Annotated in this window: 47 protein-coding genes (1 of these 47 running past the window's edge); 23 read left to right on the forward strand and 24 right to left on the reverse strand. The window is 71.0% G+C overall.

The window, feature by feature from the left end:
* Nucleotides 1-360: 360 nt before the first annotated feature.
* Nucleotides 361-1833 (reverse strand): phosphodiester glycosidase family protein, encoded by a 1473-nt coding sequence (locus ACIBHY_RS44335; RefSeq protein ID WP_397309875.1) that lies wholly within the window; start codon nt 1831-1833, stop codon nt 361-363.
* Between the two features lie 246 nt (nt 1834-2079).
* On the opposite strand from ACIBHY_RS44335, the gene ACIBHY_RS44340 reads away from it, so the two are divergent.
* Both ACIBHY_RS44340 and trpS read left to right on the forward strand, forming a co-directional pair.
* Nucleotides 2080-2229: a hypothetical protein gene (locus ACIBHY_RS44340; protein WP_184967311.1), complete on the forward strand. Its 150-nt coding sequence runs from the start codon at nt 2080-2082 to the stop codon at nt 2227-2229.
* A 181-nt stretch (nt 2230-2410) separates the two neighbouring features.
* Nucleotides 2411-3373 (forward strand): tryptophan--tRNA ligase, encoded by a 963-nt coding sequence (trpS, locus tag ACIBHY_RS44345; protein WP_397309876.1) that lies wholly within the window; start codon nt 2411-2413, stop codon nt 3371-3373.
* A gap of 288 nt (nt 3374-3661) precedes the next feature.
* Here the strand turns inward: trpS and ACIBHY_RS44350 are convergent, their stop codons facing one another.
* The 4 genes from ACIBHY_RS44350 to ACIBHY_RS44365 form a co-directional block, all read right to left on the reverse strand.
* Nucleotides 3662-4036 carry a cupin domain-containing protein gene (locus ACIBHY_RS44350; RefSeq protein WP_184967307.1) on the reverse strand — a complete coding sequence of 125 codons (375 nt, stop codon included), beginning with the start codon at nt 4034-4036 and terminating at the stop codon, nt 3662-3664.
* Between the two features lie 23 nt (nt 4037-4059).
* Nucleotides 4060-5676: a PucR family transcriptional regulator gene (locus ACIBHY_RS44355; RefSeq protein WP_397258758.1), complete on the reverse strand. Its 1617-nt coding sequence runs from the start codon at nt 5674-5676 to the stop codon at nt 4060-4062.
* A gap of 101 nt (nt 5677-5777) precedes the next feature.
* Nucleotides 5778-7385, reverse strand: a complete 1608-nt coding sequence (locus tag ACIBHY_RS44360; protein WP_397258760.1) for an AMP-binding protein — start codon at nt 7383-7385, stop codon at nt 5778-5780.
* A gap of 13 nt (nt 7386-7398) precedes the next feature.
* Complete coding sequence (locus ACIBHY_RS44365) at nt 7399-8100, reverse strand: TetR/AcrR family transcriptional regulator C-terminal domain-containing protein (RefSeq protein ID WP_397309877.1); 702 nt, start codon at nt 8098-8100, stop codon at nt 7399-7401.
* Between the two features lie 55 nt (nt 8101-8155).
* Between ACIBHY_RS44365 and ACIBHY_RS44370 the strand changes: the two genes are divergently transcribed.
* Nucleotides 8156-9616 carry an MFS transporter gene (locus ACIBHY_RS44370; protein ID WP_397258764.1) on the forward strand — a complete coding sequence of 487 codons (1461 nt, stop codon included), beginning with the start codon at nt 8156-8158 and terminating at the stop codon, nt 9614-9616.
* Here the strand turns inward: ACIBHY_RS44370 and ACIBHY_RS44375 are convergent.
* Nucleotides 9613-10317 carry an alternative oxidase gene (locus ACIBHY_RS44375; RefSeq protein WP_397258766.1) on the reverse strand — a complete coding sequence of 235 codons (705 nt, stop codon included), beginning with the start codon at nt 10315-10317 and terminating at the stop codon, nt 9613-9615. The two genes, ACIBHY_RS44370 and ACIBHY_RS44375, sit on opposite strands and share 4 nt — an antisense overlap.
* A 239-nt stretch (nt 10318-10556) precedes the next feature.
* On the opposite strand from ACIBHY_RS44375, the gene ACIBHY_RS44380 reads away from it, so the two are divergent.
* A complete protein-coding gene (locus tag ACIBHY_RS44380; RefSeq protein WP_397309878.1) occupies nt 10557-11444 on the forward strand; it encodes a DUF6531 domain-containing protein in 888 nt (295 codons plus the stop codon).
* Here the strand turns inward: ACIBHY_RS44380 and ACIBHY_RS44385 are convergent.
* On the reverse strand, nt 11417-14794 hold the full coding sequence (locus tag ACIBHY_RS44385) for an FHA domain-containing protein (RefSeq protein WP_397309879.1): 3378 nt from the start codon (nt 14792-14794) through the stop codon (nt 11417-11419). The two genes, ACIBHY_RS44380 and ACIBHY_RS44385, sit on opposite strands and share 28 nt — an antisense overlap.
* Before the next feature lie 149 nt (nt 14795-14943).
* Here ACIBHY_RS44385 and ACIBHY_RS44390 point away from each other — a divergent pair, with 149 nt between their 5' ends.
* From ACIBHY_RS44390 to ACIBHY_RS44405, 4 genes are all read left to right on the forward strand, one after another.
* Entirely contained in the window at nt 14944-16218 is a 1275-nt protein-coding gene (locus ACIBHY_RS44390) for an aspartate aminotransferase family protein (RefSeq protein ID WP_397258772.1), read from the forward strand.
* Entirely contained in the window at nt 16205-17710 is a 1506-nt protein-coding gene (locus ACIBHY_RS44395; protein ID WP_397258774.1) for a CoA-acylating methylmalonate-semialdehyde dehydrogenase, read from the forward strand. Before ACIBHY_RS44390 ends, ACIBHY_RS44395 begins: the two co-directional genes overlap by 14 nt.
* A 67-nt stretch (nt 17711-17777) precedes the next feature.
* Nucleotides 17778-18902, forward strand: a complete 1125-nt coding sequence (locus tag ACIBHY_RS44400) for an extracellular solute-binding protein (RefSeq protein WP_397309880.1) — start codon at nt 17778-17780, stop codon at nt 18900-18902.
* A gap of 160 nt (nt 18903-19062) precedes the next feature.
* Nucleotides 19063-20268, forward strand: a complete 1206-nt coding sequence (locus ACIBHY_RS44405) for a saccharopine dehydrogenase family protein (RefSeq protein ID WP_397309881.1) — start codon at nt 19063-19065, stop codon at nt 20266-20268.
* A gap of 4 nt (nt 20269-20272) precedes the next feature.
* On the opposite strand, the gene ACIBHY_RS44410 is transcribed toward ACIBHY_RS44405, so the two are convergent.
* On the reverse strand, nt 20273-20488 hold the full coding sequence (locus ACIBHY_RS44410) for a hypothetical protein (protein WP_246509588.1): 216 nt from the start codon (nt 20486-20488) through the stop codon (nt 20273-20275).
* 177 nt (nt 20489-20665) lie between these two features.
* Entirely contained in the window at nt 20666-21982 is a 1317-nt protein-coding gene (gene gabT, locus ACIBHY_RS44415; protein ID WP_397309882.1) for a 4-aminobutyrate--2-oxoglutarate transaminase, read from the reverse strand.
* A gap of 119 nt (nt 21983-22101) precedes the next feature.
* Between gabT and ACIBHY_RS44420 the strand changes: the two genes are divergently transcribed.
* Complete coding sequence (locus ACIBHY_RS44420; RefSeq protein WP_397258782.1) at nt 22102-23469, forward strand: PucR family transcriptional regulator; 1368 nt, start codon at nt 22102-22104, stop codon at nt 23467-23469.
* On the opposite strand, the gene ACIBHY_RS44425 is transcribed toward ACIBHY_RS44420, so the two are convergent.
* Nucleotides 23459-24091: a TetR/AcrR family transcriptional regulator gene (locus tag ACIBHY_RS44425; RefSeq protein WP_379620500.1), complete on the reverse strand. Its 633-nt coding sequence runs from the start codon at nt 24089-24091 to the stop codon at nt 23459-23461. The two genes, ACIBHY_RS44420 and ACIBHY_RS44425, sit on opposite strands and share 11 nt — an antisense overlap.
* Nucleotides 24092-24475: 384 nt before the next feature.
* On the opposite strand from ACIBHY_RS44425, the gene ACIBHY_RS44430 reads away from it, so the two are divergent.
* From ACIBHY_RS44430 to ACIBHY_RS44445, 4 genes are all read left to right on the forward strand, one after another.
* Nucleotides 24476-25903: an aldehyde dehydrogenase family protein gene (locus ACIBHY_RS44430; protein ID WP_397258784.1), complete on the forward strand. Its 1428-nt coding sequence runs from the start codon at nt 24476-24478 to the stop codon at nt 25901-25903.
* A 20-nt stretch (nt 25904-25923) separates the two neighbouring features.
* Nucleotides 25924-28779, forward strand: coding sequence for an NACHT domain-containing protein (locus ACIBHY_RS44435; protein WP_397309883.1), 2856 nt, complete (start codon nt 25924-25926; stop codon nt 28777-28779).
* Nucleotides 28780-29032: 253 nt separating this feature from the next.
* Complete coding sequence (locus ACIBHY_RS44440; RefSeq protein WP_397258787.1) at nt 29033-30562, forward strand: B12-binding domain-containing radical SAM protein; 1530 nt, start codon at nt 29033-29035, stop codon at nt 30560-30562.
* Complete coding sequence (locus ACIBHY_RS44445) at nt 30562-31182, forward strand: LysE family translocator (protein WP_397309884.1); 621 nt, start codon at nt 30562-30564, stop codon at nt 31180-31182. Before ACIBHY_RS44440 ends, ACIBHY_RS44445 begins: the two co-directional genes overlap by 1 nt.
* Before the next feature lie 8 nt (nt 31183-31190).
* Here ACIBHY_RS44445 and ACIBHY_RS44450 read toward each other — a convergent pair whose 3' ends face one another.
* A complete protein-coding gene (locus ACIBHY_RS44450; protein ID WP_397258789.1) occupies nt 31191-32099 on the reverse strand; it encodes an alpha/beta hydrolase family protein in 909 nt (302 codons plus the stop codon).
* A gap of 127 nt (nt 32100-32226) precedes the next feature.
* Between ACIBHY_RS44450 and ACIBHY_RS44455 the strand changes: the two genes are divergently transcribed.
* Nucleotides 32227-32802 (forward strand): TetR/AcrR family transcriptional regulator, encoded by a 576-nt coding sequence (locus ACIBHY_RS44455; protein ID WP_397258790.1) that lies wholly within the window; start codon nt 32227-32229, stop codon nt 32800-32802.
* A gap of 56 nt (nt 32803-32858) precedes the next feature.
* Complete coding sequence (locus tag ACIBHY_RS44460; RefSeq protein ID WP_397258849.1) at nt 32859-33500, forward strand: DNA alkylation repair protein; 642 nt, start codon at nt 32859-32861, stop codon at nt 33498-33500.
* Nucleotides 33501-33513: 13 nt separating this feature from the next.
* Here ACIBHY_RS44460 and ACIBHY_RS44465 read toward each other — a convergent pair whose 3' ends face one another.
* The 9 genes from ACIBHY_RS44465 to ACIBHY_RS44505 form a co-directional block, all read right to left on the reverse strand.
* Nucleotides 33514-34638, reverse strand: coding sequence for a trypsin-like serine peptidase (locus tag ACIBHY_RS44465; protein WP_397258791.1), 1125 nt, complete (start codon nt 34636-34638; stop codon nt 33514-33516).
* A 55-nt stretch (nt 34639-34693) separates the two neighbouring features.
* Nucleotides 34694-35683, reverse strand: coding sequence for a trypsin-like serine peptidase (locus ACIBHY_RS44470; RefSeq protein ID WP_379637304.1), 990 nt, complete (start codon nt 35681-35683; stop codon nt 34694-34696).
* A gap of 121 nt (nt 35684-35804) precedes the next feature.
* Nucleotides 35805-36647, reverse strand: a complete 843-nt coding sequence (locus ACIBHY_RS44475) for an NAD-dependent epimerase/dehydratase family protein (protein WP_397258793.1) — start codon at nt 36645-36647, stop codon at nt 35805-35807.
* On the reverse strand, nt 36647-38839 hold the full coding sequence (locus ACIBHY_RS44480; protein ID WP_397258794.1) for an FAD-dependent oxidoreductase: 2193 nt from the start codon (nt 38837-38839) through the stop codon (nt 36647-36649). The genes ACIBHY_RS44475 and ACIBHY_RS44480 overlap by 1 nt, the downstream gene beginning before the upstream one ends.
* Nucleotides 38839-41115 carry a hypothetical protein gene (locus tag ACIBHY_RS44485; RefSeq protein WP_397309885.1) on the reverse strand — a complete coding sequence of 759 codons (2277 nt, stop codon included), beginning with the start codon at nt 41113-41115 and terminating at the stop codon, nt 38839-38841. Before ACIBHY_RS44485 ends, ACIBHY_RS44480 begins: the two co-directional genes overlap by 1 nt.
* Nucleotides 41116-41136: 21 nt before the next feature.
* Nucleotides 41137-41985 (reverse strand): carbohydrate ABC transporter permease, encoded by an 849-nt coding sequence (locus tag ACIBHY_RS44490; protein ID WP_397258796.1) that lies wholly within the window; start codon nt 41983-41985, stop codon nt 41137-41139.
* Entirely contained in the window at nt 41982-42848 is an 867-nt protein-coding gene (locus ACIBHY_RS44495) for a carbohydrate ABC transporter permease (protein WP_397258797.1), read from the reverse strand. The genes ACIBHY_RS44490 and ACIBHY_RS44495 overlap by 4 nt, the downstream gene beginning before the upstream one ends.
* A complete protein-coding gene (locus ACIBHY_RS44500) occupies nt 42845-44203 on the reverse strand; it encodes an ABC transporter substrate-binding protein (protein ID WP_397309886.1) in 1359 nt (452 codons plus the stop codon). The genes ACIBHY_RS44495 and ACIBHY_RS44500 overlap by 4 nt, the downstream gene beginning before the upstream one ends.
* Nucleotides 44204-44274: 71 nt before the next feature.
* Entirely contained in the window at nt 44275-45246 is a 972-nt protein-coding gene (locus ACIBHY_RS44505; RefSeq protein ID WP_397258799.1) for a LacI family DNA-binding transcriptional regulator, read from the reverse strand.
* Nucleotides 45247-45392: 146 nt separating this feature from the next.
* Between ACIBHY_RS44505 and ACIBHY_RS44510 the strand changes: the two genes are divergently transcribed.
* From ACIBHY_RS44510 to ispG, 3 genes are read left to right on the forward strand one after another with little or no spacing between them, the layout of a single operon-like run.
* Complete coding sequence (locus tag ACIBHY_RS44510) at nt 45393-46535, forward strand: mandelate racemase/muconate lactonizing enzyme family protein (protein ID WP_397258801.1); 1143 nt, start codon at nt 45393-45395, stop codon at nt 46533-46535.
* A 34-nt stretch (nt 46536-46569) separates the two neighbouring features.
* Nucleotides 46570-47802, forward strand: a complete 1233-nt coding sequence (gene dxr / locus ACIBHY_RS44515; protein WP_397309887.1) for a 1-deoxy-D-xylulose-5-phosphate reductoisomerase — start codon at nt 46570-46572, stop codon at nt 47800-47802.
* 10 nt (nt 47803-47812) lie between these two features.
* Entirely contained in the window at nt 47813-48985 is a 1173-nt protein-coding gene (ispG, locus tag ACIBHY_RS44520) for a flavodoxin-dependent (E)-4-hydroxy-3-methylbut-2-enyl-diphosphate synthase (RefSeq protein WP_397258805.1), read from the forward strand.
* Here ispG and ACIBHY_RS44525 read toward each other — a convergent pair.
* A complete protein-coding gene (locus ACIBHY_RS44525) occupies nt 48969-51200 on the reverse strand; it encodes a xanthine dehydrogenase family protein molybdopterin-binding subunit (protein ID WP_397258807.1) in 2232 nt (743 codons plus the stop codon). The genes ispG and ACIBHY_RS44525 overlap by 17 nt on opposite strands.
* Before the next feature lie 136 nt (nt 51201-51336).
* Between ACIBHY_RS44525 and ACIBHY_RS44530 the strand changes: the two genes are divergently transcribed.
* Genes ACIBHY_RS44530 through ACIBHY_RS44540 form a run of 3 tightly spaced genes read left to right on the forward strand, consistent with a single transcriptional unit; the run spans nt 51337 to nt 54410 of the window.
* Nucleotides 51337-52965 carry an alpha/beta hydrolase gene (locus ACIBHY_RS44530; RefSeq protein ID WP_397309888.1) on the forward strand — a complete coding sequence of 543 codons (1629 nt, stop codon included), beginning with the start codon at nt 51337-51339 and terminating at the stop codon, nt 52963-52965.
* Between the two features lie 36 nt (nt 52966-53001).
* Nucleotides 53002-53844: a GNAT family N-acetyltransferase gene (locus tag ACIBHY_RS44535; protein WP_397309965.1), complete on the forward strand. Its 843-nt coding sequence runs from the start codon at nt 53002-53004 to the stop codon at nt 53842-53844.
* Nucleotides 53845-53894: 50 nt separating this feature from the next.
* The gene (locus tag ACIBHY_RS44540) at nt 53895-54410 is read left to right on the forward strand and encodes a disulfide bond formation protein DsbA (RefSeq protein WP_397258812.1); all 516 of its coding nucleotides are present in this window, start codon (nt 53895-53897) and stop codon (nt 54408-54410) included.
* On the opposite strand, the gene ACIBHY_RS44545 is transcribed toward ACIBHY_RS44540, so the two are convergent.
* Complete coding sequence (locus ACIBHY_RS44545) at nt 54382-55032, reverse strand: TetR/AcrR family transcriptional regulator (protein WP_397309889.1); 651 nt, start codon at nt 55030-55032, stop codon at nt 54382-54384. The genes ACIBHY_RS44540 and ACIBHY_RS44545 overlap by 29 nt on opposite strands.
* Before the next feature lie 84 nt (nt 55033-55116).
* Here ACIBHY_RS44545 and ACIBHY_RS44550 point away from each other — a divergent pair, with 84 nt between their 5' ends.
* Both ACIBHY_RS44550 and ACIBHY_RS44555 read left to right on the forward strand, forming a co-directional pair.
* Complete coding sequence (locus ACIBHY_RS44550) at nt 55117-55488, forward strand: nuclear transport factor 2 family protein (RefSeq protein ID WP_397258817.1); 372 nt, start codon at nt 55117-55119, stop codon at nt 55486-55488.
* Nucleotides 55489-55574: 86 nt separating this feature from the next.
* On the forward strand, nt 55575-56216 hold the full coding sequence (locus ACIBHY_RS44555; RefSeq protein ID WP_397309966.1) for an LLM class flavin-dependent oxidoreductase: 642 nt from the start codon (nt 55575-55577) through the stop codon (nt 56214-56216).
* Here ACIBHY_RS44555 and ACIBHY_RS44560 read toward each other — a convergent pair.
* Together ACIBHY_RS44560 and ACIBHY_RS44565 are read right to left on the reverse strand one after the other, a co-directional pair.
* Nucleotides 56191-57492 carry a tetratricopeptide repeat protein gene (locus tag ACIBHY_RS44560; protein WP_397309890.1) on the reverse strand — a complete coding sequence of 434 codons (1302 nt, stop codon included), beginning with the start codon at nt 57490-57492 and terminating at the stop codon, nt 56191-56193. The genes ACIBHY_RS44555 and ACIBHY_RS44560 overlap by 26 nt on opposite strands.
* On the reverse strand, nt 57485-57671 hold the final stretch of the coding sequence (locus ACIBHY_RS44565) for an AAA family ATPase (protein WP_397309891.1). Its footprint extends 2039 nt past the window's final position; 187 of the gene's 2226 nt are visible here — the last part of the coding sequence; its start codon lies beyond the right edge, outside the window — the gene reads right to left on this strand; its stop codon occupies nt 57485-57487. The genes ACIBHY_RS44560 and ACIBHY_RS44565 overlap by 8 nt, the downstream gene beginning before the upstream one ends.

Genomic DNA, 57671 nt, shown 5'->3' on the forward strand with positions numbered 1-57671 from the left:
AGTTAAGCTTCTCAGCGCCGATGGTACTGCACTCGGGAGGGTGTGGGAGAGTAGGTCACCGCCGCACAAACACGTATGCACGATGAAGGGGTCCAGCCTTAGGGTTGGGCCCCTTTTTCGCGTTCACCCCCACCACACGACCTCGCCCTCCCCACCCAAGCCGCCCCTTCCAATCCCCTGCCGCCTCCCCGACGCTTGTCTGGCGCCGGTGCGGCGAACACCCCCACGGGCGCGAACGGCGCAACGCGGACAGACGTTAAGGGACGCTCCCGCGTGGCTCGTGTTTGCTGGGTTGGGGTGGCTGCGGTGGGGTGGGGGGTGTGGGGCGCTTCGGTGGTGGCCGGGCGCCCCTCTTCTTCGCTACTTGGGGAGGACTAGCAGGGCGTCGCCCACGGCTCGTTCGGCGCCGTCCGAAGGCTTGTTGACCACCTTGTTCTTGACCACCATCGCCGTAGAACCGCCCCCGTCCAGGTTGATCGCCTGGACGGCGCCGAGCCAGCGCATCAGCTGGGCGGCCTCCACCATGTTGGCTCCCACTGTCTCGCCGGGCTTGCGCCCGTCCACGGTGGCGAGGATCAGGCTGCCGTTCCTGGTGACGCCGGCGAGGGTACGCGGGTGCCGGCGGAGGATCATGTTGACCGAGTCGTGCCCGTCGCGCTTGGCCATGACCTTGACCCGGCCGTTGCGGACGAGGCCGACCCCGCCGGCGACCACGTTCAGGTTGAGGGTGAGGGCCAGGCGCTTGCCGGTGCGCAGGTCCACGAGTTTGGTGTCGATCTTGACGGTCCAGGTGTCCATGGCGTGCTGGCCCAGCCATTCGGCTGCCGCGCCCACGCCGTGCAGGACTCGGTGGCCGGCCGGGACCGCGGCGCCCGCGGCGCGTACGGCGACCACCTTGCCGTTGGCGTCCAGGACGACGTCGGCGCCGCCGTCGGCGGGGGTCTTGGCGCCCCACTCCTCGGTGTAGAGGACGAGTTCGTCGACCGCGGTGGGGCGGTTGATGCCGTTGACGTTGAGGGTCTGGCCGTCCTGGGACACGGCGGTGATGGTGGACTTCAGCTCGGTGATGGTGGCTTTGCGGCCTCTCAGGACGATGGCGGCGCGGCCGGGGACGGGTTCGCTCAGGAGCTTGCCCGCGACCACCGAAGCGCCGAGGGGGTCTCCGCGCAGGGCCTTCGAGGCGTGAATGTTGAAGAAGCCGCCGTTGATCGCGGCCAGGGCGCCGGCCGCCTTGGCCATGGCGGAGGTCGTCTCGCGCTTGGCGACGCTGGTGCCGAGGCTGGCGCCGTACGAGCCGCGGAACTTCTTGGCGTCGATCATGAGGACGTTCAGGTTCCACGGGCCGGTCGTGTCGACGCCGTCGTCGCCGAGGTAGTCGACCTTGGACTTGATGCCCGCGTCCTTCAGGGCCTTGACGGTCTCTTCGGCCTTCTTCTTGTCCTGCAGGGACCAGAGGCCGACCCGGACCATGAAGATCTCCTGGGCCGGGGCGTCGGCCACGGCGGGGCGGATGAACTGCTGGACGCTGGGGATCTGGCCGGCGGCCTCGACCTCGGCGGCCTTGGCATCGGCGGTCGCGCGGGTGCCGTAGTCGCGGCCGCTGGGCATGAGCACGCTGACGCTGTAGCCCTGGGTGGCGGTGCCGGCCCGGACTTTGTACATGTCGATGCCGCCGGCGACCGCTTTCTGCGTCTTGGTCGGTACGGTGGCCGTTCCCAACGGGAACTTGGAGGAGGGGAACGTCACCGCCAGCTCCTTGGCGGCGACTGGCACGGTGGCGGCCGTGATCGCGGTGGCCAGGGACAGGCCGACGACGAGGGTGCGTCGAGACATCAAAAGACTCCAGGGTGCCGATAACAATCCGGACTATCCTGGCGCTCCCGCTTGGCCGGGGTGGGGGAACACGCCCGTGGTTACGAGATTGACATCAGCAACTAGCGAAAGGGCCCATGCCTGCGGCGATTGAATGGTCAAAATGGGGGAGTACATGGGATTCTGCTGCGCCACAGGACCGGCCGGGGTTACCTTTCGGTAGGCCGTATTTCGAGCGGCACGAACTTTCCCCGAGAGGCAGCCGTTATGGGGCTGAGCATCCTCCTTGTGATCTTCGCGAGCGTCGTCCTGGGGTTCATCCTGGGCGCGTTCGTGGCGCGTCCCCGTCGGTGGGATCTGTACATCTGCGCAGACGACACCATCCACGCCGACATGTCGCACGATCACCGCACGTAGTCACGAGCCGGCGCAAGCCGTACAGAATCTGGGTCCTGTACGGCTTGCGCCTACAATGGAGTCATGACCCGAATCTGCATGTGGTGGCGGCCGCCCGGCGGCCGCTGACCTTCGCATGCGAAAAGGCCGTCCTCGGACGGCCTTTTGTGGTGTCTGGGGACGTCCGGAAAGGAATCCCAGAATGAACCACGTCGTGTTGACCGGCGACCGGCCTACCGGACCGCTCCATCTCGGCCACTACTTCGGCTCGCTCGCCAATCGGGTGGAGCTGCAGCATCGGCACCGGATGTACGTGCTCGTCGCCGACTATCAGGTGATCACCGACCGTGACCTGCCCGGGGAGATCCAGCGCAACATCACGGAGCTGCTGCTCGACTATCTCGCGATCGGGCTCGACCCGGCCAGGGTGACGATCTTCCAGCACAGTGCGGTGCCGGAGCTGAACCAGTTGCTGCTGCCGTTCCTGAGCCTGGTGTCGATGGCCGAACTGCAGCGGAACCCGACCGTCAAGGACGAGATCCTGCACAGTTCGCAGAGTGCGGTGAGTGGGCTGATGTTCACCTATCCGGTGCATCAGGCGGCCGACATCCTGTTCTGCAAGGGCACGCTGGTGCCGGTCGGGCGGGACCAGTTGCCGCACGTGGAGGTCACGCGGCTCGTGGCGCGGCGCTTCAACGAGCGGTATGGGAAGGTCTTTCCCCTACCGGAGGCGATGATGGGCGCGCAGCCCTGCCTCAAGGGGCTCGACGGCGGCAAGATGAGCAAGAGCCGGGGCAACTCCATCCCGCTCAAGGCCACCGAGGACGAGACGGCCGCGCTGATCCGCCGCGCGGTCACCGACGCCGACCGCCGCATCACCTTCGACGAGGAACGGCGGCCGGGCGTTTCCGGCCTGCTCACGCTGGCCGGGCTGTGCCTGGACCGCCCGCCGGGGGAACTCGCCGAGGAGATCGGGGACGGCGGCGCCGCCCGCCTCAAGTCCGTCACCACGGACGCGGTCAACGACTTCCTGCGCCCGATCAGGAAACGCCGCGCCGACCTGGACGAGGGGGCCGTGCGGGCGGTCCTGCGCGAGGGCAACGCCACGGCTCGCGAGCGCGCCACCCTCACCCTTGAGGAGGTACGGCGGGCCATGGGTTTCTGAAGGACCCCGAACCCTGTCCGAAACCCCGAGGGCGGAGGCCGAGGATTCCGGCGGTGAAGGCCCGCCGGGATCCCCTCTGCCGGTGGTGGAAGGCGGCAAAGGGGTCAGAGGGGAGGGCGGACGGGGCGCGTGCCGGGAGGCGGCGCGGGTGACGGCCGAAGGACTCGGGCCCGATGGCGACCAGGGAGCCGGGCCCGGGTGGTGGCGGGGGTGTCGGGCCGGGGGGGTGGGAGGGGCGGTTGGACCGAGGAGGTGGCGGGCCGGGGTGGCTAAAGGGGAGTGGTGGGGTTAGCGGGATTGATAGACCTTGCGGAGGGTTTCGTGGACGATCCATGTCGTCTTCGCGCCGTCCGCCAGCAACGCCACGTCCCCCGGCCCCACCTCGATCGTGGTCCCGCCCTCGACGGCGATCGTCGCCCGCCCCGACAGCACCACGAACATCTCGTCCGTCTCCACGTCGGTGACCACGCCGGGCGTGATCTCCCAGATGCCGCGTCCGTTGCCGAGGTCCATGGAGGAGGTGGCGGGGTCGCCGGCGACGATCTGGTCGGGGTGGAGTTCGTCGGGCGTCAGCCGTACCTCGTGGACGGGGACGGCGAACGCGCCCGCGGTGGCGAGCATGGGGCCCAGCGCGGCGGGCTCGGGCACGAAGAGGTCAGGCATGAACGTCCTTGGTCCGGTTTGCTTCAGCGATTCTCGCGACGGAATGACTCCAGCGCCAGCAACGCCACGTGCAGCGACAGGCACGACTCGACATCGTCCAGGTCGGTGTCCAGGATGCGCTCCAGGCGGCGCAGCCGATCGTAGAACGCGGGCCTGGACAGGTGGGCCTTCTGGGCGGCGACCGCCTTGTTGCGGCCGGAGTCCAGGTAGATGCGCAGGATCCTGGTGAGGTCGCCGCCGCGCTGGGCGTCGTGGGCCAGGAGCGCGCCGAGTTCGCGTTCGGCGAAGGTCTGCATTCTGGCGTCGTCGCGCAGCAGGTGGAGCAGCCCGCGCAGGCGCAGGTCGGGCAGCCGGTAGTAGGCGCGGCCGTCGGGCTGGCGCACGGCGACGTCGGCCACCTGCTCGGCCTCTAAAAAGCTGCGCCGCACGTCGCGGATCGACTCGACGACGGAACCCGCCGCGAGGACGAAGGCGGAGCCGGGCTTCCACAGCAGGCGCAGCCGGTCGGCCAGCGTGGTCAGCGCGGGTTCCGCGTGGGTACGCGGCGGCAGCGGCAGCAGGACGCCGACCCGGTCCTGGTCGAGGGCGCCGACCAGCGCGGGCAGCCGGGCGTCGCGGCAGGCGGCTGCGGTGGCCTCGGCCAGTTCGCCGAGCTGGGCCTGGCCGTCGAGTGCCTGGTCGACGGGTTCGGTCGGCCGGATGACGACGCTGATCAGCTTGCGCCCGGTGAGCGGGACGCCGACGGCGCGGGCGCGGGCGGCGGCCTCGTCGGGGTCGGAGTAGGCGTGGGTGAGGATGCCGGTGATGATCGTGCCGTGGGCCTGGCGTTCCAGGGATTCCTGGTGGCGTTCGAGCAGGCGGCCGAGGGCGAGGGTGGTGGCGGCGCGTTCGGCCAGCACGAGGTCGCGCGGCCCCGGCGGCACGTCGCAGAGCAGGATCAGCCGGCCCCAGTCCTGGCCGCGGGCGCCGACGGTGGTGACCAGCCAGCCGGAGGCGGGGTCGTAGGCGGTCCGGTCGGCGGGGGCCACGGCGCGTGACCTGGTCTCCCAGCCGGCGAGCAGCGCGCCGATGTCGCGGCCGGCGGACTCGCAGGCCAGCACCTGGTGGGCGAGGTTCTCCAGGAGGACGGGGCGGTTCGACAGCCGCGCGACCTGGGCGAGCACGTCGGCCGGCGAGGCGCCTTCGACCGACAGTTCGGTGAACACCTCGTGCAGTTGCTCGGAGGCGCGCAGCTCCTCCAGCTGGTTGTCGATGATCCAGGCGTGCACCGATTCGGTGATCTGCACGAACGGCGTCTCGCGGGTCAGCACGATCACCGGCAGCCCGTGCTCCTCGGCGGACTTGATCACGGCTCGGGGCAGTTCGCGGACGAACCGGCGCCCGAGCTCGACGACCAGCCCCGACGCGCCGACCTGGGCGAGCTCGGCAATGTAGTCGGCCAGCTTCTCGGGGTCGTCGGGCAGGGCCACGCCCGTGGTGAGGACGAGTTCGCCACCGCGCAGCAGGTGCGCGATATCGGCGATCTCCCCGACGTGCACCCACCGCACCTTGGTGTCGAGCCGATCGGCCCCGGCGACCACACGCGGGTTTCCCCGGCGTACGGTCTCCAAGGCCAGGACATCGGCGATAGTGGGCAGCACGGCCCGAGCCTATCCGATCAGCCTGTAATTATGGACACCTGGCCCCTTACAAGATGTTATAGGCGAAATGGCGCTCTTCCTGGGATTTGTCCGTCAGGCCCCTAGCGGAAGGAGTCCTCGGTGAACTCCCGATCCGCCGCCTGCTCGCGCAGCTCGACCCGGCGGATCTTGCCGGAGATCGTCTTGGGCAACTCGCCGAACTCCAGCCGCCTGATCCGCTTGTAGGGCGCCAGTTCCCGCCGCGAGTGCTCGAAGATCGCCCGCGCGGTCTCCTCCGTCGGCTCGTACCCGGGCGCGAGGGTCACGTAGGCCTTCGGTACGGCCAGCCGTACCGGATCGGGGGCGGGCACCACCGCGGCCTCCGCGACCGCTTCGTGCTCCAGCAGCACACTCTCCAGCTCGAACGGCGAGATGCGATAGTCCGAGGCCTTGAACACGTCGTCGGTGCGTCCGACATAGGTGATGTAGCCGTCGGCGTCCCGGGTGGCGACGTCGCCGGTGTGGTAGTAGCCGTCGGCGGTGCCCGAGTCCTGGCCGACGTAGCGGGCCATCAGGCCGAGCGGGCGGCGCTCGTCGAGAGGCAGGCAGATCTCGCCGTCGGTTCCGGGCTCGCCGGTCACCGGGTCGAGCAGGACCACGTCGTAGCCGGGCAGCGGGCGTCCCATCGAGCCGGGCTTGACCGGTACGCCGGATACGTTGCCGATCTGGGCGGTGGTCTCGGTCTGGCCGTAGCCGTCGCGGATCGTCAGGCCCCACGCCTTGGCGACCTGGTCGATGATCTCCGGGTTGAGCGGCTCGCCCGCGGCGACGGCCGTACGCAGGGAGAGCTGCCACGCGGCGAGGTCCTCCTGGATGAGCATGCGCCACACCGTCGGCGGCGCGCAGAACGTCGTCACCCGCTCGTCGCGCAGCACTTCGAGCAGCGCCTGCGCGGAGAAGCGCTGGTAGTCGTGCACCAGCACGGTCGCCCCCGCGTTCCACGGCGCGAAGACGTTGCTCCAGGCGTGCTTGGCCCAGCCCGGCGAGGAGATGTTGAGATGTACGTCGCCGGGCCGCAGCCCGATCCAGAACATCGTGGACAGGTGCCCGGCCGGGTAGGAGGCGTGCGTGTGCTCGACCAGCTTGGGCTGCGAGGTCGTGCCCGAGGTGAAGTAGAGCAGCATGGTGTCGCTCGCGAGCGTCGGCCCGTCGGGGGTGAAGTGCGGCTCGCCGTAGGAGTAGGTCCGCCAGCCGTCGGCGGCGCCGACGGAGATCTTCGTGTACGCCTCGCCGGTGAACTTCTCCGCGTCAGCGGCATTGGCGATGACATGCGCCACGCCGCCCCGGGCGACCCGCTCCTCGATGTCCTTGGCGGTCAGCAGCGTGGTGGCCGGGATGACGACCGCGCCCAGCTTGATCGCGGCCAGCATCGACTCCCACAGCTCCGCCTGGTTGCCCAGCATGAGCAGGATCCGGTCGCCGCGCCGTACCCCGGCCGAGCGCAGCCCGTTGGCCACCCGGTTGGAGCGTTCTGACAGCTCGGCGAAGGTGTAGGAGACCTTGCCGACGATGTTCAGGGCGACCGCGTCCGGCGACTCGGCCGCCAGTACGCCGTCGAACCAGTCCAGCGCCCAGTTGAACTCCGGAAGGTCGGGCCAGCGGAAGTCGCGGCGGGCGGTGTCGTAGTCGGACTGGAGCAGCAGGTCGCGCGCGGCTCGGAAATCGCTCATGACCGGAATCCTGCTACGTGACCAGGCGCGCCTCAAGACCGTCGAGCACCGTGTACAGGCCGAAGTCGAAACTCATCTCCCGGACCTCCTTGGGGTCGTGGGACTGCATCTCCTCGATGCGGGCCTGCATCTCCGGATAGCCGGCCACCGCGGACGCCACGGCCTCGCGCATGCCGTCCAGGTCGGGCTGCCGGTCGTTGATGTACTCGTTCCAGACCGCCTCGGGGATCGTCATCCCGAAGACGTAGCCGGTGAGGGTGCTCGCCGCGTAGTCGATCTCCAGGCCCCTGAAGCCCGCCCGCGTGAGGGCCTTGCGCAGCTGGTCGCTGACGCGCAGCGCGTTGGGCCCGATGGCCGGCATGCGGCCGATGAGGCGGGCCGACCAGGGGTGCCGCAGGATGGCCTGGCGCATGCCCTTGCCGAAGGTGGCCGCGGAGTAGCGCCAGGTGATCTGCTCCGGGTCGGCCACCTCCATGTCCGCCCAGATCTCGTCGTAGGCGAGCTCCATGAGCTCGTCCTTGTTGGCGACGTACCAGTAGATGCTGGTCGCCCCGGCGTCGAGCTTGGCGCCCAGCTTGCGCATGCTGAGCCCCTCGGTGCCTTCGGTGTCGAGCAGTTCCAGAGCGGCGCGGACGATCTGCTCGCGGCTCAGGCCGGGAGAGGACCGGGGCGAGCGCGGTTCGCGGGTCCAGACGGAGGTGAACGGCTTGGTCACCCCTCCAGGATAAATGCTCTCGCACACTGTGCGAGAAGTATCGTACAGTGTGCGAGTGGAATCGAACACTGTGCGAGACCCCCGCCGCTGGTGGACGCTCGCTGTACTCTGCCTGGCCACGCTCGTGCTGGCCGTCGACGGGACCGTGCTGAACCTGGCCATCCCGACCCTCGTGCGGGATCTGGGCGCGACGCCCTCCGAGATCCAGTGGATCCTGGACGCCTACGTGCTGGTCTTCGCCGGTTTGCTCCTCACCGCCGGAAGCCTGTCCGACCGCTACGGCCGCAGGAAGATGCTGGTGATCGGCCTCGCGTTGTTCGGCGGCGCCTCCGCCCTCGCGGTCCTGGTGAGCGAGCCGTGGCACCTCATCGCCATGCGGACGCTCATGGGCGTCGGCGGATCGGTGCTCATGCCCTCGACCCTGTCCATCCTCATCACCGTCTTCGACGCGGAGGAACGCCGCAAGGCCATGGCCGCGTGGGGCGCCACGTCGATGATCGGCGTCGTCGCCGGGCCCACGCTGGGCGGCCTCATGCTGGAGAAGTGGGGCTGGGCCTCGGTCTTCCTCATCAACGTGCCGATCGCGGTGCTGGCGATCGTCGCCGCGATCGTCCTCATGCCCGAGTCGAAGGCCCCGGCCCGCAGGATCGACCCGGTCGGCGTGATCCTGTCCATCGTCGGCCTCACCTCGGCCGTCTACGTCATCATCGAGCGGGAGTGGAACGTCGTCGCGATCGCCTTGGCCGTGCTCGCGCTCGCCGCCTTCTTCGTCTGGGAGCGGCGCTCCGACCATCCGATGATGCCTCTGGAGCTGTTCAGGCAGCGCAACTTCAGCGGCGCTTCCTTCTCGATCCTGCTCATGTCCTTCGGGGCGGGCGCGCTGATGCTGATGCTGACGCAGTATCTGCAGTTCGTCCTCGGGTACGGGGCCATGCAGGCGGGGCTGGCGCTGGTGCCGTACGTGATCGCGGCGACCGTCTTCAACGCGGCCGGCGCGGGTCTGGGGCAGCGGGTGAGCAACCGGGCGCTCATCGCCTCGGGGCTGCTCGTGCTCGCCGTCGGGTTCGTCATCCTCGCCGTCACCACCGGGTACGGGCCCATGCTGGCCGGCCTCGTGGTCATGGGCATCGGCGGCGGCCTGGCCGGTCCCGCGGCCTACGCGACGCTCATGGGCGCGATCCCGGTGGAGCACGCCGGTGTCGGCTCGGCCATGAACGACACCGTCCAGCAGGTCGGCATGGCCCTCAGCATCGCCGTGCTCGGCAGCGTCCTGGCCGGGGTGTACACCTCGGCGATGCCGGAGAGCGCGCCCGCCCAGGCCAGGGCGTCGATCGGCGAGGCGCTCAGGCTGGGCGGCTGGGAAGGCCCCGCCCGCGAGGCCTTCACCACCGCGATGCACGTCGGATCCTGGATCGGTGCGGTCTTCTGCCTCCTGGCCGCCGTGCTCGCGCTCGCGGTCCTGCGTACGTCCGCTCCCAAGCAGGCGGAGCAGTCCGTCGAGGCGGCCATCGGTTAGGCCGCCACGCGCGGCTCGCGCATGTTCTCCAGGCTGTCGAGTTTGTGCACCCGCTCGTCGTGGCCGATCTGGCGCAGCAGGTCGGCCACCGAGCGGTAGCGGCCGTACTCGTCGGCGTAGGTGCCGGGGTCGGGCACGAACTCCAGGTCCGGGTTCTCGGCCACGAACGTCATGTACTCGTGCTCGGCGTGGTCCTCGAACTCGGCGTTCAGCCGGTAGCTCCAGTCGGGCCTGACCAGGAACAGCATCCACGAGACGTGGTAGTAGAACAGCGCGATCATCCACGGCGCCGCGCGGTGCAGCAGCCAGTTGCGCTTGAGCCCCTGCCGGTCGATCAGGTCTTCCATGATCAGCAGGTGGAACTGCTCGTTGTCCTGGTCGGCGCGGGCCTCGACGATCCGCTCGAAGACCCGCCTGGCCAGCCCGGAGCGGGTGCGGTGACGGTGGACCGCCCAGTAGCCCATGCGCTCCCACGCCTGGTACGGCACGCGGGCGATGATCTCCAGCATGGCGAACTTGGTGAACGAGCCTTCCTTGCCGTACATGATGTCGACCGGCTTGAACATCATCTTGGCCAGCAGGCTGTACTTCATGCGCGGGGTGTCCAGCGTCTCCTGCTGGGCGCGGCGCAGCTGGTCGCGGTCGAGCTTCGGCGGGCCGGGGTGGACGTCAGGGCGGGGAAGCGTGGCGGTGTTCGTCATCGGATCTCCTTGTTCGTGGTGATGATCCGATAGTGGGTGATCGGACCCCTCCCGGTCGTCGCCCCGCAGGCGGCTCTTGCCGTGCCTCAGCCGCGGTAGTGGGTGGCGGCGGCGTACACCGACAGGTGCACGGGATTCCCCCTAGGGGGCCCGGAAAAGATCTTGCTCGGAAGTTGAACCGCCGGGTGGGCCGGGTGCGTACAACGGGGCAGCCGAATTCCGTTCTGGGGAGATGGTCCATGGGTGTGCGGGAGGCGGTCGCATCGGGGGCTGGATCGGATCGCGCGTCCGCGCACGCCGGACCGATCCACTACGCGACCGGCACGGTGATCCTGCCGCAACACGACCTCGACCTGCCCGGACCGCCCGCGCTGGAACTGCGGCGCGTGCACCGGTCCGGTCACGGGGACGGACGGTGGTTCGGCCCGGCGTGGACCTCCACCTTCGACCAGCGGGCGGAGGTTCACGCCGACGGCGTGCACGTGTTCGCCGCCGACGGCGCCGCGCGCCTGTTCCCGCATCCCGGCGACGGGTCCGTGGCCGCCTGCCCGCCGCCGGGCGAGCGCGCCGGGCGCGCCCGCCTGAGCAGGATCCGGTACGGCTACGCCGTCACCGACCCCGGCACCGGCTTGACCACGCACTACACCGGCGCCGGCGACCGCCTTCCGCTGACCGCCGTGGACGGGGCGGGCGGCCGGACCGAGCTGCGCCACGGTCCGGACGGCGCCCCGGCCGAGGTGGTGAACGCCGCGGGCCGCGCCCTGGACGTCGAGACCGCCTCGGGGCGCGTCGTCGCGATCCGGCGGCGTGGCGAGCTGCTGGCCGCCTACACCTACGACCGGGCGGGCAACCTGACCGAAGCCGCCTGCCAAGGGCTGGTGCGGCGCTTCGCGTACGACCGGGCCGGCCGCGTCACCGAATGGGACGACGGCGACCGGCACGCCTACACCTACGACGCGCTCGGCCGGTGCGTACGCGTGTCAGGCCCGCTTGAGCTCACGCTGGAGTACGAGTCACGCGGCACCTCGGTCAGGGACGCCGGAGGCAACCACACCGTCTACCTGTACGACGGGCTGTCGCAGCTGGTCGAGCGCATCGACTACGCGCTCGACCCCCGCGCCAGCTGAACGAGCACGGTTCGCCCGGACACCGACAGGTAGCCGCGCCCCGGCGGACCCGCGACGTGCTCGTCGTTCTCCAGCACGAGCCCGTGGATCAGCGCGGCGGCCCGGTCGCGGGGGTTCAGCACGATGCGGGCGCCGGACCTGAACACCTCGGTCACGACCGCCGCCAGCGGATGCGGCCGTCCCTCCAGGATCGGCGTGGCGTCTCCCGCCAGGACCAGGACGTGCGCACCGAGGCTGGAGGCGGCCTCGTCGAGGAGCGTGGGCCGGTCGGCGGCGGTGACGGTCACCTGGTCGAAGTCGTCCACCACCACGGCGAACCGCTGCCGCCCCGCCACCGCCGCGCGCAGTTCCTCGTCGGCGAAGGCCGTGCCGGTGAGGACGCGCGCTCCGGCCAGCGCCGCGACGGGTGAACCTGGCGGGGCGATCACCAGGACGTCCACGCCCCGCTCGAGCAGGGCGCCGGCCAGCAGGAGCGCGGCGCCGCTGCGGCCGGAGCCCGGCGGGCCGGAGACCAGGACGGCGTGCGGCCCGGCGCCGAGTGGGTCCAGGCCGATCGTGGTCACGTCCTGGCCGCCCACGCCGATCGCGAGACCCGTGACCAGGCCGAGCTCGCCCGGCTCCACGATTGCGGGCATCGGCGGGAACGGCCGCGCGGCCGTCAACGGCGTGCGCGGCCGCGCCGGGACGGCGATCTGGACCACCTGGCCGGTCGCCGCGTCCGCCGCCCTGCCCGGCGGCCCGTGCCCGAGCAGCAGCCGGCGGGAGAACAGCACGTTGTCGCGCCGGCCGGCGGCGACCGTGTGGATGCCGGCAGCCGGGCCCCTGGTGACCAGGCGGCGCAGGATCCTCATCAGCGATCGCGCGTCGGGCCGCTCGAAGCGCTCCCAGCCGTCGACCACCAGGACGATCACCGGATCGCCAGGCCCGGCGGCAAGGCGGCGCTCGGCCTCGCCCGCGAGCCAGGTGATGACGCGACGGATCCGGTCCGGCTCGCCGCGGGAGACGACGGCCCCGCAGTGGGTGATGTAGGCGGCCAGCTCGCCGGGCTTGTCCTCGATCGCGTAGATCCAGGCGGGGTGCCGGGTCAGGGCGCTGATGAGCGTGCGGGCGAACGTGGTACGGCCGGATCCGGCGCGGCCCGCGACCAGCAGCCGGTCCGTGCCGCGCAGGTCGAACGCCGCGACGGGCTGGGCCTGGTGCGCGGGATCGTCGGCCAGGCCGTAGGGCACCGCCTGGGTCTTTCGCGGCAGGCCGTGCGGTAGCCGTACCGGATCGTGGAGGACCTCGGGCAGCGGCGGCGGGATGGGGCGGAACGGCGGCCGGGTTCCGCGGCGCTCGGCCGCGCCGACGATCGCCGCGACGGTGGACTCCAGGTCGGTGGGGATCTCGGCGGGCGGATCGGCGGGGCGTGGGTCGCCGAGCTCGGCCCACGACACCACGCGCACGCGGGCCGGAGCGCCCCACGAGGGCGGGGGGTCGCCGAGCCCGCCGGTCCTGAACAGGAGCGGATCGCCGCCCGCCCGCATGATCATGCCGAGGCCGCGGCGGCGGGAGGTGAGCGCCGTGACGAGCACGAGGTGCAGGCCGAGTTGGGCGTTCTCCACCGGCTGGGGCGGAGCGTGGTCCTCCTCGGCGATCACCACGAGGCGGGGCGGCGGTTCCGCGTGCGCGGCCAGGAGCGCGGTGCGCCGCTGCGCCTCGGCCGTCAGGGCCGTGCTCATGCGCGGTTCCCAGGCCGGGAACCACCCGGTCACGTGCGGGCACGGCGCGAACGGGCGCAGGCTCTCGCCGACGAGGACGAGGGCGAGCGTGTCCGGCGGGTTGGCCAGGAGCAGCGCGGCGACGAGGGCGCGCGCGAGGTCCGGTCCGGCCCCGCCCAGGCGCAGGCGGGACTCGGCGGCCACGTCCACGCCGACGGCCCCCGCCACCGACTCGCCGACCACCACCTTGGTCACCGGCGCGTCCGACCAGCGCACGGCGGGCGTCTCCATGCCGAGCAGGTCCAGCAGCCGCGCGGGCGCGTCGGGCTCGGCGCGATCGCGCAGCGGCGCCAGCGCGCGGGCGATGCGCCCGGCCGCCTCCGCGTCCACGTGCTCGGGCCGGATCGGCGCGGGCAGGCCGTCACCGGGCCGGGTGAGCAGCAGGTCGGTGCCGTCGAGTTCGCAGATGGCCCGGCACTCGCTCATCCCGCGGCGGTCGGCGCAGATCGTGTACACGCCTGCGGCCGGGCCGTCGCGCAGTACCTCGCGCAGGCCGGGCAACTCCCGCAGCGAGCGCGCGCCGTCCAGCAGCACGACCACCTCCTCGCCCTCCGGCGGGTCGGCGATCAGCGCCAGGAGCTCGGCCACGCGCTCGGCCCGCGTCTCCTCGGTGATGCCGATCAGGCACGGCACCCGCTCGCCGCCGCGCAGGTGCGGCAGCCAGCGCGTCCAGGCCAGATGCTCGCCGCCCCCCTCGGCCAGGATCACCAGCCGCAGCTCGGCGGGGGCGCGCAGGGTGGCGAGCTGCACCAGCAGCCAGCGCACCAGCCCGTCGACCGGCGGGCGCGGCCCCACGACACCGAGCACGCCGGCCTCCCGCAGATCCACGGCAGCCGGTACGGCGGGCTCACCCGCGACCCCCACCCGCAGCGTGAGCCCGTCGGGGGAGGCGGCGTCGCGCGACCACAGCCCGGGGCCCTCCCGCAGCGCGGCCAGGGTCAGGTCCAGCTCGTCGGGAACATGGTCGGACGGCGTCCCCGCCTCGCGGCGGGCGAGCGCGCGGTCGAAGGCGATCATGCCGTCGGCCCCGCGTACGGCATGCGGCCGCGCGGCCGGCAACGGCACCCAGCGCAGCAGGTCGTCGCCCGCCTGGAGAATCTCCCCGTGCCGCAGCCGAACCGAGCCCGTCACCTGCTCGCCCCCCACCAGCGTGCCGTTGGTGGAGCCCAGGTCGGTGACGGTGAGCTCGCCGGTCACGCTCACCTCAAGGCGGACGTGGAGCCGGGAGACCCGGTGGTCGCGCACGAGACGGACGGCGGCGTCGTGGTCCCTGCCCACGACGTGCGCGCCGGGCGAGAGCCAGACGAGCCGCCCGGCGTCGGGGCCGCCGACGACCCGCAGACCGCCGGTGGCCCCCGCCGGTCTGGCCCGCTCGTCACGGGCCGGCTCGCCGACGCCGACGACCATCCCGGACACCAGCGGCCCGTCGGCGAAGGTGGCCTCGGGATCGAGCTTGGCGGAACCGGCGTAGCAGGGGCGCGGCGGCAGCGCGCCGAGCAGCGTGGAGAGCTTCGTGCCCGGCTCGGCCGCCACTTCGAGGTCGTGCTCGGCGGTCAGTTCGGGGTCGCGGACGGTCAGTCGTATGATCATCGAACCCTCGCAGGGCGGGGACCTCCAGCGTGCCTCGCGAAGTGCCCTTCTGTCCTGCCTTCCGCAGGGTTACGACATGTAAGGCATCAAGCCCGCGCTCCGACATGTTGCTGGTGTAAGGTGCTCCGGAATGCGGCGATACTCGGAACATGTCGGAGCTTCTCGCGCGCCACCGGGCAGTGATGCCCAACTGGTTGGCCCTCAATTACCACGAGCCCATCGAGATCGTCAGCGGCAAGGGCAGCCGCGTCGTCGACAGCGAAGGCAAAAGCTACCTGGACTTCTTCGTCGGCATCCTGACCAACATGATCGGATACGACGTTCCCGAGGTACGCGAGGCCGTCGAGCGGCAGCTGGCCACCGGTGTCGTCCACACGAGCACCGTCTACCTGCTGCGCGGCCAGGTCGAGCTGGCCGAGAAGATCGCCCGGCTCTCCGGCATCCCCGACGCGAAGGTCTTCTTCACCAACTCCGGCACCGAGGCCAACGAGACCGCCCTCCTGCTGGCCACCTACGCCCGCAAGAGCGACCAGGTCCTGGCCATGCGCCAGAGCTACCACGGCCGCAGCTTCGGCGCGGTCAGCGTCACCAGCAACCGCACCTGGAAGAACAACTCGCTCTCGCCGCTCAACGTGCACTTCCTGCACGGCGCCGACCGGCACCTGTCGCAGTTCAAGGGCCTGTCGGACGCCGACTACATCAAGGTGTGCGTCGAGGACCTGCGCCACGTGCTGGCCACGAGCGTCTCCAAGGACGTCGCCGCGCTGATCGCCGAGCCGATCCAGGGCGTCGGCGGCTTCACGATGGCGCCCGACGGGCTGTTCGCCGCCTACAAGGAGGTGCTCGACGAGGAGGGCATCCTGCTCATCTCCGACGAGGTGCAGACCGGCTGGGGCCGTACCGGCAGCGCGTTCTTCGGCATCCAGAACCACGGCGTGACGCCCGACATGATGACGTTCGCCAAGGGTCTCGGCAACGGCTTCGCCGTCGGCGGCCTCGTCGCCCGCGGCGACCTCATGGACGGCCTGCACGCGGTCGGCCTGTCCACCTTCGGCGGCAACCCGATCTCCATGGCCGCCGCCAACGCCACCCTCGACTACGTACTCGACCACGACCTGCAGGCCAACGCCGCCCGCACCGGCGCGCACATCATCGACGGTCTGCGCGCGGCCGCCGAGCGGCTGCCGATCGTCACCGGCGTGCGCGGCAAGGGCCTGATGTTCGCCATCGAGCTGGCCGAACCCGCGATGACCGGCCGCTTCATGGAGCTCACCAAGCAGGCGGGCCTGCTCGCGGGCAAGGGCGGCCTGTACGGCACCGCCATCCGCATGGCCCCGCCGCTCACCCTGACGATGGACGAGGCCGCGGAAGGCCTGGGCATCATCGTCGACGCTCTGGAGACCATCAACGATGAAGTCCGTTAAGCACTGGATCAACGGCGCGCTCGCCGACGGCGGCAGCCGTACCCAGGAGATCTACAACCCGGCGACCGGCGAGGTCAGCGGGACCGTCGCGATGGCCGAGGCCGCGGACGTGGACGCGGCGGTCGCCGCCGCCCTCGCGGCCTTCCCGGCCTGGCGTGACTCCTCGCTGGTCAAGCGGTCGCAGGTGCTGTTCCGCTTCCGCGAGCTGATGTACGCCCACCGTGACGAGATCGCGGCGCTCATCTCGGCCGAGCACGGCAAGGTGCACTCCGACGCGCTCGGCGAGGTGTCGCGCGGCCTGGAGGTCGTGGAGTTCGCCTGCGGCATCCCGCACCTGCTCAAGGGCGGCTTCTCCGAGGGCGTCTCGACGCGGGTCGACTCCTACTCCATCCGGCAGCCGCTCGGTGTCGTGGCGGGGATCACGCCGTTCAACTTCCCGGCGATGGTGCCGATGTGGATGTACCCGATCGCGATCGCGTGTGGGAACGCCTTCATCCTCAAGCCGTCGGAGAAGGACCCGTCGGCCTCGCTGCTGATGGCGCGGCTGTGGCAGGAGGCCGGGCTGCCCGACGGCGTCTTCAACGTCGTCCAGGGCGACAAGGCCGCCGTCGACCGGCTGCTGGAGCACCCGGACGTGAAGGCGGTCTCGTTCGTCGGCTCCACGCCGATCGCCCGCTACGTCTACGAGACCGGCACCGCGCACGGCAAGCGCGTCCAGGCCTTGGGCGGGGCCAAGAACCACATGCTGGTGCTGCCCGACGCCGACCTCGACCTGGTGGCCGACTCGGCGGTCTCGGCCGGGTTCGGCTCGGCCGGCGAGCGCTGCATGGCGATCTCGGTCGTGCTGGCCGTGGACCCCGTCGGCGACGACCTGGTCAAGAAGATCGTCGAGCGGGTGGACAAGCTCGTGATCGGCCCCGGCGACGACCCGCGTTCGGAGATGGGCCCGCTGGTGACCGGTCCGCACCGCGACAAGGTCGCCTCCTACCTGGACCTCGGCGTCTCCGAGGGCGCCACGCTGGTCGTGGACGGGCGGCGGACGGAGGTGCTCGGCGGCACGCCGGCGGCCGAGACGCCCGGATTCTGGCTCGGCCCGACCGTGCTCGACAACGTTCCCGCCGGTTCGCGGGTCCACACCGAGGAGATCTTCGGCCCGGTGCTGTCGATCGTGCGCGTGTCCTCCTACGAGGAGGGTCTTGAGCTGATCAACGGGCTCGAGTTCGGCAACGGCACCGCCGTCTTCACCAACGACGGTGGCGCCGCGCGGCGCTTCCAGAACGAGGTGGAGGTCGGCATGGTCGGCATCAACGTGCCGATCCCGGTGCCGATGGCGTTCTACAGCTTCGGCGGCTGGAAGTCGTCGCTGTTCGGCGACACGCACGTGCACGGCACCGAGGGCGTGCACTTCTACACCCGCGGCAAGGTCGTCACCTCGCGCTGGCTCGACCCGTCCCACGGCGGCGTGAACCTGGGCTTCCCGACGAACAAGTGACGCCCCTCCCGTTGCGGTCTGCCCGGGTAAACTCCAGCGCAGACCGCAACGAGAAGGGGGCATCCTGTTGAACCGCCGCACACCCGCCCTGGCGCTGGCCGCGCTGGCCGTGGTGGTGTCCTCGGCAGGTGCCGCACAGGCGAGCCCCACCCCCAAACCCACACCGGCCACCGCCAAGCCGACGCCCACCCCCACCCAGAGCGACGGCACGCTCCAGATCCTCACCTACCGCGGCTACGCCGAGTACGGCGGCACGAGCCCCAAGGTCAACTGGACCGGCACCTTCGAGAAGGCCACCGGCTGCCGCATCGCCCGGCTCGACCAGGTCCAGACTCCGGGGGAGATGGCCGCCCGGCTCGGGGAACGTTCCTACGACGTGGTCTCGGCCGGTCCCGGGCTGGCCGGGCGCCTCATCGCCGACAAGCAGGTGCTGCCGATCGAGCTGGCCAAGGTCGACGGGTACGCCGAGCTGGGCAAGTCGCTGCGCGACCTCACCACCTCCGGCGGCAAGGTGTACGGCGTGCCGTACCTGTGGGGCTCCCACGAGTACCTCTACGACACGAGCCGGATCAAGGCGCCCGGCATGGACCAGGTCTTCGCCTCGCCCAAGGCGGCGCTCAAGGACGACCCGCTGGCGATCGCGGACGCGGCCCTGGCGGCCGGGAAGTCCGGCAGCCCGTACTCGCTGACCGAGGCCGAGCTGGACAAGGCGATGGAGATGCTCGGGCGGCAGGGCGAGCGCGTCTACTGGGACGATCCTCTGGACGTGGTGACCGGGTTCGCGACGGGGCGGCTGGACTTCGCGCAGGCCACGCCGTACCTGCGGCTGCTGTTGCAGACGGCGGGCAAGCCGGTGAAGACGGTGTCGTCCGCGCGGACCACGGGGTGGGTGGACTCGTGGATGCTGGGCGCGTCCGGGGCGAATCTCGACTGCGCCTACCGGTGGCTGAGCTGGACGGCGTCGGCCGATACGCAGCGTGCCGCGGCGGCGTGGGTGGGGCTGGCCCCGGCCAACGACAAGGCGTGCAAGGGGAAGGCCAGGCGGGTCTGCGAGGCGTACGGGGTGGGCAAGAAGTCACGCTTCGACCGGATCGCCTTTGCCGTTCGGCCACCGGGGGATTGCCGTCCGCAGGAGCGGGAATGCACTGACTACGACACCTGGGAAGACAGGTGGACCGATCTTGTGAGCTGAGCGGGTGAATTCGGGGGCCCGCTCGCACATGCTGCGGGCGTGCCCGTCCCCCCGCTGGGCATCGCCTGCCTGAGGCGTCCCGGGCGTTCCCCCCGACCCGGGACGCCTCCCTTTTGCCCCTGTGATTGACTGAATGGCCAGTCAGTGAAAGAGTTCGGGCATGAGAATCCTCCTTGTCGGCGCCGGAGGCGTCGGATCGGCTGTCGTGCCCATCGCGGCCCGCCGAGATTTCTTCGAACACATCGTGGTGGCCGACTCCAAACAGGACCGGGCCGCGCGAGCGGTCGCCCAGGTCGACGACCCCCGGTTCAGCGCCATCCGGCTCGACGCCGCCGACCGGGCCCAGGTCGCCGAGGCGCTGCGGGCCCACGACTGCGACGTGCTGTTCAACGCCGTCGATCCGCGCTTCACCATGCCGCTGTTCGAGGCGGCGCTGGAGGCCGGGGCGCACTACCTCGACATGGCGATGTCGCTCTCGCAGCCGCATCCGCGCGAGCCGTACAGGAAGACGGGGGTGAAGCTCGGCGACCGGCAGTTCGAGCTCGACCCGCGCTGGCGTGAGGGCGGGCAGCTCGCGCTGGTCGGGATGGGGGTGGAGCCGGGGCTGGCCGACGTGTTCGCCCGCTACGCCGCCGACCACCTGTTCGCGCGCATCGACGAGATCGGCGTGCGCGACGGCTCCAACCTGGTCGTGGACGGTTATGACTTCGCGCCGACGTTCTCGATCTGGACCACGATCGAGGAGTGCCTCAATCCGCCCGTCGTCTGGGAGGACGGTGAGTGGCGCACGACCGAGCCGTTCAGCGAGCCGGAGGTGTTCGACTTCCCCGAGGGCATCGGGCCGGTCGAGTGCGTCAACGTCGAGCACGAAGAGGTGCTGCTCGTGCCGCGCTGGATCGACGCGCGGCGGGTGACGTTCAAGTACGGGCTCGGCGAGGAGTTCATCGGCGTGCTCAAGACCTTGCACAAGCTGGGGCTCGACAGCGCCGACAAGGTGAAGGTGGGCACGGCCGAGGTCGCGCCGCGCGACCTCGTGGCCGCCAGCCTGCCCGACCCGGCCACGCTGGGCTCGCGCATGCGCGGCAAGACCTGCGCGGGGACGTGGGTGAAGGGCACGGGCAAGGACGGGGCGCCGCGCGAGGTGTACCTGTACCACGTGGTGGACAACGAGTGGTCGATGCGCGAGTACGGCTCGCAGGCCGTCGTCTGGCAGACCGCCATCCACCCGGTCGTCGCGCTGGAACTGCTGGCCGGCGGCGCCTGGAAGGGGACGGGCGTGCTCGGTCCCGAGGCGTTCGACGCGGTGCCGTTCCTCGACCTGCTCAAGGAGTACGGCTCGCCGTGGGGGATGCGTCAGGCGGCCTGAGGCCTCATCGGGCCCGGAACGCCACCACGGTGGCCAGCGGCGCGGGCCGCAGCGCTTCCGCGCAGTCGTGGCAGGCCAGCACGGCGGTGTCGTCGGGGAAGCGGCCCACCCGCACCCGGGGACGCGGCCACCTCTTGTGGCAGACCACGCAGGCGTCCCCGTCACGCTGGGCCCAGCTCAGGCCGTCAGGGTCGAACGTCAGCATCGAACCCCAGTCCATCACTCTCCCCCAGGCGTTCGCCCACCCCTATACCGGATCCGTTATAGCCGCGCTCGCGCCGCCGGTCGGCTAGCGCAGCGTCAAGCTCAGGTGAAATCACGGCCGGATGGCGTGCGGTACACCAACAAAACAGGGCCATCCCCACCAAGGTGGATGGCCCGTTCTGTGGGGGTTCTTCTAGGAGAACGCCTTTTCCAGGATGCCGAGGCCCTCCTCCAGGAGGTGCTCGGGCATGACCAGCGGCGGCAGGAAGCGCAGCACGTTGCCGTAGGTTCCGGCCGTGAGGATGATCAGGCCCTCGGCGTGGCAGCGCTTGACGATCTCCTGGACGGCGGCCGGGTTCGGGTTCTTCGTCCCGGGCTCGACCAGTTCGATGGCGATCATGGCGCCGCGTCCGCGTACGTCGCCGATGATCGGGAAGCGCTCCTGCAACGCCCTGAGGCGGGGGAGCATGATCTCGCCGATCCGGCGGGCCTTGGCGACCAGGTCGTCCTGCTCGATGGTCTCCAGCACGGCGAGCGCCGCCTCGCAGGCCAGCGGGTTGCCGCCGTACGTGCCGCCGAGGCCGCCGACGTGCACCTGGTCCATGAGCTCGGCGCGGCCGGTGACCCCGGCCAGCGGCAGGCCGCCCGCGATGCCCTTGGCGGTGCAGATGATGTCGGGGACCACGCCCTCGTCCTCGCAGGCGAACATGTCGCCGGTACGCGCGAAGCCCGTCTGCACCTCGTCGGCGACGAAGACGATGCCGTTGGCGCGGCAGTACTCCGCGATCCTCGGCAGGAAGCCCTTGGCGGGCTCGATGAAGCCGCCCTCTCCGGCGATCGGCTCGATGACCACGGCGGCCACGTTCCGCGCGCCCACCTGCTTCTCGATCATGTCCACGGCCTGGGCGTACGCCTCGTCGGCCGGGTTCTCGCCGGGCCAGCGGAACGGGTAGGCCAGCGGCACCCGGTAGACCTCGGGCGCGTAGGGGCCGAAGCCCTGCTTGTACGGCATGTTCTTGGCCGTCAGGGTCATCGTCAGCAGGGTGCGGCCGTGGTAGCCGTGGTCGAACACCACGACGGCCTGGCGGCCGGTGGCGTAGCGGGCGACCTTGATGGCGTTCTCGACGGCCTCGGCGCCGGAGTTGACGAGGAAGGTGCGCTTCTCGTGCTCGCCCGGGGTGATCTGGTTGAGCTTCTCGCAGACCTCCACGTACGACTCGTACGGCGTGACCATGAAACAGGTGTGGGTGAAGTCGGCCACCTGCTTGCGTACCCGCTCGGCCACGCGCGGAGCGGCGTTGCCGACGCTGGTCACGGCGATGCCGGAGCCGAAGTCGATGAGCGAGTTGCCGTCGGCGTCCTCGACCACGCCCCCGCCCGCGCGCGTCACGAAGACGGGCAGTGTGGTGCCGATGCCGGGGGGCACGGCGGCCTGCTTGCGGGCCAGCAGTTCCTGGGACTTCGGCCCCGGGATGGCGGTGACGAGACGACGCTCCTGCGGAATGCTCATGCTCTTGACGGTACGGCGGGTGATGACCTGCGCCGATACGTCGATATGTCACACTTGAGGGGTCTCAATCTGCCGGACTGGACAAAATGCCGCCTTCTCTGGGAACCGTGGTGCGACGGATGGGCCTTCGGCCCCTGACCGGGTCGCTCGACTCGGACGTGCGGTGGGTCGCGGTCAGCGAACTCGAGGACCCCACGCCGTTCCTGGAGGGCGCCGAACTGGTGCTCACCACGGGGATGCGGCTGAGCAGCGCAAGCGACTTTCCCGGATATGTCGGGCGGCTGGTGGAGCGGGGCGTCGCGGGGCTGGGGTTCGGGGTCGGGCTGACCCACGACGAGGTTCCGGCCGCGCTGGTGGACGCCGCTGCCGCCGCCGGGCTGCCGTTGCTGGAGGTGCCCCGCGAGACGCCGTTCATCGCCATCGGCAAGGTCGTCAGCGAACTGCTGGCCGCCGAGCAGTACGAGGAGATCACCCGCGCCTTCGCCGCCCAGGGGCGCCTGACCCGGGCGGCGCTCCGGCCCGAGGGGATGCGCGCGGTGATCGACCGCCTGGCCAAGGAGGTGGGCGGGTGGGCGGCGCTGGTGTCCGAGACCGGGGAGATCCTGCACGCCACCGCCGGGACACGGACGGACCAGGTGGAGTCGGCGCTTCGGCGCAGGAGCGGGCGGTTTCCGGCGAGTGTGGCCATGTCGGGCCCCGACGGGCAGGTGGTCGTGCAGCCGCTCGGCGGCGGGGCCAGGCCGCGCGGGTTCTTCGCCGTGGGGGCCGGGCGGGCGTTCTCTCCTGTCACGCACACCGTGATCAACGCGGCCGGCTCCCTGCTGACGCTGGCCGTCGAGCAAGGGGGCGCGCACAGGGAGGCCGAGCGGCGGGTGCGCGGCGCCGTTCTGGAACTGCTGCTGGCGGAGCTGGAGGGCGCGGCGCGCGCGGTGCTGGCCCCGATCGGCGCCCACCTGCCGGACGAGCCGGTCGTGGTCCTCGCCGCCGCCCCCGACGCCCTCGACCTCCTCGAACCCCACGGGTTCACCGCCCTCCACGACGGCGCCGCGGTCGCGGTGGTCTCCGCGGAGGCGGCCGGCCGGGTCGCCGGGAGGGTGGGGGTGAGCGGACCGGGCCCGTACCGGGACCTGCGCGGCGGGCTCGACCAGGCGCGGCGCGCGCTGCAGGCCAGCACGGGCACGCCGGTCCGCTTCGCCGACCTGGCCGGACAAGGGCTGCTCGCCCTGCTGGATCCCGCCGCCGCCCAGGCGTTCTCGGCCGCGCTGCTCGCCCCCCTCAGCCAGTACGGCTCCCGCGCCGACCTCATCGCGTCCCTGCGCGCCTACCTGGCCAGCAACGGCCACTGGGACGCGGCCGCCCAGCGCCTGGGCATCCACCGCCACACCTTGCGCTACCGGATGAAACGCGTCGCCGAACTCCTCGGCCGCGACCTGGACGACCCGGGGGTGCGCGCGGAACTCTGGATCGCCCTGGAAGCTACTTGTTGACCAGGTAGCAGCAGATGGTGGCCGTGGTGACCGCCTCATAGGTGCGGCCGTCGCGCAGGTGGCCCGCCCGCTCCAGACTGATGGCGCCCTGGGCGGCGGCCCACAGGGCGTCGGCGATCTTCCTGGGCTGGGTCGGGATGAGGTAGCCCTGGGCGATGCAGTCGGAGATCACCCGGTCGAGGATGTTGAGGGCGGCGCGGGCCAGCGTACGGGCGCGTTCGCTGGGCTCGAAGCCGGGGATGGCGCGCTCGAACATCAGCGAGTAGTAGCCGGGCTCGGCATGGCAGGCCTGGCGGTAGGCGGGGCCGAGCGCGGTGAGGTACTCGAAGGGATCGCGCCGGTGCGGCACCGCGTCCAGAAAGCGGCGGAAGCGTTCGAACCCCTCCAGGTAAAGCGCCTCGGCCAGGCCCTCCCGGTTGCCGAACATCGTGTAGATGACGGTGGTGGTGCAGCCCGCCTCAGTGGCGATCCTGCGCATGTTCAGGCTTTCCGGGCCGTCGCTGTCCAGCAGGGCGACGGCCACGTCGAGCAGGCGCGAACGCAGCTCGTCCTGCCCGGCCCGCTCGCCCAGAAGGTAGGCACCCTGAAGCCCGAGCGGAGCCGAAGCATGCTGCTCGGTCACGGGGCCCACGCCTTTCTAGCTCGGGGGCCCGCCGCGCTGGAGACCCGCACACGATGACTTAGCCATGGCGGCGATCGTTCAAACCGCTCCACACGGTAAACATCCCGATTTAGTACTACTTCTGTTACACAGCGGGTAAACATGAGGGCCACGTGGCAACAGTGACGCCAAGCCCGGGGCGCCGATCGGGGAGCAGGCCTTACCCTGACTTGGGGTTAGAGATCTTACCCATGGCCTGATCGACGGCACCCTCTGACCATCACGGTTGCGAGTCGGCTTCGTGCCGGCGGCGGCGAGGGGTTGTACGGAACGGCGGAGGCCCGAGGTGGTCTTGTGCACCCCGGTGCAAATCACCGATCTTCCTGGTGGCATACCGTCATGGGTATGGACGTGCGTACCTTCTGGCTCGCAGGGCGCCCCGCCACCGGGGACGTCGAGCTCACCGTGACCAATCCCCACGACGGTCGCGAGGTCGGGCGATATTCGGTGCCGACCGCCGCGCAGGTCGAGGAGGCCGTGGCGGCCGCCGCCGCGGTGGCCGGGCAGGCCGCCGCGCTGCCCGTCCACGTGCGCGCCGAAGCCCTGGCCCATGTCTCGCGCCGCCTGGCCGAGCGGGCCGACGAGATCGCCCATCTGATCATGTCGGAGAACGGCAAGCCGATCATGTGGGCCCGCGGCGAGGTCAGCCGGGCCGTCGCCACCTTCCGCTTCGCCGCCGAGGAGACCCGCCGCTGGTCCGGCACCACGCAGCGGCTCGACACCGAGCCCGCCGCCGCCGGCCGGCTCGCCTACGTCACCCGCGTGCCCAAGGGGCCCGTGCTGGCGATCACGCCGTTCAACTTCCCGCTGAACCTCGTCGCCCACAAGGTCGCCCCCGCCATCGCGGTCGGCGCGCCGGTCATCGTCAAGCCCGCGCCCGCCACCCCGCTGTCCTCGCTCGTGCTCGGCGACATCCTGGCCGAGACCGACCTGCCGGCGGGCATGTTCTCCGTGCTCCCCATCGAGAACGAGCGCGCCTCGTCCCTGGTCGACGACCCGCGCCTGCCCGTGGTGTCGTTCACCGGTTCCGCCCCGGTCGGCTACTCCATCGCCGACCAGATCCCGCGCAAGCACGTCACGCTGGAGCTGGGCGGCAACGCGGCGGCCGTCGTGCTGGCCGACGCCGACCTCGACTGGGCCGCCCGGCGCATCGCCCTGTTCTCCAACTACCAGGCCGGCCAGAGCTGCATCGCCGTCCAGCGGGTGATCGTCGAGCAGCCGGTGTACGACGCCTTCGTCGAGCGACTCCTGCCCGCCGTCGGCGACCTGGTGACCGGTGACCCGGCCGACGAGAAGACGCAGGTGGGCCCGCTGGTCTCGCTGGCCGCCGCCGAGCGCGTCGAGCAGTGGGTCCAGGAGGCCGTCACGAGCGGCGCCCGGCTGCTGGCCGGCGGCACCCGCGACGGCGCAACGGTCACGCCGACGGTGCTGGCCGACGTCCCGCACGACGCCAAGGTCAACGTCGAGGAGGTCTTCGGCCCGGTCATGATCCTTCAGCGCGCCGCCTCGATCGACGAGGCGTACGCGATGGTCAACGACTCCAAGTACGGCTTGCAGGCCGGCGTGTTCACCCGGTCGCTGGACGCCGCCTTCCGGGCCAACCGGGAGCTGGAGGTCGGTGGCGTCATCATCGGCGACGTCCCCTCCTACCGGGCCGACCAGATGCCGTACGGCGGGGTGAAGGACTCGGGCATCGGCCGCGAGGGCCTGCACTCGGCGATGGAGGACTACACCTACGAGAAGGTGATGGTTCTGACCGGGCTGACCCTCTAAATCCCGCAATAATCGGCGGCATGGCGAGGGAGTACCGGTATGCCGACGCCGTGCGGTTACTGGGCGGCGACGACCCGGCGGTCAGAGCGCTCGACACGGTTCTCGGGGCCGCCACTTTGGGGCTCTGGGACCTGATCGACGCCAAGGGCGAGCTGATCCGGGTCGGCAACGACCTGCTCGGGCGGTGGCGGGACTGGCGGGCGGGCAAGGAGTGGCGCGGCCGTACGGACCGCATCGAAGCGGCGCACACCATCCTGGTGCTCACCGCGTTCTTCGAGGCGCTGGACGGGATCGAACTGCCGTTCAGCGCCCGTGAGCTGCGCATGAGCAAGTCGGAGCAGGTCACGCTGCTGCGCGGAGTGGATCTGGGCAGCCCGGTCTGCCCGTCGCCGCAACTGCCGTTCGAGGAGGCCAAGAGCGTCATCCTCGTACGGTACGAGCGGCTGCGCGGCGCGCTGCGGAGCTTCGCGGAAGGGCTGAGCCTCTGGGAACGGCTGCAGGAGCACCAGCGGGAGTGGGTCTTCGACAGCTCACTCGCCACGGCGGCCATCCGCAGGTACGAGGACGGCTACCGCAGGCTGGCCATGGACGTGCCGGAATTCGGGTTCTGGTCGGCGATGGTCGAGCACCAGGCCACCCGGGCGCGGCTGGCCGATCTGGCACGGCTGCTCGACGGCCTGGCCCCGGCCCGCGCGCAGGACGCACAGCTGGCGGCGTTGGGCAAACTCCACCAGGCGGCGCTGCGCCGCCCGGTCGCCGAGACCGGAGACGTGCCCGCCGGGCTGGCGCTGCCCAGCCTGGGCGACGCCTACGTCACCCCGCGCTTCCGCTCGGGCCGGCCGGAGCGCGCGGAGGACCCCAGCCAGGAGGCGTGGTGGAGCGAGCGTGAGGTGCGCGACGGTCTGCCGCGCTTCCTCGCCGGCTACCTCACCTCGCCGGAGGCGGGCAGGACGCCGCTCATGGTCCTCGGCCAGCCGGGGGCGGGCAAGTCGGTGCTGACCAAGGTGCTCGCCGCCCGCCTGCCCGCCGACTTCGTGCCCGTCCGGGTGCCGTTGCGCGACGTGGCGGCCGGCGCGGACGTACAGGAGCAGATCGAACAGGCCGTCTACCAGCTCAGCGGCGAGCGGCTGCACTGGCCCGACCTGGCGAGGGCGGCCGACGGCGCGCTGCCCGTCGTGATCCTCGACGGCTTCGACGAACTGCTGCAGGCCACCGGTGTGCGGCAGTCCGACTACCTGGCCAAGGTGGCCCGCTTCCAGCAGCGCGAGCTCGACGCGGGGCGCGCCGTCGCGGTGATCGTGACCTCCCGTACGGCGGTGGCCGACCGCGTCGACTACCCCGAGGGCTCGCTGGTGACGCGGCTGGAGCCGTTCGATCTGGAGGAGATCGAGCAGTGGCTGGAGGTGTGGAACCACGCCAATGCCGCCTACTTCGACGAGGCGGGACTGCGGCCGCTGTCCATGGAGGTCGCCCGCGCGCAGCGCAACCTGGCCGAGCAGCCGCTGCTCCTGCTCATGCTGGCCCTCTACGACGCCTACGGCAACGCCCTGCGCAGGAACCTGGCCGACCGCATCGGCGAGGCCGAGCTGTACGAGCGCCTCATGCGCGCCTTCGCCGAGCGGGAACTGGAGAAGAGCCACCCGCGCGAGCGGATCCCGGCCCTGGTGGAGAAGGAACTGCTGCTGCTGGGCATCGTCGCGTTCGCGATGTTCAACCGGGGCCGCCAGTGGGCGACCGCCGCCGAGGTGGACGCGGACCTGGAGGCGCTGCGCCTGTCCGCCCGCCGCCCCACCTCGCTGGCCACCCCGCTGACCGCCGGTGAGCAGGCGTTCGGCCGCTTCTTCTTCGTCCACCAGGCCCAGGCCACCCGCGACGGCGGCGAGATCCTGCAGACCTACGAGTTTCTGCACGCCACGTTCGGCGAGTTCCTGATCGCCCGGCTGATCGGCAGGCTCCTGGACGACATGGTGGTCCAGGAGTCGCGCCTGGTCGTGGAGGAGGTCAGCGACGGCATGCTCGGCACGCTGCTGTCCTGGTCGACGCTCTCCACCAGGCCGCCCGTGATCACGTTTCTGCGCGAGTCGGCCGACCCGGCCTGGCGCGGGCTGGCCACCCGCCTGTTCGCGCTCGCCGACCTGCGCGACCAGCTCGCCCACCCCGGCTACCGCCCGTGGACCGCCGGACCCGCCCGCCGCAACGCCTACTACACGGCCAACCTGCTGAAGGTCGCCCTCGCCTGCGACCCCGCCCGCCTCCTCTGGTCCCGGGTACGGCCCGGCCACGAGGACCCCTTCACCGAGTGGCGGCGCTTCGCGCTGCTGTGGCGTTCCCAGCTGGCCAACGAGGAGTGGGACAGCCTGACCAGGGTGGTGCGGGCCACGTCCGTCGGCGGGGCCGCCGCCGTCGGCGGCCCCGCCGACCTGGAGCTCGCCCTGGACACCGGTTCCACCTGGGACCTCACCCCGATGGACACCTCCTGGATCGCCCCGCCCGACACCGGCGCGTACCTGCGGGCCCGCCAGGGTGTGCTGTTCTCGTTCCTGCCGCACGAGACGCTCTTCCTGCACGCGCTGGAACCCGTGCTCGGCGCCGCCCTGTCCTGGAACGGCGGCAAGTCGCTGCTGCGCGAGATCCTGGAGATTCTGGTCCTGCGCGGCCCGAACGAGGACGGCCGCGCCCGCTCCTACCTGGCCCTGGCCGAGTACGTGCACTACCTCAGTGACCACGTGATCACCGAGGCCGTCATCAGGGCGATCGCCGGGGACATGGCCACGCTGCGGGAGAGCCAGGTGAGCGAGGTGGTCGACGAGGTCTCGCGCGGCTCGATCGCCGGACAGCGGCTGATGAGCCGGATCCTGCGCCTGCATTCCCGCTAATACACCTAGGGCATGAAGGATGTCAATAGCGGATGACCACTGTCAATTCTATCTGTCCGGATCATTGAGCCTGCCCGCGATCGTGGGCGACAGTGGGCGCATGGAGCCGTCGTGGTCGGACAGCCACGCGCTCTGGCCTGGGGGAAGCCGTTGACCGTGCGAAACGGTCCGGCCTCACTGTGTGTGCCCGCGGGGTTGCCTGCCCGTACGGCTGGACCGGCACGTCGGCCTGGAACCCGCTGAGAGGTACTCGATGACCAAGAAGGTACAGAGTGTCCTGCTCGTCAACGCCGGCAGCGACGCCGATGTCTCCTCGATCGCGAACGACGGCACGTTCCCCGCTCTCGGCGTCGTCTCACTGGCGACGGTGCTGCGACGCGACCACCCCGACCTGGACGTGATCGCCGTCGACGGCCAGATCACGCCCATGGCGGAGATCGAACAGCTCGTCAGGGACCTCGATCCCGACATCCTCGGCGTGGGCGTGCTGGCCACGTCCTACGGAAACGCGCTGCGGCTGGCCGAACTCGGCAAGAACGCCGGCGCCGTCACGGTCTTCGGCAACGACCAGGCCACGGCCATGGCCGAGCGGATCCTGAAGCACCGCGAGGCCGTCGACTACGTGTGCGCCGCCGACGTCGGCGAGTTCGCCCTGTCCGCCCTGGTGAGCGCGGTGAAGGGGGAGCGCCCGATCGACTCCGTGCCCGAGCTCCTCTACCGCACGCCCGACGGGCTCGCCCACAACCGCCTGCCGGAGATTCCCCCGGACGAGATCAAGGGCAGCGGCGGCGCGTTCAAGACCATGATCCTGGACGCCATCCCCGTGCCCGACCGCACGTTGATGCCGGACAACAACTGGGAGCGGTACCTGGACAACTACCTGAACCGGTATGGCGGTTTCCACGACGACGAGGAGGTCACCGGCGTCACCACCATGAACCGCGCCCGAGGGTGCGCGCGGGTGAAGGCGCCCTGCCATTTCTGCGGCATCATGGACCTGAGCCTGCGCTTCTCCTCCCCTGAGATGTTCTGGAACGACGTGCGCACCGCTCAGGAGCAGATCTCGGCCTCGATCTTCTACGAGGCGTTCGACAGCATGAGCAGCTCACCGCGCTGGATCAAGGCCGTGGTCGACGCCAAACCGGACGACATCGGCGACCCGAAGTTCTTCGTGTACACGCAGGCGGCCGAGACCACTCCGCGCCTGGTCGAGCTCTACCAGAAGCTCGGCGTCTACCGGGTGAACATGGGCCTTGAGGCGGGCGACACCAGGATGCTCAAGGTACTCAAGGGCCCGCGCGACAGCCTGGAGAACAACCAGCGGGCCTGCCACCTGTTCCAGGACGCCGGAATCCTGATCCACGGCTCGCTGGTCCTGGGCGGACCCGGCGAGAACGCCGAAAGCCTGGAGAACACGGTCAAGTTCGGGCGCTGGCTGATCGACAACGAGATGATGGCCTCGCTGGAAGCCCAGCCGCTCTATCCCGACTTCGGCGCCCTGACCGGAAAATGGATGATGAACCCCGACCTCGCCAGGCAGGTCGCCAAGGAGCGGGGTTTCGAGATCTACGACGAGGAACTGCTCGACCTCATGCCCGCCAAGTACGGCACGAGCGACATCGTGGACTTCGACGAGGTCTCCAAGGACTGGTGCAAGATCTTCAGCCACTCGACCTGGGACGAGCTCATCGACGCCACCCACTCCATCCGCTCCTACGCGGAACGGGTCGGCACCGTCACCGGCTCCGGCCGCATCACCCAGGCCACCCTCGGATCGTTCTAGTGCTCTCACTGCTGGCCGCCACTGTCCTGTCCTGCGCCCTCGTCGTCCTGACCCCCGGGCCGGGCGTGCTGATGGTGCTCCACCTCGGGGCCAGTGGCGGCCGCCGCTCCAGCTTCGTCTTCGTGCTGGGTCACCTGGCGGGCGACCTGGTGTGGTCGGCGCTGGCGCTGGTGGCGTTGCGATGGGTGCGGCTGATCTCGCCCGTCTTCTTCGCCGCCCTGACCATGGCCAGCGCCCTCTACCTGATCTACCTGGGCGTACGGGCCCTGGCCGCCGCGGACACCCCGCAGCGGGCGGCGGCCTTCACCGGCAGGCGGGCGATGCTGCAGGGCGCCGCCTTCGGCATGACCAACCCCAAGAGCTACCCGGTGACCCTCGCCGTCTTCACCGCCGTGCTCGGCGACCGCATCGAACTGCTCACCGTGGCCACGATCCCGCTCTTCCTGGCCGCCGGTCTCCTCGGCTGCCTGGCCTCGGGCGCGCTGCTGTCCTGGATCTCAGGCCTTCCCGCGTTGCGGCAGGCGTACGGCAGGGCGGCCCCCGCGATCAGCCGGCTGGTGGCCCTGGTCTTCTTCGGCTTCGCCGCCTGGTCCCTCATCCACCTGTCGCTTCGGTGGTGAGACGTCCGCTACTTGCCGCGCAGCGTGCCCAGCGGGCTGGGGTCCTGCTCCAGGGCGGTGGCCGCCGCCTTCCACGCGGTGTCCTCCGGGTAGAGGGCGCTGCGGAGGAAGGCCGTGGTGAGCCGCTGGATCAGCGCGACGCGTGCGGGGTTCTCGTCCGTCGTCTCGGCCGCCTCGTAGCCGGCGATGCCGCCCAGCGAGTGCTCCGCACCGAACAGTGTGAGGAGGCTCTTGTCCGCCGGGCTGTGGAGGAACGGGTCGACGAACCAGTCCGGTCCGCGGGTGGACAGGTGGGACTGGTCGTTGTCGCCGGCGACGATGAGGGCCGGTGTGGTCATGGTGTCGAAGGACGGCCTCATGAAGGGGAAGTGCTCGGCGGCGAACGGGACCAGGTCGTCGCCCAGACCGGTGAGCGCGAGCAGTACTCCCGCCTTGACGCGGGGGTCGGACAGGTCCTCGCCGGGGACGCCCGCGGCGTCCAGGACGCGCGCGCCCAGCAGCGTGCTCGCCGTCTGCGCACCCCAGGAGTGTCCGGCCACGGCGACGCGGTCGCGGTCGACGCGCCCACCGAGACCCGGCACCGAGGCTTCGAGGATGTCGAGCCCGTCCAGGACGCGGGTCAGGTCGTGGATGCGGATGCGCCAGATGTCCGGCGTTCTGGGGTCTTCGGCCGGGAGCGCGAGCGTTCTGGAGTCGAGGTGGGTGGGCCGCAGGACGACGAAACCGGCGGCGGCCCAGTGGTCGGCCAGGGGGGCGTAGCCGTTCATCGACGAGCCGAAGCCGTGCGAGAAGACGATGACGGGCAGGCCGCTGCCCGTGGCGGGGGCCGAGACGTGGACCCGCAGGTCCTCGCCGCGGCCGGGGGCGGGCAGGACGACCGGGTGCGCGGACACCACCGTGGCGTTCGGGTGGGACATGGAAGTGCTCTCCATTCGGATTGGCCGGCAGACCTCTGATCTGCCATCATGGGAAAAACGGAACACTGCTCCGCTAACAATACGGAACACGGTTCCGCTTCGCAAGTCTCTCGGAAGGAGTCCCGCCGTGAACGACAGCGCGACCGGGTCCAAGCGCAAGGACGCCCGCCGCAACCAGCAGGCCCTGCTGGACGCGGCCGCCGCGGTCTTCGTCACCGCGGGCGTGGAAGCACCGGTGCGCGACATCGCGGCCAAGGCCGGGGTCGGCATCGGCACGATCTACCGCCACTTCCCCACCCGGGCGGACCTCGTCATCGCCGTGTACCGGCACCAGGTCGACGCCTGCGCCGAAGCCGGACCGGCCCTGCTGGCATCCAGCCCGACCCCGCGCGCCGCCCTCGAAAGCTGGATCGGCCTCTTCGTCGACTTCCTGGTCACCAAGCACGGCCTCGCCGCCGCGATGCGGAACGACGGCACCGGCTTCGAGACCCTGCACGCCTACTTCCTCGACCGACTCCTGCCGGTGTGCGCCCAGCTCCTCGAAGCCGCCGCCGCCTCCGGTGAGATCCGCTCCGGCCTTGACGCGTACCAGCTCATGCGTGGCATCGGAAACCTCTGCGTCGGCGCCGAGACCGACCCCCGCTACGACGCCCGCCGCCTGGTCGCGCTCCTGGTCGCAGGGCTGCGCCGGCACGTAGGCTGAGCCCCGTACGTGACGGACGGGAGGTTGGGGTGGCCGAGACCACGGTGGCCGAGGTGATGGCCGAGCTGGCCGTACTCGAGGACCCGAAGATCCGCGAGGTGAACGAGCGACACGGCGACGACCACGGCGTGAACCTCACCAAGCTGCGCGCCCTCGCCAAGCGGCTGAAGACACAGCAAGAACTCGCCCGTGAGCTGTGGAAGACGGGCGACACCGCGGCGAGGCTGCTGGCGCTCCTGATCTGCCGCCCGAAGGCGTTCGAGCGCGACGAACTGGACGCCATGGTTCGCGACGCCGGCACGCCCAAGGTGCACGACTGGCTCGTGAACTACGTGGTGAAGAAGAACCCGCACGTCGAAGAGCTGCGCGTGGCCTGGTACGCCGATCCGGATCCGGTCGTGGCGAGCGCGGGCTGGGCGCTGACCACCGAACGTGTGGCGAAGCAGCCTGGCGTCCTCGACCTGGCAGGGCTGCTCGACGTCATCGAGGCGGAGATGAAGGGCGCCCCGGATCGCCTGCAGTGGGCGATGAACCACTGCCTGGCGCAGATCGGGATCGAGCACGCCGAGCACCGCGCCCGTGCCGTCGGCATCGGTGAACGCCTGGAGGTGCTCAAGGACTACCCGACGTCCCCGGGTTGCACGTCTCCGTTCGCGCCCGTCTGGATCGCCGAAATGGTGCGCCGCCAGCACGCCTAGCCGGGCGAGGCCGTCAGGCGTTCTGGGCGGTGGTGAAGAGGGCGCGGGCGGAGTCGCCGAAGTAGGGGCCGTACATGGTGCCCTGGTCGTCGGAGTACTTGAAGCTGCTGACCGAGGTCACCGTGCCCTTGCCGGTCGCGGGGTCGAAGCGGGTCAGCCACGGGCCGCCGCTTGAGCCCGCGGTCATGTCGCAGCCCAGGCCCTGGTCGCGGGTCTGGCCGTAGGGGTCGTTGCGCAGGCGGCCCGCGCAGTAGAACAGGCGCTCGCCGTCGTACGGGGGGTCGGCCGGGTAGCCGAAGCCATAGGCCTGGCCGCCTCTGCCGCCGTTGAAGGCGATCTCCTGGGTGCCGACCACGTCGGCCACGTGCTTGCCCCGCGAGGTGTTCAGGGCGACCATGCCCACGTCGTAGCTGTCGTCGCCGCTGCGCGACCACGGGCCGGCGACGAACATCCGCCTGGCCGTGTACGCCCCGTACGGCTGCCCCCCGCCCTCCTGGTACCCGGGTACGAACGTCCAGTTGTCCGCCCAATCCCCGGCCCCGTCCTTCACGCAGTGGCCCGCCGTGACGACGACGTCGCGGTTGGCGCTCCTGACGGTGCCGGCGGAGCACACGAAGTCGACGCCGCCCACGGTGAGGAAGACCCGGCCGGTGGTCTTGGACACCAGGCCGCCGGTCACCCAGCGGGAGCCGGAGGTCGTGGCCTGGGGCCTGGCCGACTGGTGCCGTGGAGTCGCGCCGCCCGCCAGCCCGGGGACCGCCGCCTTGCCGGGCAGCTCGCGGGTGACGATCTTGGCCGCGCCCCCGGCCACCTCGGGCGCCGTGCCGACGCCGGACCTGCTGGACAGTCCGCTGAGCAGCCCGCCGCCCTTCATGACGAGGCCGAGCATGTCGATCGGCAGAGCTCCGGCCATCCGCTGAGGTGTCCAGTAGCCGAGCACGCGCCGCTGGTCCGCGGGTGTGCGGGCGGCGACGTGCTCGACGACCTCGGCGCGGGGTGCCGCGCGCTCGACGCTGGTGACGGACGGGCGGTCGGCTGGCTGATGGGCGGGCGCGAGCGCCGTCGCGCCGATGAGTGCCGGTCCCACCAGTCCCGCGACGAGCGGTGCCGCCGCAAGCAGGGGGGTGCTCAGGGTCATGAACCCCGAGTGTGCACTACGACGGGTGTTCTTGTGACTACTTTCGGTAAATTCGTCAGAGGGCGTCGGTGCTCTGGGCGGAGTTGTAGACGGCCTGGGCTTCTGCCCCGAAGTATGGGCCGAACATCCAGTTGGGGGCGAAGTTGTATTTGAAGCTGTTGACCGAGTTGAGCGTGCCCAGCCCGGAACTCTCGTTGAAACTCTGGAACCATGGACCCCCGCTCGAACCACCGGTCATGTTACATGTCAGGCCGTGGTCGCGGGAGAGCAGGAAGTCGTCGAAGGTCCGCCCGGCGCAGTAGATCAGCTTCGACCCGTCGTACGGCGCCGCCGCCGGGTAGCCGAACGCGTGCATCTGCACCCTCCGGCCCTGGTTGAAGGAGACGCCCTGCCCGCCCACCACGTCCGTCAGGGTCTTGCCGGACAGGGGCGCGACGACCGCCGCGGCCATGTCGAAGTTGATGTCCTCACGGGCGTTCCACTGCGGCGTGGTGAGCAGTCTGGTGGCCGGCCAGGTGCCGTGGGGCCGCTGTCCGGCGTTGTAGCCGGGCACGAAGACCCAGTTGGTGTGGAAGGCGCCGCCCATTTTGACGCAGTGCCCGGCGGTGATGACGACGCTCTCGTTGGCGCTGGTCACGGCCGAACCCGAGCACGAGGCGTTGCGGCCCTGGTAGGTGAAGAAGACCCGGCCGGTGGTCTGCGCCACGGCGCCGCCGCGGGTCCACGGGGCGCCGCCGCTGGCCTGGGCCTGCTGCTGGGGGGTGCCGGTGGGCGGGACTCCCCAGGGGTTGCCCGTGGTCGGCTCGCCGGGGGTGCCGGGGCCGTGCTTGGCGTTGGCCTTGGGCGCGGGGGGAGTGAGCGGCTGCGCGTCCTCCATCTTCTGCGGGGTCCAGTAGGACAGGACCTCGCGCTGCTCGGACTTGCTGTCTGCGGCGGCTTTGGCGGCGGGCTTGGGGCCCGCCGCGGCCTGCGCCGCCCCGGCCGGGAGCAGGAAGCTCCCGGCCGCGAGGGTGACGAGGGAAAGCAGAGCGACTCTGCGGTGCATTACGTACCTCCCGAAACCGGACCTGGGGTTGGAAGGTAGCGGTGCCAATATCCCGATTTCTCAAGATTTACGCGAACGGATATAGCGATATTCGGGCATTAATGCCGTCGATTATCTGGTGTCACATCTGTAGCCGGTATTCGGCCGTGAAACCCAGCAGCCGCTCCGCCTTCGACAGGTCCACCGGGACCGTCCGGCCGGGCAGCGGAGCGCGTACCTCCGCGTCGGGGTGGTAGCGGCGCAGCAGGTCCTCGGTCGGCTCCTTCGCCATCGTCTCGGGCGCGCAGACGTTCACCACCTCCACGCCGGGACCCGGCACCCCCAGGGCCAGCACGCACGCGCGGGCGGCGTCGCGCGTCTCCAGGTAGGCCCAGTAGCCGCGGGCGTGCGCGCCGGGGTCGGCGGCGCAACGCGCGGCGAACGCGTCGAGCCGCTCATCGAACCCGCCCACGTACGGCAGGCGCAACGCCACGATCCCCATCCCGTGCCGCCGCGCCATCGTCGCCGCGGTCAGCTCGTCGACCTGCTTGGACAGCGCATAGGGGTCCTCGGACTGCGACGGCAGCCGCTCGTCCACCGGCACGTAGGCCGGATGAAGTTCCCGCGCCGCGAACGGCACCCCGTCGGCCGCCATCGAGCTGGCCAGGCACACCCGGCGCACCCCCGCCAGCCCGGCCTGCTCCAGCACGGTGAAGGTGGCCAGCGTGTTCAGCCCGAACACCTGCTCGGCGGGCAGCCACTCCGGCGTGGCGATGGCGGCGAGGTGGATCACCGCGTCCACGCCGTCCAGAGCCCGCCTGACCGCCGCGGGATCGGTCGCGTCGCCGGTCACCACCCGCGCGACGGGCAGATCGCCGGGGTCCGAACGTTCCAGCGCGACCGCCTCGACGCCCCGCGCCTGCAGCAGGCCGAGTACCGACCGCCCGATCCGCCCCGCGGCGCCGGTCACCAGCACGCGCTCCATCAGTAGGCCCTGACCGCGATCAGGTGCGCGGAGGGCGCCCCGTTCGACGCCTCGACGACGATCCGCAGCCCCTCCGCCGTCACGGGCTCGGGCAGCGGGTGCGCGATCCGCCTGCGGCGGTTGCCGCGGGTCTCGGCGACCTGCCGCCACCGCCCGCCGGCGAGCGCCTCGACGCGGTAGTCGCGCACGAGCGTCGGGATGATCTCGAACGGCGTGCGGTGATGATGCAGATTGATCAGATCCTCGTTGACGTCGTCGTCGGCGATGACCTCCACCCGCCCGATCGTCACCGGCTCCGGCCAGCGCAGCTCCAGTTCGGCGGGCAGCGTGGCCGAGACCCACATGTGCGGCCCGGCGTAGGGGCGCTGGTAGCCGTCGAGCGCCTTGCCCGGCGCGAAGGCCGCCGTCACCCCCGTCTCCAGGCAGAAGGTACGGCGCAGCAACCCCCGGTCACTCCACTCCCGCAGCGGCTGCGGCGACTCGGCCTGCGGCGGCAGCGGCACCCGCGTGAAGCACAGCACCCCGGGAGTGGCTTGGTCCGCCACGTGCAGGGACACCAGGGGATTGGCCTTGACCAGCAGGAAGGCGTTGCGCGCTGTCTCCGGGTGCCAGTCCAGGCCCAGCTCCGCCCACTGCTTCTCACCGGCCGCGAGCGCGATCTCCCGGGTGGCGACCAGCTCGCGCGGCACGTAGTTCTGGCCGAGCACCGGGTCGTGCAACTCGACGGTGAGCGTGGTGTCGCCGGCGGCGTCGAGCAGCAGCCGTACCCCGGTGAGCGACGGGTCCACCGGCAGCACGATCCCGGCGTCGGCGTCGAGCCGCCACGCCTCCTGCGGGGTGTCGGCCACGAGCCGGGTGAGGGTGCCGGACGCGGTGGCGGCGGCCGTGCCGCAGAGGTCGGCGGGGTCGTCGTAGCGCAGGCCGACGACGGAGGCGTCCTCGCGCAGCAGGGTGCGTTGCAGGTCGGCGACCGGCAGGTCACGCGGTCGCGCGCCCGTCGCGGCGCACAGGGCGGCGGCGGTGCCCGCGGCCTGGCCGATCGTCGCGCAGGTGGCCATGACGCGGGTGGAGCCGAAGGCCACGTGCGAGGCGGAGATGTTGCGGCCGGCCATGAGCAGATTGGGCACGTCGACCGAGTAGAGCGAGCGGTAGGGGATGTGGTAGATCCCGTCGGCGTACTGCTGCCTGGCCCCGGCCTCGGTGGCGTACATGCCCTGCGGCGGGTGCAGGTCGATGGACCAGCCGCCGAAGGCGACGCGATCCTCGAACGGCGTCTGGCCGAGCACGTCGTGCTGGGTGAGCACGTAGTCGCCGAGCAGGCGGCGGTACTCGCGCTTGCCGGGCAGCGCGCCCACCCATTCGAGTGTCATCGTGTCGGCGTCGAACTGGCCCGAGTTCTTGATGTGGTCCCAGATGCCGTAGATGACCGACCAGAGCTCGTCGCGGATGCGGTCGTTGTCGTGGACGGTGTCGAGTTCGCCGCCGAACTCGATCCACCAGTAGGCGCAGCCGTTGTCGCCGGCCTTGATGATGCGGCGCTCGGGGATGGAGGTCCGGGTGATGTCCTTGGCGAAGTCCGGCGGGACGTAGCGGACGGGCTCGCCCGCGTCCTTGGTGTAGAACAGCAGCGTGCTGCCGAGCGTGATGTCGTCGGGGACCTCCGGCGCCCACGGCTCGCCGTACTCCTCGCGGCCCTCGCGCCCGATGCGGTGGCTCGCGCCGGCGAGGTGGCCGACCAGGCCGTCGCCGGTGCAGTCGAGGAAGAGCCCGGACTCGAAGGTGATCTCCCGCTCCGAGCCCATCATCCAGCCGGTGACCGACTCGATGCCGCCGGGGCCGGCGGTGACGTGGCGGACGTCGGTGTTGAGGAAGACGGAGAGGTTCGGCTCGGCGCGGACGGCGTCGAGGATCGTGGTGTCCCAGAAGTAGGGGTTGCCGTGCGGGTTGCGGTACTGGTTCTCGACGAACAGCTCGCCCATGATGCCGCCCTCGCGGGCGTGGTGGTTCTTGCCGTGGCCGGTGGCGCCGCAGACCCAGACGCGGACCTCGCTGCTGGAGTTGCCGCCGAGCACCGGCCGGTTGTTGACCAGGGCGACGGTACGGCCGAGGCGGGCGGCGGCGATGGCGGCGCAGGTTCCCGCCAGGCCGCCGCCGACCACCGTGATGTCAGCTTTTATGGTTTCTTGTCGCATTAGCACAATCCGTAGTAGATGCGGGGCGCGCCGTCCAGAGTCAGCGTCACCTTGCCGTTCTTCACCGGGACCCGGGTCTCGCGGCCGATGCAGTCCACGACGCGCACGTGCGCGCCCTTGGCCGCCACGGTGAGCCGCGTCTTGGTCGGCCAGTGGTCCACCCACGCCTCCTTGTGCGGGTACCACTGGTCGGGGCCGTGGTCGGCGTTCAGGTGGTAGCCGTCCGCGCGGGTCCACAGGATGGCGAACCCGTCGAACCGCAGGCCCTTGACCTGCTGGTCCTTGAAGGTCATCCACGTGACGAACCTGGCGCCCTCCAGCGTCCTGGTGGCCGTGGCGAAGGCCAGCAGGGCCGCCTTGACGCTGGTGTCGCGGTTCATGAGGCCGAAGTGGTACTCGGCGTTGTTCGGGTCGGCCTCCTGCGGGTGGTGGATCGTGCTGTCGTGGGGCTGGTACCAGTTCACGCCGTCCACCCCCTCCGACAGCGCCAGGGCCAGCGTGAGCAGCACGTTCTCCGCCGCCTGCCGGTGGTTGTCGTTCCACCAGCGGTTGGGCCGGGTGCAGGCGTACGCCTCGGTCAGCCAGAGCTCCTTGCCGCCGCCGTGCGCGTCGACGGTCCTGCGCGCCTCGCGCAGCGCGCCGAGGAAGTTCCAGTACGTGCCGTTCTCGCCCTGCTGCCACTCCGACGGCGGCGGCGCGTAGTCCGGGGTGAAGTTGCCGCGCCCCGGGTGGAAGGCGAAGACGTCGATGAGCGGCCAGCCGCCCGCCTTGTGGAAGTTCGCGGTCCAGTTGACGTCCATGCCGCCGAGGCCGCAGTTCATGAGCTTGATGCCGGAGCCGTTCAGGCGGTCGTGGATCGGCTTGAGCCCATCGCGGACGTACTCGGCCGCCTTCTGACCGGACATCCACGGCTGGTTGAGCTCGTTGGCCACCTCGAAGTAGCGGGCGCCGGAGGCGCGGGCGATCGCCGCCTTCTCGTCGGCCCACTTGGTGATCTGCTCGGGCGTGCCGTTGAAGATGACGCCGCCGAGCTGCACGTTGTGCGGGATGCCGAGGGCGTCGAGCTCGGCGGGGGAGTGGCCGGGCGCGCCGTCATAGGCGATGCGCACCGACTTGACGCCGATCTTCTTCATCAGCTGCCCGACGGCCGCCTTGTCCGGGACGAGCATCCAGGTGTAGTTCGCGATGCCGAAGCGGCCCTCGGCCTGGTAGACGTGGTCCTTGAGCGTGGCCAGGTTGGTGCGGGCGAACACCTCGTCGGTCCCGGCGACCGCCTTGACCTCGGTGAAGACGATGCCCTGCGGGGCTCCCGCGACGGTGAACGACTCGTCCCAGACGGCGCCGGGCGCGAGGGTCCTGTTCAGGGTGCCGCCGCCGACCTGGCCGCCGTCGAAGTCGCGGGCCCACCAGGTCAGCGTCACCTGCCGTGGTACGGTGGCGCCGTTCACGACCTGGGCCTTCAGCGCCATGGGCGCGGCACTGCCGTAGAGGCCGAAGGGCTGCTCGCTCCAGACGTCGACGCTGAGCGGCGCGCCGGCGCCCAGCGCGTTGGCGGCGGCCGGACGCATCGCGCCGAGCACCAGCTCGACGTCGGTGGCGCCGTCGGCGCCGGCGGGGGCGTGGATCCAGCTCGCGTTCGTGAAGCCGGGCGTGGTCTTGGCCAGCCGGAAGTAGGCCTGCGTGTCGCTCCACGTCTCCTGGTAGAGCGCGCCGTCATTGATCTCGTACGGCACGCCGCCCCGGGCATCGCGCGTCCACTTGGTCGCGGGCACGTAGCGCTCGGGCGCGGAGGGCGCCAGCAGGGTCCTGGCGAACATGTAGCCGGTCGGGGTCAGCGTCGTGCTGCCCGAGACCTCCCAGCGCAGGCGGGCCCGGCGGGCGGCGACCGTGAAGATCCCGCGTACCGTGACCGCCTGGGCGGAGGCGGACATGACGTAGGCGATCTGGATGGCCTGCCGCCCGTCCACGGTGATCAGGGAGGGCGTGCCGCCGAAGGTGCGCTGCTGCCCTAAGACGCTGTCCTTGATCATGAAATGGGTGAGCTTGATCCGGTCGGCGCCGTCGCCGACCGTGATCGACCCGTCGGTCCCGGCGGTGAGCACGATGCCGTCGGCCTCGATCGTGATCGGCGCGGTGGCGGTCGGCGCGGTGCTCGCCCGCGCGGGCGAGGGCGCGAGGGCGGGTGCGACGGCGGCGGCGGGTGCGATGGCGGCCGCGCCCGCGATCTGCAGGGCGTTGCGTCGTGAGACTTCTGGCAGGGGTGAGATGTCCGGCATGGGGGTGCCTTTCGCGAGTTGTCAGCCCTTGACGCCGGTGAATCCCAGACCGGCGACGATGTACTTCTGGAAGACCAGGAAGACCAGCACCGGCGGGGCGAGCGCCATCGCCATGGCGGCGATCAGCTCGTCCTGCGGCGCCTGCTCGGCCAGGTTGGCCAGCGCGACGCTGATCGGCTGCTTCTCCGGGTCGGTGATGGCCACGAGGGGCCAGATGAAGTCCTTCCAGCTGTGCATGACGGCCAGCAGGCTGATCACCGCCACGATCGGCCGGCTCATCGGCAGCACGATCTTGGTGAGCAGTTGCCAGGTGGTCGCCCCGTCGATGCGCGCCGCCGCGAACAGCTCGGCGGGCAGCGCGTCGAAGAAACGCTTGGCCAGCAGCACGTTGAACGCGCTCGCGCCCGCCGGCAGCCAGATCGCCCAGTAGGTGTCGACCAGCCCCAGGTCGATGACGGTCATGAACAGGCTGACCATCGAGACCGTGTAGGGGACGAACATCGTGGCCAGAATCGCCCCGTACACGTACCGGCCGAACCGGGGCCGCAGCACCGACAGCGCGAACCCGGCGGTCACCGCCACGAACAGCTGCACCGCCCACGCCCCGCCGACGACCTGCAGCGTGTTGAGCAGGTACCCGCCGACGCCCAGATCGGCCCAGGCGGTGGCGAAGTTCTCCGGGCGCGGGTCGGCCGGCCACAGCTCCAGCGGCTTGGCGATCAGGTCGGCCGAGGGCGAGACCGCGCCCTTGACCGTCATGTAGAGCGGCCCGATCCCCAGCGCCACCAGCAGGCCGAGCGTGACCCACTGGATCGAGCGCAGCGCCGCCCGTACGGCCGGCCGCCGCTCCTCCACCGGCGAGATCATCATGAGGCGCTCCAGCTCCGGGTGGCCCGCAGGTAGACCGCGGACAGGATGCCCAGGACGATCGCCAGCAGCAGCGACAGCGCGGCGGCCTGGCCGTAGGCGCCGTCCTGGAAGGCGTAGCGGAAGATCAGCAGCAGCACGGTCAGGGTGGAGTTCTCCGGGCCGCCGCCGGTGAAGACGTACGGCTCGGTGAACACCTGCATGGTGGTGATGAGCTGCATGAGCAGCAGCAGCCCGATGACCGGGCGCAGCTGCGGCAGCGTGATGTGCCAGATCCGGGCGCGGATGGAGGCGCCGTCCATCTGGGCGGCCTCGTACAGCTCCGAGGGGATGCCGACGATGGCCGCCAGGTAGATGAGGACGGCGCCGCCCATCCCCGCCCACGTCGACTGGAGCACCAGGCTGAGCATCGCGCTGCCGGGCGAGTCCAGCCACGGGAACGGTCCCAGGCCGGCCAGGCCGAACAGCTCGTTGAACAGGCCGTGCCCGGGGTCGTAGAACCACTTCCACAGCAGGATCGCCACCACCGGGGGGATGACGACCGGCAGGTAGACGAGGAACCGGTAGATACCGGCCGCCCGCCGTACCGTGGCCATGACCGTGGCCAGCACCAGCGGGGCCGGGAAGCCGATCAGCAGCGCCAGCCCGACGAACAGCAGGGTGTTGCGGATCGAGACGCCGAGCAGCGGGTCGGCGAACAGGGCGGTGAAGTTGGCCAGCCCCACCCACTCGGCGGGGTCGACCAGGTTGGTGCTCTGGAAGCTGATCAGCAGCCCGCGCACGATCGGCCACCAGGAGAAGGCGCCGAAGACGATGAGCGCGGGCACCAGGAAGACCAGTGCCGTGAGCGTGTTCTTGCGGATCATCGCTGGGCGGCGGCGAGCTTGGCGTTCACGTCGGTCTCCGCCTTGGCCAGCAGCGCGTCGATGTCGGCGTCCTTGTCGGTGAGCACCGCCTGCACGACCGTGTCGAGTACCGCGTAGACCTGCTGGGCCTGCACGGGCGGCTCGGGCTTGAGCGTGAGCGCGGGCGTGCCCTCCAGCCAGGGCGCGAAATGCTCAAGCTTGACGTTCACGTGCGGCTTGACCGCATCGTCGATCTTGGCCTGCTGCGCGGCGTCGAACATCGGCAGGGTCGGCACCCCGACCGCCGACTCGGGGTCGGCGGCGAGCTGTTTGGCCCGCTCCGCCGCCGCGGCCGGGTCGTAGGCGGGCTGGGCGTAGGCGAACAGCAGCCACTTCACCGCCGCCGCGGCCTTCTCCTTGCTCACCGACTTGGGCACCAGGTAGACGTCGCCGCCGGTCAGCGTGGCCTTGCCGCCGGCCTGGGGGAGCGGGCCGATGCCGAACGCGTCGGTGTTCTCCATGCCGTAGGTCATCTTGGCCAGGCGGTAGGTGCCCGGCGTGCCCATGTACATGCCGATCTCGCCGGCGGCGAAGCGCTTGATGACGTCGTTCTGGTCGTTGAGCTGGTTGCTGCCCATTGAGTCGTCGCTCCAGCGCATCTCCTTGAGCAGGGTCAGCGCCTTCTTGGCAGGCTCGGCGTTGAAGGCGGCGACGTACGTGCCGCCGTTGTCCTTCTCGATCTCGCCGCCGTGGGTGTAGGTGAGCATGGTGAGCTGCCAGCCGCCCTGGTTGCTCTTCGACTCGTGGACGAACCCGGCCTTGCCCGTCTTCCCGGCGATCTTCTTGGCGGCCGCGCGTACCTCATCCCAGGTGGCGGGGGGCTTGTCCGGGTCGAGCCCGGCCTTGGTGAACAGCTCGCGGTTGTAGACCAGGCCCTGGGCGAAGGGGGCCTGCGGCACGCCGTACACCTGGCCGGAGCCGTCGCTGAGCGGCTGCAGGACCTGCGGGTTGAACTCTTTGTAGTGCGCCCACTTGCCGAGCTCGGCGGTCAGCGGCTGCACCTGCTTGCGCGCGATGAGACCCTGCGGCTCGGTCAGGGGGACCTTGATGACCTCCTCGGCCCGCCCGCCGGCCAGCTTGGCGGAGAACGTCAGCGGGTCGAAGGCGGTCGTCGAGCCCTGAACCTTGATGCCGGGGTTCTGCCGCTCGAAGTCCGCGACCATCGTCTTGAACTGGGCGAGGCCGGGCTTGTCCGTGGCGGGCGGCATGCCCTGCACGCGGATCACGACCGCGCCGTCGTCGGCGCTGGGTGATCCGCACGCCGCGAGCGCCGTGGCGAGGACGGCGCAGCCGAGAAGGGCGGCGGTGTGTTTCATGATGACTCTCCCGCGTCGGGGCAGGTGGGGATAGAGGTACGGCGAACGCCGCACCTTCAGGAGGTTGGGGTTCAGCGCGGGGCGGGCCCCGTGGAGGCGCGCGGGATCAGGCGCGAGCCGATCTCCACCACGCGCCCCTCGCCCCTGCCCGCGATCGTGTCGATGAGCAGGTCGGCGGCCTGGGTGGCGACCTCGTCGGCGGAGATCCTGATCGTGGTCAGCGAGGGGGTGGACGTGGCGGCGAGCAGCGTGTCGTCGATGCCGATCACGCTGACGGCGCCGGGGACCTTGACGTCGAGCTTGGCGAGCTGGTGGAGCACGCCGAGGGCGACCAGGTCGTTGTGCGCGACGACGGCCGTGGCGTCGCCGGAGGCGACCAGGGTCGCGGCGTGCACGCCGGTCTCGAAGCGGGGCTCGTAGGGGCCGAGCTCGGCGAGCGAGAGCTCGTGCGCCTCGAACGACTCCCTGATGGACTTGCCGCGTTCGAGCTCGGGTCGCGAGCCGTTGACGAACACGCAGCGGGTGTGGCCGTAGGCCTTGAGGTGCTCGGCGGCCTGCGCGATGCCGGCCGCCAGTGAGATGCGCAGTTCGGGAATGCCCTCGACGTGCCGGTTGACCAGCACGAGCGGAATCTCCGCCGCCAGCTCGCGCAGCCGGTCCTCGCCGAGCATGGACGCCCAGAGCACCAGGCCGTCGACCCTTTTGGAGACGGTGGCGATGGTCTCGAGCTCGTCGAACTCCCGCTCGTCGGTGTCGGCGGCCAGGATCGTGTACCCCTGGCGCCGGGCCCTGGCCTGCATGGCCTTGAAGATCGGCGGGAAGAACGGGTTGTTTATGTCGGGGATGATCAGCCCGAGCGAGCCGGTCCTGCCGCCGCGCAGGGAGCGGGCGGCCGGATTGGGCGCGTAGCCGAGCTTGGACGCCGCGTCGAGGATGCGCTGCAGTGTCTGCGGCTGCACCTGGTCGGGCGCGGTGAAGGCGCGCGAGACGGTCGAGACGGAGACCCCGGCGGCGCTCGCCACTTCCTTGATGGTTACCGCCACTCCGGCCTCCTCTTCGTTGGTAGCCAGGATGCTTGCAAACGTTACCGCCATGCGTCAAGAGTGATAAATCCAGATCTTTTGCAGATTACGCGGAGATGCCATGATGCGTTCTTGAGATTCTCGGGAACGTTTTCATAGGAGCACGAGTGAAGATCACCGGCTGGGAAGTGCTGACCCTGCCCGACCACGGCGACAGCATGATGCTGCTGGTCCTGGATACCGACGAGGGCCTGCACGGCATCGGCGAGGTGGGCATCCGCTCGCGCCAGAAGGCCGTGGCCGGCGCCATCGAGCACCTCGGCGAACTGCTCGTCGGCGAGGACCCGGCCAGGATCGAGCACCTCTGGCAGGTCATGTTCCGCCGCGGCTTCTTCCCGGCCGACCGCTTCGTGTCGGCGGCCATCGCCGCGGTGGACGTGGCACTCTGGGACATCAAGGGCAAGGCCCTCGGCGTGCCCGTCTACGAACTGCTCGGCGGCCGGGTGCGCGACCACGTGCCCGCCTACATCCACCTGGGCGACGACTACCACGACCGCGAGCGCTTCCTGGCCAAGGCCCGGGACCTGGTCGCGGAAGGCTGGGGGCACCTGCGCTTCGCCGTGCCCCACGCGCCGGACGGCGTCCTTGACCAGCGCGCCTCCATGCGGGCGGGGATCGAGCTGTTCCACCAGGTCAGGGCGTCCGTCGGGGACGAGGTCGAGCTCATACTCGACGTCCACACCCGGCTCGACCCGCCGGAGGCGCTCACCCTGTGCAGGGAGATCGAGGCGGCGCGGCCGTACTTCGTGGAGGACCCGCTGCGCAGCGAGGGCCTGGACGCCTACCGCATGCTCCGCTCCCGTACGGCGGCGCCGCTCGCGGCCGGCGAGCAGTTCGGCTCGAAGTGGGAGTTCCAGCGTCTGGTGGAGGCCGACCTCATCGACTACGCCCGGGTCGACGTGGGCGTGGCGGCCGGGCTCACCGAGGCCAAGAAGATCGCGGCCATGTGCGAGGCCCACTACGTCAAGCTCGCCACCCACAACCCGCTCGGCCCCGTCACCGCGGCCTCCTCGCTCCACCTCAACCTCGCCTGCCCGAACGTGGCGATCCAGGAGCACCAGGAGCAGCCGGAGCCCGAGATCGACGCGCTGTTCACCGCCCGGCCGAAGATCCACGCCGGCCGCGTGGAGATATCCGACATTCCCGGTATCGGGGTGGACATCGACCGGGACGCCGCCCGCCGATACCGGGCCGTCGCCGCGGAGCGGCCCCATCTGCGCGGCTCGGACGGCGCTTTCACCAACTGGTGAACAGGGCGGCACTCCCGGGCGGGAGAATGGAGCCGTGCATGCAGACATCTCCCGCCCCGTCGTCGTCCTCGGCTCCACCGGCTCGATCGGCACCCAAGCGCTCGACGTGATCGCCGCCCACCCGGCCGGCTTCCACGTGGTGGCGCTGGCGGCCGGGGGCGGCAGAGCCGGACTGCTGGCCGAGCAGGCCGCCCGGTTCGGGGTCGAGGCGGTCGCGGTGGCCGACGCGGCGGCCGTACCGGCGCTGAAGGAGGCGCTGGCGGCGCACGGCGTCCGGCCCGAAGTCCTGGCCGGGCCCGAGGGCGTCGCCGAGGTCGCCACCTGGACACCCAGCGGATCCGGCGACCTGCCCGGGGCCGCCTGGGCGCCCGGCGCCACGCCGCTGGTGCTCAACGGCATCACCGGGGCGCTCGGCCTGACCTCCACGCTCGCCGCGCTCGACGCAGGCCGCACGCTCGCCCTGGCCAACAAGGAGTCCCTGATCATCGGCGGACCCCTGGTCAAGCGGCGGGCCAAGCCCGGCCAGATCGTGCCGGTCGACTCCGAGCACTCGGCGCTGCAGCAGTCGCTGTGGGCCTCAGGACCCTCCGGGTACGACCCCGAGGCGGTACGCAAGCTCATCGTCACCGCGTCCGGCGGGCCGTTTCGCGGCAGGCGGCGCGCCGAGCTCACCGGCGTCACCCCCGAGATGGCCCTCGCCCACCCCACCTGGTCGATGGGGCCGGTCATCACCATCAACTCCGCGACCCTGGTCAACAAGGGCCTGGAGGTCATCGAGGCGCACCTGCTGTTCGACATCGGCTTCGAGCGCATCGAGGTCGTCGTCCACCCGCAGTCGATCATCCACTCCATGGTCGAGTACGTGGACGGCTCCACCATCGCCCAGGCCAGCCCGCCCGACATGCGGCTGCCGATCGCTCTGGCGCTCGGCCACCCCCACCGCGTCGACGGCGCCGCCCGGCCGGTCGACTGGAGCACCGCCCACACCTGGACGTTCGAGCCGCTCGACAACGAGGCGTTCCCCAGCGTCGAGCTGGCCAGGCACGTCGGCACCGAGGGCGGCACCGCCCCGGCCGTCTACAACGCGGCCAACGAGGTCTGCGTGGACGCCTTCATGCGCGGGGCGCTGCCGTTCCTCGCGATCGTGGACACCGTGGCCGAGGTCGTCGCCGAACACCAGGTCACCCCGGCCGACACGGTCGAGGAAGTGCTCGCCGCCGACGCCTGGGCCCGTACACGTGCCGGTGAGCTCACCGGCGTTGCCTAGACTGGGTCCCGTGACTTCTGTAGCACTCGGCATTCCGACGGTCCGCCCGAAGCCGCTCGCCGAACGCCGGCACTCCCGCCAGATCATGGTCGGCAACGTGCCGGTGGGCGGCGACGCGCCGGTATCCGTGCAGTCGATGACGACCACGGTCACCGCCGACATCAACGCGACCCTGCAGCAGATCGCCGAGCTGACCGCCTCGGGCTGCCAGATCGTCCGCGTCGCGGTGCCGTCCCAGGACGACGCCGAGGCCCTGCCCATCATCGCCAAGAAGTCGCAGATCCCGGTCATCGCCGACATCCACTTCCAGCCGAAGTACGTCTTCGCCGCCATCGACGCGGGCTGCGCCGCGGTGCGGGTCAACCCGGGCAACATCAAGAAGTTCGACGACAAGGTCGGTGAGATCGCCAAGGCCGCCGCCGAGACGGGCACCCCGATCCGCATCGGCGTCAACGCCGGTTCGCTCGACCCCCGCCTCCTGCAGAAGTACGGCAAGGCCACCCCCGAGGCGCTGGTCGAGTCCGCGCTGTGGGAGTGCTCGCTGTTCGAGGAGCACGGCTTCCGCGACATCAAGATCTCGGTCAAGCACAACGACCCGGTCGTGATGATCAACGCCTACCGGCTGCTCGCCCAGAGGTGCGACTACCCGCTCCACCTCGGCGTCACCGAGGCCGGGCCCGCCTTCCAGGGCACGATCAAGTCGGCGGTCGCCTTCGGCGCGCTGCTGGCCGAGGGCATCGGCGACACCATCCGCGTCTCGCTGTCGGCTCCTCCGGTCGAGGAGGTCAAGGTCGGCGCCCAGATCCTGGAGTCGCTCGGGCTGCGCGAGCGCGGCCTGGAGATCGTCTCCTGCCCGTCCTGCGGCCGCGCCCAGGTCGACGTCTACACGCTGGCCGAGCAGGTCCAGGCCGGGCTTGAGGGCATGAAGGTGCCGCTGCGCGTGGCCGTCATGGGCTGCGTCGTCAACGGCCCCGGCGAGGCCCGCGAGGCCGATCTCGGCGTCGCCTCCGGCAATGGCAAGGGCCAGATCTTCGTCAAGGGCGAGGTCATCAAGACCGTCCCCGAGTCGCAGATCGTGGAGACCCTCATCGAGGAGGCCATGCGCATCGCCGACGAGATGGGCGTCGAGATCGACCTCGACGACGAGGACGCGCCCGGCCCGCAGGTCACCGTGGCGCGCTGAGCCAGCCCCACACCACCTCGGGCGTCATCGGGGTGCGCGTCACCCGCTCGGCGACCTCGGGCAGCGCCGCGGCGACCGCGTTGGCGATCGCCGCGGGCGGCCCGATCGTGCCCGACTCCCCGGCGCCCTTCATGCCGCCCGGCGTGATCGGCGACGGGGAACTGCGCAGCACCACCGTGATGTCCGGCACGTCGCGCACCGTCGGCGTCAGATACATGGCGCCCGGCTGCCCGTCCGCCGTGTAGACGACCTCCTCGGTCAGCGCCATCCCGATGCTCTGCGCTATGCCGCCGACCAGCTGCCCCTCGACGATGGCCGGGTTGACGACCACGCCGGAGTCGGCCACCGCCCAGTAGCCCTCCACCTCGACCTTCCCGGTCTCCGGATCGACGGCCACCGCCGCCGCGTGCGCGCCGTAGGCGTAGGTGGAGTCCGGCGGGTCGTAGGACACCCGCTCCTCCAGGCCGGGTGAGAAGCCCTCGGGCAGATCCCAGCCGCGCCAGGCGTGCGTGGCGATCTCCCGCAGCGTCAGCGCCGCATGGGGGTCGCCCTTCACCCGCACCGTCGCGTCGACCAGCTCCAGGTCCTCCGGCGCCGCCTCCAGCCGGTGCGCGGCCAGCGCGAGGACCCGCTCCTTGAGCCGGTCGGCCGCCTGCCGCAGCGCGCCGCCGCCGACGACCAGCGACCGGCTCGCGATCGAGCCGACCCCCGAGTACGGCGTGGCCGCCGTGTCCCCCAGCACCACCCGCACGCCCGCCAGCGGCACCCCGACGCGCTCGGCGGCGATCTGCGCCAGCGTCGTCTCGATGCCCTGCCCCATCCCGGCCACGCCCGCGGACACGACCACCGAGGCGTCCGCCTCCATGCGCACCACCGCGGTCTCGAACCCGCCCGCCCGCATGCCCATCCGCCGCATCACCTCCGACGGGCCGAGGCCGGTGCCCTCGACCTGGCAGGAGTACCCGACGCCGCGCAGCCGCCCGTCGTCCTTGGCGGGCGCCCGGACCAGCTCGCACAGGGCGCGCAGCGCGCCCGGATAGTCGCCCGAGTCGTAGGCCTGGCCCATCCGGCTGGTGTAGGGCAGTTCGTCCGGGCCGATCAGGTTGCGCAGCCGCAGCTCGACGGGGTCCAGGCCGAGCCGCCTGGCCGCCTCGTCGATCAGCCGTTCTCTGGTCATCGCCGCCTCCGGCATGCCGAAGCCGCGGTAGGAGCCGGTCGGCACGGTGTTGGTGAGCACGCACCGCAGCCGCGCCCCCGCGCGCTCGAACCGGTACGGCCCCGGCAGCATCGAAGCGGTCACCGCGAACGGCGAGGTGCCCACGTTGGAGGGATGCGCGCCCAGGTCGCCGAGCACGTCCGCGTGGATCGCCACGAACCGCCCGTCCGCGTCCAGGGCCAGCCGGGCCCGATGCGTCGCCGCCCGCGCGGGCAGCGACGCCACCAGCCGGTCGCCCGGTGTCTCCGCCCAGGCCACGGGACGGCCCAGCCGCATCGCCGCCAGGCACACCAGCGCCTCGTCCGGGTACAGGTGCTCCTTGGAGCCGAAGCCGCCGCCGGTGTCGCCGGCGACCACCCGGATGCGGTCGAGCGTGAGGCCGAGCGCGTGCGCCGCGTGGTCGCGGACGTGGTGCGGGGCCTGGGTGGCGGTCCACAGCGTGAGGTCGCCGTCGGCGTGGTGGGCCACGACGCCGCGGGGCTCCATGGCGAACGGCGCGGCCCTGCCGTACCGGAAGGACATCTCCACGACGTGGGCCGCCGCTACCTCCAGCGCGTCGGCGTCGCCCAGCGTGAAGTCCGTGACCACCTCGCCCTCGCCGAGGTCCACGACCGGCGGCAGTTCGGCGAGGTCCAGGTCGATGAGGTCGGCGGCGTCGCGGGCGAGTTCCGGAGTGCGGGCCACGACCAGGGCCACCGGCTGGCCGACGTAGCGGAGCGTGTCGTCGAGCACCGGGTAGCTGGTCTGGGCCTGGCCGGGGGCGACGGTGACGCAGGGGAGCGCGGCGCCCGGTGCCTCGCGGGCGGTGATCACGTCCAGCACGCCGTCGAGGCCGCGCACCGCGTCCGCCGCGCAGCCGAGCAGGCGGCCGTGCGCGATCGGACTTCTGACCACGAACGCGTGGACCATGCCGGGCAGGCGCACCGCGCCCACGAACCGGCCCGTGCCCGTCAGAAGTCGCGCGTCTTCCCTGCGGGGTGTCCTGGAACCGATGACCATGTCGTGATTCTGGGTTGATTACAGAAGGCAATCAAGCGATTACACCATGGTAAGAGTTTCTCCATACCGAATGTAGTGGATCCGCCGCGGGCGGCACCATCGCAGTGCCGTACGACTAGAGCGGGGGAACAGCCGGGTGAAGCGGGTTGTCGGGATTGTCGCCGGACTGGCGGTGCTGGCCATGGGGGCCGTGGGGATGGGCGGCGCGGTGGCCGCGCCCTCCGAGGCGTCCTCCGGACGCGCGGACATCGTCTGGGAGAAGTGCGCGAACAAGAAGCAGGGGTCGGTCACCGGGAACGTGCTCGGTGGCACCGGGCTGGTCGACGAGGAGCCGCCGGGGCCGGGCGTCGAGTGCGCCACGCTGCGGGTGCCGCTCGACTACCGCGAGCCCATGGGGCAGGCCATCAAGATCGCCCTCAACCGGGTCAAGGGCAGCGTCTCACGTGACCACCACCACCTCGGCACGCTCCTGGTCAACCCGGGCGGGCCCGGCGCCTCCGGTCGGGAGCTGGCCGAGTACGTCGCCGCCGCGTTGCCGGGCAAGCTCGCCGAGCGCTTCGACGTGATCGGCTTCGACCCGCGCGGCGTCGGGTCCAGCGAGCCCGCGCTGCGCTGCGTCGACCCGGCCAAGTTCTACGCGCCGCCGCGGCCCGACGCGGTGCCGCGTACCGGCCGGGACCAGAACGTGCTGCAGGCCCGCGCCCGCGAGTACGCCGAGCGCTGCGGCAACCTGTGGGCCTGGATGCTGCCCCACATGACCACCGAGAACGTCGCCCGCGACATGGACACGATCCGCGCCGCGCTCGACGAGCAGGAGATCAGCTACCTCGGCTACTCCTACGGCACCTACCTCGGAGCCGCCTACGCCACGCTTTTCCCCGAGCGGGTCAAGCGCCTGGTGCTCGACAGCAGCGTCGACCCGGACGGCGTCTGGTACAAGGCCAACCTGGCCCAGGATCGCGGCTTCGAGCGCAGGCACCGCGACTTCCTCGCCTGGACGGCCAAGAACAACAAGGTGTACAAGCTGGGCCGTACCGCCAAGCAGACGAGCTTCGCCTGGTACGAGATGCGCTCGCGCCTGCGCGAGCGTCCCGCCGGGGGAGTGGTCGGCCCGAGCGAGCTCGACGACATCTTCACCGTCGGCGGATACACCAACACCATCTGGCCCTCGCTGGCGCAGGCGTGGGCGGGCTATGTCCGCAAGGGCGAGACGAAGGACCTGGTCGCGGCGTTCAAGCGTTTCGGCGAGAAGGACGCCGAGGACGAGAACGGCTACGCCGTCTACCTGGGCGTGCAGTGCCGCGACGCCGCCTGGCCGCGCGACTGGAAGGTGTGGCAGTCCGACATGAGCCAGCTGCACCGCAAGGCGCCGTTCCTGACCTGGCCCAACGCCTGGTACAACGCGCCGTGCGCCTACTGGTCCGTGCCCGGCGGGAAGCCGCCCAGGATCCAGGGGGCCAAGGAACTGCCGCCGGTGCTCATGCTGCAGTCGAAGGGGGACGCGGCCACGCCGTACGTGGGGGCGTTGAACATGCGCAAGCTCTTCCCCACCGCCCGCATGCTCACCGAGTCCGGCGGCAACCACGGCATCTCGCTGGCCGGCAACCGCTGTGTGGACAAGGCCCTGGCCGCCTATCTCGCCGACACCACCGTGCCCAAGTTCGGCGCTACTTGCCCGAGTCTGCCCGCGCCGCGCCCGGCGGCTCGCATGTCGTCCGGTTTGCCCCAGGGTCACGAAAGGCTCACCGACGTCATTGCGAGATGAGCCAATCGGGGGGCGTTCGCGTAGTCTGACCGTGTGATGCTGCGTACATCGGCGTCGCGCGTGCTCGATGACAGCGATCGCGATGAGGTGCTCGACCTCCTGGACACCGATCCGGTCGCCAACGTCTTCGTCGCCTCCCGGGTGCGGACCGTCGGACTCAATCCGGCACGGCTGGGTGGTCAGATGTGGGGCTTCGGGCCGCGCGGCGGTCTCGTCTCGCTCTGTTATGCCGGTGCCAACCTGGTGCCCGTCAACGCCGGCCCCGAAGCCGTGCACGCCTTCGCGGACCGTGCCCGCAAGCAGGGCCGGCGGTGCTCGTCCATCGTGGGCCCACAGGGCGCGGTGTCGCTGCTGTGGGAGCGCCTGGAGCCGCACTGGGGGCGGGCGCGGGCGATCCGCTGGGCGCAGCCGGTGATGGCGACCGCGCAGAAGCCTCCGGTTCCGGCCGATCCGCTGGTACGGCGGGTGCGGCCGGAACAGTTCGAGCGGCTGCTGCCGGCCTGCGTGGCGATGTTCACCGAGGAGGTGGGGGTCTCGCCCAACGCCGGTGACGGGGGCGCGCTCTACCGGACCCGGGTGGCCGAGCTGATCAGGATCGGGCGCTCCTACGCCCGGATCGACGACGGCCGGGTCGTCTTCAAGGCGGAGGTCGGGGCGGTGACGCCGCAGGCCTGCCAGATCCAGGGTGTGTGGGTGGACCCGCAGCTCAGGGGGCAGGGGCACGCGGTGGCCGGGATGGCCGCCGTGGTGGAGGCGGTGCTGGCCTGCTTCGCGCCGGTGGTGACGCTGTACGTCAACGACTTCAACCGCTCGGCGCGGGCGGTGTACCGGAAGGTCGGGTTCCACGAAGTGGACACCTTCATGTCGGTACTTTTCTAACTATGTTGGTGTCCTTTTGGTTTGACCCGACCTGTCCGTATACGTGGATCGTGTCCCGGTGGCTCGTCGAGGCCGCCGACGTGCGCCCGCTCGACATCCGGTGGCGGCTGCTCAGCCTGGCCGCCCTGAACGAGCACCTGGAGGTGGACCCGGAAGGGGACACCGAAGGCTACCTGTGGTTCCCGGCCCGGGTCTGCGCCGCCGTGGAACTCGCCCACGGCTCGGCCGCGCTCGGCCGCTTCTACGAGGAGATGCAGAAGCTCGACGGCTGGGACTGGACGGTGGCCCTGGAGGCCGCCGGGCTCCCGCCCGAGCTGGCCACGGCCGCGCAGACCACCGGCCACGACGACCACCTGCGCGCCTCGACCGCGGAGGGTGTGGCGAAGGTCGGCCCGCACGTGGGCACCCCCATCATCGCCGTCGAGAACGGCCCGGCCTGGTTCGGCCCGGTGATCTCCCAGATCCCTCGCGGTACGGCCGCCGGAGACCTGTGGGACGCCACGCTGGTCATGGCCGCGACGCCCGGCTTCCATGAGCTCAAGGGCGGTCCGCACGCGGAGATCTAGGCGCGTAGTCCTGGAGGCCGCCGGCCAGGAGGGTGAAGGCGCGCTCGCCGTACCGGCGCACGTCGCCCGCGAGATCGCGCACGCGGTCGTCGGACAGGACGCGGACGCGGGCCAGATCCACCATCGCCCGGTGCACCCCGACCAGCGCGCCCGCCGCCACCCGGGCGGTGGTCTCGTCGCCGGTGTCCGCGGCGATCGCGCGGCCCAGGTCGGCGGTGAGCCGGGTGAAGGCCTGGGCCTCCCTGGCCTGCAAGGCGGTGCTCTCGGAGATGACCCGGTGGACGGCGCGGGCGCGGGCGAGCGCCTCCTCGTCGCCCTCGGCGATGGCCTCCAGCAGGCCCCCGGACTCCAGCAGGAACCGCCGCACGGCCGCGATCACGGGCTCGCCCGCCGCCCGCCCGGAAACGGCGGCGACCAGACGAGCCCCGAACTCGTCCAGGCCCGAGTAGAACAGGTCCTCCTTGGCCGGGAAGTAGTTGAAGATCGTGGCCGGACCCACCTGCGCCTCCCGCGCGATCTCCGTGACCGTCACCCGGTCGAAGCCGCGCTCGGAGAACAGCCGCCAGGCCGTCTCCATGATCTGCTGACGCGTCAGCTCCTTCTTGCGCTCCCGCAGCCCCACCCTCGCTCCAAACTTAGAGTTGCTATAAGTCGATAGTAACTCTAGATTGAGAGTAAGTACACGATTCGAGCGAGGAGGACCACCATGTCCGCGGACGTTCTCGATCTGGTGCACCGCTGGGCCGCCGCCGAGCAGGCCAACGACGCCACCGCCCTCGACGGGCTCCTGGCCGACGGCTTCGTCGGAGTGGGCCCGCTGGGGTTCGTACTCACGCGTGAGCAGTGGCTGGTCCGGTTCGACAACGGCCTGGTCAACAGCGCCTTCGTGGTGGAGGAGCCGCAGGTGCACGAGCACGGTTCCGCCGCGGTGGTCGTCGGCGTGGACGCGCAGGAGACCACGTTCGGCGGGCGCGACAACTCCGGCCGCTTCCGGCTCACGCTGTCGGCCGTCCGGCAGGAGGCCGGATGGAGGGTCGCGAGCGTCCACCTCGGGCCGCTGCGGCAGATGGGCGGCTAGCCATAAGCGTCAGCATCGGGCTGACCAACTACTCGTCCACCCTCGGCTACCTGGCGGCCCACACCGGCCGCGTACGCCTGGGCACCATGGTCACCGCCGTCACCTTCCGCGAGCCGGCGCTGCTGGTCAAGGCGGTCACCACGGTCCACGCGCTCTCCGGCGGCCGGGCGTGGCTGGGCATAGGCGCCGGGTACCACGAGGAGGAGGCGCACGCGATGGGCGTCCCGCTGCCGCCGGTCGCCGAGCGCTTCGACCGCCTGGAGGAGACGCTGCGCATCGCCCGGCACAGGTGGTCCGGCGATGAGTCCCCGTACGAAGGCACCCACTACCACCTGGCCCGGCCCACAAGCCACCCACGCCCCGAGAGTCCTGATCGGCGGCACCGGGGAACGCCGCACCCTGCCCCTCGTGGCCCGTTACGCCGACGCGTGCAACGTCTTCGACATCCCCGACGACGGTCACATCGTACGCAGGAAGCTGTCCGTCCTGGCCAGGGAGTGCGAGAAGATCGCCCGCCCCTACGAAGAGATCGAAAAACCCCTCTCCACCTGCCTGAACCCGGGCGAATCCGCAACCTCCTTCACCCGCCGCTGCGAACAGGCGGCCGCATGGGGCATCGACCACGCCGTCGTCATCACCGCAGGCCCCTGGACCCACGCCCCCCTGAAAACCCTCACCACGGGCGTCCGCGCCCTTGCCGGATCACCCTGACCCGATCGCGCGGTTGATCGGTACCCGGGTCAGAAAGCTGTCCGGCGACGACAGGCTGGCGGCCTTCGCCGACACCGTGGCCCGCGCGCGCTCCAGCCAGTGGCCCGCCTCGTCCTTGCCGCACGCCTGGAGGACCTGGTAGTGCACGTAGTACACCTCCTCGGTCCGCAGCGCTGGCAGGGTTCCGGCCTCCTCCAGAAGCGTCACCGCGAGCGTGCTGGAGCCGAGCGCCGCGTCGATCTCGCCGCGCTGCAGCTCTACAAGCGCCTGCAGCGAGAGCGCTCCGACCTGGCTGCGCCGGAACCCGGTCCGGCGGCACTCCCGAACGGTCTCGGCACACAGACGACGGGCCCGTTCAAGGTCGCGGTGCCCGGGTGCCATCAGCGACTCGGCCAGGTAGGTGCGCAGGATGGGTGTGATGGAGGCGTGCCCGGCGCGCAGGACCCGCTCGTACCCGGTGTCGATCATCGGCCGAGCCTCGTCCGGTCTGCCCCACTCCAGATAGAGCTTGCCGAGCAATCCCTGGTTGTACCCCTGGTGCACGCTGAGATCGGCATCCTCGCGCAGGACACTCAGCGCCTCCTGGAGCACCTGCTCGGCCTCCTCGAACCGGCCGGTCGCGGTGAGCAACTGCCCCAGATAGTTGGAGATCATCGCGAACTGGTCCCGGGCGTGTGTCGCGTTCAGACCTCTGATGGAGCGGCGCAGGCCCTGCTCCGCCTCGTCGAACCGGCCGTCGTCGAAGGCGGCGACGCCGATGTGGCCGTGCAGCCGTGCGGTCTGCACGCGGAACAGTGGCCGGTCCGCAGGCGGGATCTCGGCCTCCGCGCACTGCTCTGCGATCCTGCGAGCCTTCTCGAGCGTGGCGATGCCGTCCGCCATGTCGAGCCCCACCAGATGATGTCCCAGCGAGGACAGCGCCTCCACACGGGCAAGAGGACGGCCGGACCGCTCCGCATGACCGACCGCCTCGCGGAAGCAGGAGACCCCCGCGTGCAGCCCCTCGGCGGCCAGGCGGTAGGCGCCGGCGCTGACGCCGGCCATGGCTTGGAGCGCGGGATCGCCGGTACGGCCCGCCGCCTCGACCGCCGCCTCGACCTGAGTGCGGATGGCGTCGGAAGGGCTGGTTGCCCACCATAGCTCGGTGGCGGTGAGCTGGAGGTGGCTGAGCCGTACTGTGAGTTCGTCGTCCTGCGTTCCGGCGGCCAGGCCCTCCTGGCAGTGTTCTGCGACGCGGTGGTAGTCGCCCCGCTCGTATGCGGAGAGGGCAGCGCGAAGGAACCGGTCAGTCATCCTGGTGCTCCTCCTGCGACAACCGCGCGGCCTCTGCCTCAAGCCACGCCGACGGGATGAGGTCGGTGTTGCCGCGGGCGTGCTCGGCCGCCTCGCGCAGGAAGCCGCTCGCGGCGTTGGGCTGTCCCGCCGCGCGGGCTTCGACGGCCAGGAGCAGGGCCCGTGCCGCCTTCCCATCT

The organism is Nonomuraea sp. NPDC050547 (assembly GCF_044457345.1).
In the GTDB taxonomy this organism is placed as follows: Bacteria; Actinomycetota; Actinomycetes; order Streptosporangiales; family Streptosporangiaceae; genus Nonomuraea.

Bases quoted from the DNA above. Each gene is read 5' to 3' on its own strand.
- ACIBHY_RS44335 (WP_397309875.1), bottom strand. From the start codon at position 1,833: ATGTCTCGACGCACCCTCGTCGTCGGCCTGTCCCTGGCCACCGCGATC.
- ACIBHY_RS44340 (WP_184967311.1), top strand. From the start codon at position 2,080: ATGGGGCTGAGCATCCTCCTTGTGATCTTCGCGAGCGTCGTCCTGGGG.
- trpS (WP_397309876.1), top strand. From the start codon at position 2,411: ATGAACCACGTCGTGTTGACCGGCGACCGGCCTACCGGACCGCTCCAT.
- ACIBHY_RS44350 (WP_184967307.1), bottom strand. From the start codon at position 4,036: ATGCCTGACCTCTTCGTGCCCGAGCCCGCCGCGCTGGGCCCCATGCTC.
- ACIBHY_RS44360 (WP_397258760.1), bottom strand. From the start codon at position 7,385: ATGAGCGATTTCCGAGCCGCGCGCGACCTGCTGCTCCAGTCCGACTAC.
- ACIBHY_RS44375 (WP_397258766.1), bottom strand. From the start codon at position 10,317: ATGACGAACACCGCCACGCTTCCCCGCCCTGACGTCCACCCCGGCCCG.
- ACIBHY_RS44380 (WP_397309878.1), top strand. From the start codon at position 10,557: ATGGGTGTGCGGGAGGCGGTCGCATCGGGGGCTGGATCGGATCGCGCG.
- ACIBHY_RS44385 (WP_397309879.1), bottom strand. From the start codon at position 14,794: ATGATCATACGACTGACCGTCCGCGACCCCGAACTGACCGCCGAGCAC.
- ACIBHY_RS44390 (WP_397258772.1), top strand. From the start codon at position 14,944: ATGTCGGAGCTTCTCGCGCGCCACCGGGCAGTGATGCCCAACTGGTTG.
- ACIBHY_RS44395 (WP_397258774.1), top strand. From the start codon at position 16,205: ATGAAGTCCGTTAAGCACTGGATCAACGGCGCGCTCGCCGACGGCGGC.
- ACIBHY_RS44405 (WP_397309881.1), top strand. From the start codon at position 19,063: ATGAGAATCCTCCTTGTCGGCGCCGGAGGCGTCGGATCGGCTGTCGTG.
- ACIBHY_RS44410 (WP_246509588.1), bottom strand. From the start codon at position 20,488: ATGGACTGGGGTTCGATGCTGACGTTCGACCCTGACGGCCTGAGCTGG.
- gabT (WP_397309882.1), bottom strand. From the start codon at position 21,982: ATGAGCATTCCGCAGGAGCGTCGTCTCGTCACCGCCATCCCGGGGCCG.
- ACIBHY_RS44420 (WP_397258782.1), top strand. From the start codon at position 22,102: ATGGGCCTTCGGCCCCTGACCGGGTCGCTCGACTCGGACGTGCGGTGG.
- ACIBHY_RS44430 (WP_397258784.1), top strand. From the start codon at position 24,476: ATGGACGTGCGTACCTTCTGGCTCGCAGGGCGCCCCGCCACCGGGGAC.
- ACIBHY_RS44435 (WP_397309883.1), top strand. From the start codon at position 25,924: ATGGCGAGGGAGTACCGGTATGCCGACGCCGTGCGGTTACTGGGCGGC.
- ACIBHY_RS44440 (WP_397258787.1), top strand. From the start codon at position 29,033: ATGACCAAGAAGGTACAGAGTGTCCTGCTCGTCAACGCCGGCAGCGAC.
- ACIBHY_RS44450 (WP_397258789.1), bottom strand. From the start codon at position 32,099: ATGTCCCACCCGAACGCCACGGTGGTGTCCGCGCACCCGGTCGTCCTG.
- ACIBHY_RS44460 (WP_397258849.1), top strand. From the start codon at position 32,859: ATGGCCGAGCTGGCCGTACTCGAGGACCCGAAGATCCGCGAGGTGAAC.
- ACIBHY_RS44465 (WP_397258791.1), bottom strand. From the start codon at position 34,638: ATGACCCTGAGCACCCCCCTGCTTGCGGCGGCACCGCTCGTCGCGGGA.
- ACIBHY_RS44470 (WP_379637304.1), bottom strand. From the start codon at position 35,683: ATGCACCGCAGAGTCGCTCTGCTTTCCCTCGTCACCCTCGCGGCCGGG.
- ACIBHY_RS44475 (WP_397258793.1), bottom strand. From the start codon at position 36,647: ATGGAGCGCGTGCTGGTGACCGGCGCCGCGGGGCGGATCGGGCGGTCG.
- ACIBHY_RS44480 (WP_397258794.1), bottom strand. From the start codon at position 38,839: ATGCGACAAGAAACCATAAAAGCTGACATCACGGTGGTCGGCGGCGGC.
- ACIBHY_RS44485 (WP_397309885.1), bottom strand. From the start codon at position 41,115: ATGCCGGACATCTCACCCCTGCCAGAAGTCTCACGACGCAACGCCCTG.
- ACIBHY_RS44490 (WP_397258796.1), bottom strand. From the start codon at position 41,985: ATGATGATCTCGCCGGTGGAGGAGCGGCGGCCGGCCGTACGGGCGGCG.
- ACIBHY_RS44495 (WP_397258797.1), bottom strand. From the start codon at position 42,848: ATGATCCGCAAGAACACGCTCACGGCACTGGTCTTCCTGGTGCCCGCG.
- ACIBHY_RS44500 (WP_397309886.1), bottom strand. From the start codon at position 44,203: ATGAAACACACCGCCGCCCTTCTCGGCTGCGCCGTCCTCGCCACGGCG.
- ACIBHY_RS44525 (WP_397258807.1), bottom strand. From the start codon at position 51,200: ATGGTCATCGGTTCCAGGACACCCCGCAGGGAAGACGCGCGACTTCTG.
- ACIBHY_RS44535 (WP_397309965.1), top strand. From the start codon at position 53,002: ATGCTGCGTACATCGGCGTCGCGCGTGCTCGATGACAGCGATCGCGAT.
- ACIBHY_RS44550 (WP_397258817.1), top strand. From the start codon at position 55,117: ATGTCCGCGGACGTTCTCGATCTGGTGCACCGCTGGGCCGCCGCCGAG.
- ACIBHY_RS44555 (WP_397309966.1), top strand. From the start codon at position 55,575: ATGGTCACCGCCGTCACCTTCCGCGAGCCGGCGCTGCTGGTCAAGGCG.
- ACIBHY_RS44560 (WP_397309890.1), bottom strand. From the start codon at position 57,492: ATGACTGACCGGTTCCTTCGCGCTGCCCTCTCCGCATACGAGCGGGGC.